Here is a 57,671-nt window from a genome sequence, read left to right on the forward strand (position 1 = left end):
CCCTTCAGAAGCATAAAGTTAACGATTTCTTGGATCATTTGCACCGAGTGCAAATGCTGAGTAATGCCCATTGCCCAAGTCGTAATGACTTTATCGGCGGCGAGATACATCTCGGCGGTTTCGATAATTTCTTCTTTGGTGAGGCCGGATTGTTCGATGATTTGGTCCCACGAGGTGGCACGCACCAAATCACAGTATTGCTCAAAATCGTGAGTGTGCTCGGCAATAAAATCGAGATCCAAAACCGACGGCTTGCCTTCGGCCTGGGCTTTGTCTTCGGCATCGAGGACCACTTTCGACATGCCGCGGAAAACCGCCATGTCGCCACCCAAACGCGGGCGATAATAATCGGTTGAGGTTGGCGCTGATCCGCCGCGAATCATCTCAAGTTTATCTTGAGGATCCGTAAAACGATGCAACCCCTTCTCTTTTAACGTGTTAAATACACAAACCCGCGCGCCGCGATCGACCGCTTCGCGCAAGGTAGCCAGCATACGCGGATGATTGGTGCCCGGATTCTGTCCAACACAGTAAATCAGATCGCACTTCTCAAAATCTTCCAGTAACACCGTGCCCTTGCCGATGCCGATGGATTCAGTCAGGGCTACGCCGCTGGCCTCATGGCACATGTTTGAGCAGTCGGGGAAATTATTGGTGCCGTACAAACGCACGAACATTTGGTAGAGAAATGCCGCTTCGTTTGACGCACGGCCCGAAGTATAAAATTCTGCTTTGTTGGGATCGTCGAGCTTGTTGAGCTCGGCTGCAATACCGTCAAACGCTTGCTGCCAACTCACTTCTTCGTAGCGGTCGGTATCGTGGTTGTAGCGCATCGGATGAGTCAAACGGCCCTGGCGTTCAAGGTCGTAGTCCGTCCAGGTTTTTAGCTCAGAAACCGGATGCTCCGCGAAAAATTCCGGGCCAACACGGCTGCTTGTCGCCTCCCAAGAAACCGCTTTTACGCCATTTTCGCAAAATTCAAACGACGAGCCGTGTTCAGGGTCGCCCCAGGCGCAACCTGGGCAATCGAACCCGTCGGCCTGATTGAGGTTGAGCAAAGTAATAGCGCCTTTAACAGGCTTGCCGCTGCCCATCAAACTTTGGCCCACACTTTTTAGCGCGCCCCAACCACCGGCAGAACTGGAGGCTTTTCCGATGCACTTTTTCTTAGACATGAATTAATTTCCTCAAAAACGCGGCGCTTGAATTGACGACAATTTGGCTGCGTTATTCTGTGTGCGGTTTTTTACCGCGATTGTTTTTACCACGCGTGAAGTGCCAAATACAGGCAGCGCCGTGTTTATTATGGCCTTACAATGGCGTGAAATCCTATTAAATAAATGAATCACGCGATAATAAGTATTTATTAAGGAGCCTCTGGTTAACCTCAACATTACTCAGCGTGATCTCAAGCGTGCAGTTGCAAGACGCCGTTTGCAATTAATGGCCCTTTCTATAACAGACTGGGGCCTTAATAAAAACGGCAACGCTGCAAATGTGCGCTTGAGAACACGACCCGGCTGCTCCATGTATTCACAGCGTTCGCAAACTCACCCTTCGGAGCCTTCCAGTTTTTTCCTGCTCTGCGTTGTGCTTTTTCGATTTAACCCGTTAGACCTTCAAAAGCACGCCTTAATCAGAAAAAAACTGATTGGCCTGAGTGATCTTGAGGTTAACCAGAGGCTCCTTTAGGCCCGACGCAGGGTCGAGCCTTCGCTGGTCTTATGCAGGATAAGCTTCTTTAGGGTGTGTTTGCTCAACATGGTGATGAGATTTCACCGGGCGCACAAACAAGTTAGCAAAGAACGCGATAATCAATAACGCTGCCATGCAATACATGGTGGTGTTATACAGTGTTCCCGTTGGATCGACAGTTCCTGCCGGAGCAATCTCCATCAACGATGCAACAGTTACGGTTTTTGCCGCCACCAATTCGCTCAATTGACTCACAGGCGCACCAAATTTCTCTGCGAAAGCCGCGGGATCAACCTTGGCGGTTAAATCTGCGATCGCGCTTTCCACCGAAATATTGCGCAAATAAGTAATCGCAAATGGACCCAGAACCCCCGCCGTAGACCATGCAGTCAATAGACGACCGTGAATACCACCAACGTGCAGTGTTCCAAACATGTCTGCCAAATACGCAGGAATGGTTGCAAAGCCGCCGCCATACATGGTGAAAATGATCATCGTTGCGATATAAAACCCGATTAACGCGGTAGTGGTACCCATACCTGCCCAGAACGGAATCGATAAATACAAGATCGTACCCAACACAAAGAAGCAGTGATAAGTATTCTGGCGACCAATGTAGTCTGAGGTAGATGCCCAGAAGAATCGACCACACATATTGAATACTGAAATCATCAATACATAAGTGCCGGCAAAGCCTGCTGTTACGATCGCAAGATTACCGAAGATTTCGTTGATCATGGTTTTAGCCACACCAATCACACCGATACCAGCGGTCACGTTAAAACACAGAACAATCCATAAAAGCCAGAATTGCGGCGTTTTTAATGATTGATCGATATGCACATGATTATCGGTCACCATACCTTTAGAGGCACTCTCAGGTTTTGGCTGCCAACCTTCAGGCTTCCAACCTTCACGTGGCACGCGGTATTGAAATGCTGCAATCATCATCACAATAAAATAGGAAATACCCAAGGTCATAAAGGTAGCCGCCGCACCCGTGTCACCGGTACCGACCACATAAACACCCGCTTCTCCGCCAAAGGCCGCTGCCTGGTTGGCAGACGCCACCACGACCTCAACGTTACCTGCAGCAGTCTCGGCAAAACGACGACCGCCTTCGGTAATCATGGCGACAGCGCCCTCAGCCCCTAAGTATTCAGGCGCTTTTTGAAAGGCTTCGAGTAATCCACCAATCAGCGGAGCACCAATCATTGCCCCGCCACCAAAGCCCATAATGGCCATGCCGGTCGCCATGCCCCGGCGATCTGGGAACCAACGAATTAATGTTGATACCGGTGACACGTACCCCAGCCCGAGTCCAAAACCGCCTAAAACTCCGTAGCCCAAATAAATCAGCCAGAGCTGTTGAGTTGAAATTCCCACTGATCCGACGAGAAAACCACCGCCCCACAAAAAAGCTGCCGCAACGCCTACAAAACGAGGGCCCACTTTTTCGAGCCATTTACCGCCAAAAGCAGCGGCAAGACCAAGACAGACAATCGCAACCGAAAAAATCCACACCACCGACGACAGTGACCAATCGTTGCCCGCGGAAGCAACAACCCCCTGTTCACGGGTTAACGGTGCATTAAAAACCGACCACGCATAAACCGAACCTATGCACAGATGGATGGCAATGGATGCCGGCGGCACGCGCCAGCGGTTGTAACCGTCAGGGGCTACAATATTTTCTTTCAGCAGGAATCCTAGTGGGCCTGCTCCTGAGTTTGACATGCGTTCTCTCCTAATTAGAGTTGTTGTTAGAGTTTTGAACTGAGTACCGGGCTAATCGGTTTTAAAATGTACGCTGCCGCTTGCTAAGGTCAGCGCATGAGACAAATATTTGCTTTTGGAGATTAAAAACGCTCGATTTTTTCAGGTAAGAAATTCACAGAATGGAAAGCTCTTACACAACCTCGTTATTGCAAATTTTATAATTATTAAATTCATTTTTTAGGGCCAATTAACATAAGGGCCTAAATGAATGGATGCATCTATTAACTAAGGTTTAATAAAAAGGTTTAATTTTTTGAGTCTCTTATGATAACTGTCTTTAGAACGTTGGTTTTTCGTCTTTTAGTTTGAATATTCAAAATCAAATTCCACCCAACGTATTACTACCCTGTATTGATCGCTGCGATTTTATGTCGTTAAATTTTTAAGGCGGATTATTAGCAAAAAACGAAATTATTGATGAGGTCTGTTTTAGCGCAATATATAAAGGCTGGAAAGAACAAAAGAATAACGAATCGAATAAAAACACTCGGTAAAATCACCGTTATTTTTCGAGTATTAAAAAGGAGTAGGAAAATTTATGTGACGATTAAATCAAATAAACCTTAAGGAGCCTCTGATGAACCTCAAAATTACTCAGCGTGATCTCAAGCGTGCAGTTGCAAGGCGCCGTTTGTAATTAATGGCCCTAGTCCTTAATAAAAACGGCAACACCGCAAATGTGCGCTTGAGACACGCCCTACGGGGCCTGCCAGTTTTTTCCTGCTCTGCGTTGTGCTTTTTCGATTTAACCCGTTAGACCTTCAAAAGCACGCCTTAATCAGAAAAAAACTCCTTGGCCTGAGTGATCTTGAGGTTCATCAGAGGCTCCTTAATTAAATTTTATTAAATTCAATTGAGTAATAATTAATCATGAGAGTGTTATTTTCTGATAAAAACAACTTCATCCCGCTATTAAAAACTTTTTAGCATTAGACAAAAATTAATCTGAATAAATTTAAAGTAATTAAACAGTAGTGCTGTTATTAATTTTTAAAAGCACGAATACGGTTTCAATGAAAGCGATCACAAAACACAAGTAAGGCCGTTAAAGTAACAGCATAAAAATAGAAGATATTATTCTTTATAAGATCAGGCTCTGGTTTGTTGTAAGAGTATCTGATTAAAAGAATTAATATTCGGCGTGACGTCCGGGTCGGGCAAAACCCACAAGTTTTATTCCCGCAGCTTCGGCAAGCTTGCGTGCCAATGCGGTTGGTGCAGAAATCGTAACCACGTTACCAATTCCTGCCGCTGCGGCTTTATGAATAATTTCGTAACTGCCGCGACTCGACATAAGAAGAAAGCCGTCTGATGGATCAATTTTTTTCTGTGCCATGTGGCCAATTAATTTATCGAGAGCGTTGTGTCGGCCAACATCTTCGTAAATTTGTAGCAACTCCCCTGCTACCGAAAACCACGCTGCTGCGTGAACAGCACCGGTTTGCTGTTGAAGAATTTGGCTGTCTTGCAGCTGGGCAAGCGCGTTGTTGATTATTTCGGGTTGAATTACCACGCTTTGCTTAACCTGAGAAACAGGCCGCATAGCGTGCTCTAATGAGTCGGTACCGCACAAACCGCAACCGGTTCGACCGGAAAGTACGCGTTTTTGTTGTTTAAGTCGCCAATCAATACTGGAGGCAATTTCGACCATTACTTCAAAGCCGGTAATGCCATCGATATCTACCGGCTTCACCTCAACGTCGTAGATCTGCTCAACGTGATCAATAATGCCTTCGGTCAAACTAAAACCAACAACAAATTGTTCAATATTCGAAGGCGTCATCATCATTACGGCGTGGGAAATTCCGTTAAAAACAAGCGCTATTGGGCTCTCTTGCGCCAAGTAATCAGCGGCTTGATGACTACCGTCACGCTCGTTCCAGCGGGTAATTGTGATGCGTTCACTTTCGTTGAAGTTCTGACTCATAAGCCTTGTTCAGCCAATTTATTGGCAGTAGGTTTTTATAGTTTGTTATTAATAATCAAACCAATACGTGATTTTGTCGAATCTTAGATGATTATAATTAAAAAATAACCGCTTAATCGCCAAATATAAAAACAAAGAAGTTCGGTTAAAAACATAAGTAAAATCAGGTTACCGTTAATACTTTCGCAGATCAAGGCAAGAGATTTGGGTGTTTTTGTTATCTATGGAGAGAATTGAGGATCGATCGACTGTATCAAAAAGAGAACGTAATTGATAAAACAAGCAAAATAAAAATAGCCGGATAAAAAAGATAATACAGCGTTAACCGCCAGTGGAATTCATAAAACGGACGATTTGCACGTCGTCTTGCTGAAAATAATGACGCTCTGGCTTAATGGTAATGGCTTTAACGATCGTTTGTTTTAAAATTTCTCTGTCGCCCGGATTTGCTCGAATCACTGCTTTTAAATCAACGCTCTGTTCATTGCCTAAACACAGCAACAATTTACCTTCGGCACTGACTCTTACGCGATTGCATTGATTGCAAAAATTATTGCTGTGCGGAGAAATAAATCCGATCCGGGTCTTGCTGCCTGTTACCTGCCAATATCGTGAAGGACCACCGGTTTGATAATCGCTCGGCTGAATAGAAAATTGATTGCCCAACTGCTGCAAAATTTCTCGGCTAGAGACAAACTCTGCCTCGCGGGCATGCTCATCAATGTGACCAAGAGGCATTTCTTCAATAAAGCTGATGTCAAAATCGTTTTGGCACGCAAAATCCACCAACTCACACACTTCATTGAAATTACGCTGTCGCAAAACTACAGCATTGAGTTTAATGGCAGAAAACCCTTGTTTTCGAGCCACTTGCAAGCCCTTAAGCACTTCGCGCAAATCACCTGTGCGCGATAACTGCTTAAATTTTTTGGGGTTTAACGTATCAAGACTGACATTAATACGATTGACCCCAGCGCCTTTTAACGCCGGAGCTAACTTTGCCAATTGAGAGCCGTTGGTGGTGAGAGTTAGGTCTTTTAGCTCGGGCAAGTTCGATAATTGCTGAAATAGATTTTGTATATTCTTGCGAATAAGCGGCTCGCCACCAGTAATGCGAATTTTATTCACGCCGAGTTCCGAAAAAGCTGTGCCAATTTCTGCCAACTCCTCCAGGGTGCACAATCGGGCTCTGGGCAGAAAAGTCATTTTTTCTGGCATGCAATAAACACAGCGAAAATCGCAACGATCAGTAACGGAAAGACGCAGATAAGTCACCCTTCGCCCGAAAGGATCAACAAGACCCGAGGGGTTAGAGTCTGAATGACTAACAGTAGGATTATTAAATTGAGTGTGACTCATACCGCGAATTATTATTATGTTGACCTCAAGATACTAATCAAATTTTTATTTATAGTCTAATAAGATTACCTAATCTGACATCGACTTTTACGTCAAAAATGTAAACCTAATTTATTCACGAAGTGTAACTGTCTTTTTTATTCGGATTCCCAAACGCTTTGCCAGTCTGTTCAGATTCGACCGATCGACATTCAGTGCTCGCGCTACCGAAGACCAGTTATTATCGTGTTGATTCAGTAAATCTAATATTAACTGACGCTGGAAATCATCGGTTGCCTGTTTCAGAGATTCGACGCTTAAACCCTCTTCTTTTATTTGAGTCTTTTCTGAGTAAGCGGATTCTTGCACGGGTACATTCAGATCGTTGTTCAAATATTGAAGATGACTTTCTTCGATATCCACGATATCGGTCTTGGCACTGCCCTTTGCCAGCAACGCAGCGCGGCTGATGGAGTGTTCTAACTCGCGAACGTTCCCCGGCCAGCGGTAGTTTTGCAGACGCCTCAGAGCATTTGAGTGAATGGACAGCTGTCTTAAACCCAGTTTGCGCCTGAGTGTTTCGCAGAAGTATCCGGACAGTAAGGTCACATCTTGATTACGATCACGCAGGGGTGGAATTTTTATTGGGTATACGCTCAGGCGGTGGTATAAATCTGATCGAAATTTACCCAATTCAACTTCATTGGCCAGCTCTCTATTGGTTGCGGCTAAAATTCGGGTGTCGATTTGTTCAACTTTATCCATGCCGACTGGCTGAATTTCTTGGTTTTGCAGCACCCGCAATAATTTACTCTGCGCCGATAACGGCAATTCGCCAATCTCGTCCAAAAAAATGGTGCCTTTATTGGCGATACTGAATTTACCGGCCCGAGTTCGATCAGCTCCCGTAAATGCGCCTTTCACATGGCCGAACAACTCGCTTTCAATTAAATTCTCTGGAATTGCCGCGCAATTTACATACACCAACGGTTGTTGCGAACGCGACGATAACTGATGCAATGTTCGCGCTACCAATTCTTTACCAACGCCCGTCTCCCCTTCAATGAGCACGGTAAAATCCGACGGCGCAACCAACTGCAAATCTTTTTTTAATTTCTGCATTGCCGTGCTTTCGCCAATTAATTCACCGCCATCTTTCGATAACGCCTCGTGTGTTAGCTCTTCAACCACCTTTTGGCTGTGTACCGATCGATCTTCTAATTTTCGCAATAGCATGGCGGTGTTTAAGGTTGCCGCCGACATAATCGATAAAATATCCAGCGTGCGCGAAGAAATTTCATCGAATGCCGTGGGCGTTAAACTGTCCAGCGTTAATACACCAATCAGCTTGTTTTCAACCAATAACGGCAATCCCATACAGGCGTGAATGTGTATGTCTTCTTCGCTGGTTAGCAATAATCCGTCGTAGGGATCGGGTAATTCACTGTCGGTAGGAAATCGTATGGGAGTATTCGATTGGCAGATTTGCTCAAACCGAGGGTGATCACCAATATTAAAACGACGCCCTAAGCTGTCTGGCATTAATCCTTGCTGTGCTAAGGGTTTTAATTGGTTGCCATTCAGTTCCAATAACACCACGCAATCGCATTCGATCGATTGACGTACGGTTTCAAGTAACCTTTCAAAACGATTTTTTGTGGTTAATCCACGCGTTAGGTCTATTGCCAGTTCAACTAAGCGCGCTGTTGGAATCTCACCCATGAGTCCTCGCCTGTGCAAGTGAATATCAGTTCATAATAACTCTATATTGTCATTTTGACCACAATTGTAAGCTTGTCAAAATGACCACAAACATTCGAAAAAACATCTAACTATTTGTTTTTTATAGTTTTATTTAGCTGGCACAAAGCTCGCTATAACAATAATACAAAGTGAGAAAGAAGAGAAAAACGAAAAGCAATTTCAATTGCAAAACACAAGGCACACAAACATGACCACGTCGACAACGACAGACACAAAAACCTTTACCGACAACCCCGTTTGGGATCTTGCCTTTAGGCCCTTCTTTTTATTGGCATCGATCAGTTCGATTATTTCGTTGGCCATTTGGATAGCGACGCTCAACGGCGTAGTTGTGCGCGTGGAATTTTCGGGCTTGCCAATTAACCTGTGGCACGCCCACGAAATGACATTCGGTTTTGGCGGTGCAGTGGCGATTGGTTTTTTACTGACGGCCGTTCAAACCTGGACAGGAAACCGCAGTGCCCATGGCAGCCATTTAATGTTGCTTACCGTGTTTTGGATTGCAGCGAGAATCGCCTTTTTAATAATGCCCGAAAATTGGGTTTGGATAAGCATCGCGTTGCAAATTGCCTGGTGGTATTTAGCCATTATTACGCTGGCAAAATTAATCCTATCGACCAATAACAAACGCAATTACGTCATATTACCGCTAATATCGGCCATTGCGACGGTTAACTTTTTTGTATTGTGGTTTGCGGCTAACCATAAGGTACTGCTTGCCACACAGTTCTCTCACGCAACCGTGCTGCTATTTTGTGTGTTAATCAGCGTGATTGGCGGCCGAGTGATTCCATTTTTCACGCAACGAAAAATCGAATCCATCACGATTCAAAAAACACCGATCTTAGACAAAGCCATTCCCCTATTAACTCTGGTTAATATCGGCGTATTTTTAAGCCCAGTATCAAAAACTCAGGTAGCAGTACCTGCCGCTCTGCTAATTACTGTCGGGTTGCTTCATCTGGTAAGACTGTTTTTTTGGCAGCCATTAAAAACCGTGAAAATACCGCTGCTATGGTCGTTGCACCTCAGCTATACATTTTTAGGCTTGGGTTTAATCACCCTTGGCGTGAGCTACATCAGCGACAGTATCCGATTCAACGACGCACTGCACCTTATTACCATTGGCACCATCGGCGCGATGATTTTGTCAATGATGTCTCGGGTGTCTTTGGGGCATACCGGTCGCCCAATGACTGTTAATTTTACCATGACCTTGGCATTCGTTTTAATTTTCGCCTCCGCCATCGTTCGATTTTTATTGCCAATTTTTAATGAACTCATCACCAGTTGGAACCTCAGTGCTGGGCTTTGGATTCTTGCTTTTACGCTTTTTTTAGTGAAGTACACAACCGTTTTAATCCACCCGAAATTATCAACGAATTAACTTGCACGACAAACCTCTAGGAGTTTTTATGTCTTTGTATTCTCAGTTAACTGAAGAGCAAAAAACGATTGTTAAATCCACCATTCCACTATTGGAATCGGCAGGACCAGAATTAACTCTGTATTTTTACAAAAGAATGTTTCGTGAAAATCCAGAACTTAAAAACGTGTTCAATATGAGCCACCAAACCTCAGGAGCACAACCATTTGCGTTATTTTCAGCGCTTGCCGCTTACGCAAGCCACATTGACGATATTTCTGTATTAACCGCGGCGGTTTCAAGAATTGCCAATAAACACACAAGCTTAAATATTCAGCCTGCGGATTACCAAATTGTGGGGCACCATTTGATTGAAAGCCTGCGCGAACTTGCCCCAGACGCACTGACCGAAGAAGTCGAATCTGCATGGAAAGCTGCCTATGGTGCTTTGGCCGAAGTTTTTATTAACGTTGAAGAAGATATTTATAAATTCAACGAAGAGAAAGACAACGGCTGGAGAGGCGCGAAAGAATTCCGCTTGGTTGAAAAGAAAATTGAATCTGAGCTTGTGAAAAGCTTGGTATTTGAACCAACCGACGGCAATGGTGTTGCTGATTATCAAGCTGGGCAATACGTCGGTATTCAACTGACGATTCCAGGGCAAGAAAACACACAAATTCGACAGTATTCGCTGTCGGATAAATCAAACGGCGATAATTACAGAATTTCTGTTAAACGTGAAATCATCGGCACACCGGGTATTGTATCGAACTATTTGCACGACGGTCTTCGCTTGGGTGATACCGTTAATCTGTTTGCACCGGCGGGTGATTTTTTACTGAAAAACCAAGACCGCCCAATTGTGCTGATTTCTGCTGGTGTTGGTATTACACCCATGCAATCGATCGTAGAAACACTGGCCGATAAATCTTACGATTACAAAGTCAGCTTTTTACACGCGTGCGAAACACCCGATCAACACTCATTCAAAAAACGCATTAGAGCGTTACAAGATAAACTCAATTTAACGTCACACACTTGGTACAAAAACGACCCTATTGACGGCGAAAACGTTCATCACGGTTTTATGGACTTGTCACAAATTCAGGACGAGCTACCAATTAGTGACGGCGACTTCTACCTCTGCGGACCGGTTGCATTTATGCAATTTGCGAAACAGCAATTAACCACGCTGGGTATTGATTCTGACAGAATCATCTATGAAGTTTTTGGCCCTCACAAAGATTTTTAAACTTGGAGTCGGGCAATGGCCAATATTGTGTAGCCCATTAGGGCCTGTTCACACTAATTTAACCGCACCTGTCGCCCCTAAAACGCGTCAGTCTAGGCGTGAGGAATGCAGTTTAGCGCGCTAAATAAGCGACGAACAACAACGAATGGCGTGTTTTAGGGGCGACCCTACGGGCTCGGCGTATTTTTCCCGTATTTCGTGTTGCAGCTCGTTCATTTGGAACAACCAAATCACACTCACTGCGCCTAAAATACGAAAAAAATACACTCCAGCAGGTGTGATTAAATTAGTGTGAACAGGCCCTAGGAATCTGTGGAAGTTTGACCACGGGTTCCTATACTCAAGAAAAAAGGAGCGAGCTATGACCGAAAAAACATTGTATGAACGCCTCGGTGGTTACGATGGAATTACCGAGTTCGTCAATACCCTATTACCGCGATTACAAAAAGACAATCAACTCGGACGTTTCTGGCAGCATCGAGGTAATGACGGTGTTAACCGAGAAAAACAATTGTTAATCGACTATTTGTGCGCGAATGCTGGCGGTGCCTTGTATTACACCGGCAGAAACATGAAGCTAACGCACGAAGGAATGAACATCAGTGAATCCGATTGGGATATATTTATTGGTCATGCGGTTGATGCAATGAATGTGTTACACATTCCAGCGAAAGAGCAGTCAGACATTGCCGCTTTTGTTTCTCAGCTTAAAAGCGACATTGTAGAATGTTAGGACTCTGATTGAATATAGGAGCCTCTGATTAACCTCAAGACCACTCAGGCCTTTATTCAGCACTTGTTGGTATGTATTTGTGAGCATTTATTGCTTGTTGCCAACAATGCTGAATAAATCGTGCCAAATTAAAAGTTATTTTGGTTTGAATAAATCGTTAAAATCCCACTGCTGAAAGTATTTTTTAAAAATTTTCAATATATTTTTAGCGTCATCAATACCGCGATGGTGAGTTCCTTCCAGTTCAATTTTCTCAGACTTAAGTGCCCGCTTCATTCCAGGGGGTCTGCGAAGCCCTTTAATTTTACCGTATTGATGCTTAAGGCTGATGTGTCGGTGAGTCCACGACCATTCTAAACCATGAAGCTCACAATCGTTTTTAAATTGCACACGATCGTAATGCCCCCAAGAGCATAAAATGTAGTCGCCATCAAAAGAGTTTATCCAATCGATAAACGATGCAATCACTTTAGGAGCCTCATCGGCGCAATCCACCTGCGATTGAGTAATTGATGTCAGTTGGGTACAAAACTCAGATAACACAGGATGGTTTTTAGGTTTCACAAATTGGCAGTATTCACCCAAAACCTCTAAATTATCGTTAACGCAAACGGCCCCAATTTCTATAATTTCGTTTCTTTTGTCGCCTCGCTCTTCCCAGCAAGTCGCTTCAAGATCTACAATAATGTAATTCAATCAACTTTCCTTATTTTGGTTTTTAGTTCAGAGAATTACAATATAACAAAGCGAGAGATATAAAAATTAAAAAAGCAAAATCAATTGACTAAAACATCAGAAATAAAACAGAAATTATTTTTACCGCCCTTTTTGACTAAATACATAGCGTCGTCGGACTTTTTAAGTAAAGCTTCTACATCAGCACCGTCGTCGGGATAACAAGCGATACCAATGCTGCACCCCACAGACAGCAAATGACCGTTATGGCTGATGGGCTGATTCACTGCTTCAATAATTTTTTTCGCTAAGATAGCGGCGCTGTCGGACTGCTCCAATTCGGTTAGAATCACGGCAAATTCATCACCCCCAATCCGGCCCACGGTATCACTTTTTCGAATGTTACTCTTCAGCCGTTTGCAGATTTCTATCAATACGGCATCACCAGCATCGTGGCCATGACTGTCATTAACATTCTTAAAACCGTCTAAATCAATAAACATGATGGCGGTTGATATTTTTTTGCGCTTGGCTAATTCAATGGCTAGTTCTGCACGCTCTTGCACTAAACTAAGACTTGGTAAATTCGTTAAAGTGTCGTGGGTGGCAAGGTGATGAATTCTTTGTTCTTGCAGTTTTCGATCGGTAATATCCCAGTTAACACCGGTCATGCGTAAAGGCGCGCTGTTTTCATCACGCTCCACCCGGCCTGCGGCTTGAATATAACGAATTTCACCCGAAGATCGGCGAATTTGATATTCAGTTTCAAAAACGGCCTCACCTTTTAGCGCTTGCTGCATTAAGCTTTCAACGCGATTGATATCCTCAGAATGAATTAAACGACGCCAAGATGTTAAGGTAGGCACAACATCATCGGGAATATCGTAAATCTGATACATCAAGTTGTTCCATTTGAGTTTGTCCTGCTCGATGTCCCACGCCCAAGTGCCAATGCGCCCTGCCATCGTTGCTAATTTTAAACTCGAATAGGTTTGCACTAATTCATCGCGAGTAACCACCAAATCGTTCAGTGTGTTTTGCAGTGAAGTCTGTGCTGTTTTTGCCCGCCACGCCTCCACCGACGTTTTAAACAGCAAGTGAATAGCAAACGCGATAACAAACGACAACAAAATACCCGTCGCACCCACAAGTTCTTTTAAATAGGTATTGGTGTGACGATAAAAAGCCGTTGTTGGTCGGCAAAGAATGGTGAATTTATGGCCCAGAAAATCAAAATTGGCCTCTGATTCTAAACCAACGTCGATAGACGACTCCCAACCCGGTTTGCGATACACTTCTACACCGTCGGTTTCGACCAAGGCACGATAATTTCGGATTTCTTCTTCGGATTCACCCAAGCTGAATACGTATTCCAACCATTGGTGGGCATCAAACTTAACCAACAAAAAACCATCAAACTGACCGCTGATGTACATTGGGAAATAAATCAGAAACCCCATATTGCCATTATTCAGCTGCGTTACTTCGGACATGTACGGGCCGCGATTATGCTTAGCCTCTTCTAACAACAACCGATCCCTATTATTAGACGCTAAGTTCCGATCTAGCTCCGCTTCATTACCCAGTAATGGCACAACCCACCTGGCGTGGTAAGTGATATCTACCCACTCTATGGCTTTAAATCCGGGCATATCCGCAACGTACGCGCGAGCATCAGAGGCAAACTCCGCCTCTGGCGTACCGCCGCGGGTCTGCCAGCGATCAACAATACGCTGTAACGCCGGTATACGACTGCGAATATCCGATTCAATGTAACCAATCATTTTAACGGATTCTGCGGCTACCTGATTTCTTCGCTCCGCTTCTTCTTTGGTATCAAGCGCAACCCAAAACACAGCCACCAAAACAAGAAGGCCAAAGCCGACCATAAAGGGAAACCAGCGAGAAAAAGACAGAGGATCGGGCAATGCCTGCTGAGCCGTAACGTTCATGAACAACCATACGCTATAAGAGAGGATTCTTAGCTATAAAAGTAGACCAAAAACTACCGTGCCGCTAAATTTTCCTACTATAGACGTGCGTTTATTAGCCGCAAATAAAACACTTTGTGAATTAATCTATAAATTATTGATAGATTTTATTTACAAGAAAATACACTTATTCGGCCAGACGCCTCTCAAAGGGTTTTATCATTCTTTGTCGATCATAAAAACCGATTAATAACGCCATAAACACAGGTCTTTGACTTTTTAGGCATGCTAAATACGCCATCAACATTCGTTAATGTGCGTGTAACTTTTTACAACCCAATCAACCTGCTGATCGGTATCTGGCACTGTAACGCCTCGCTGTTCAGAAATTCGCGCCAATGCCGTTTGGGGTTGATAGCCGTTATGCAATAGCACACCAGCGGCAACCATTCCCGTGCGACCGATACCAGCACGACAATGTATAACAACCTGTGAGCCACGGTTAATGTCGTTGTGTATTTTGCGCGTCAGTTGTAGATATTCATTCATTGAGTTTGGCAAACCGCGATCGGGTATTGGATACGATAAAAAAGCCATCGCATTTTTAGCGCATAATTCACTTTCTTGCTCCAAACCCAAATTGTATTCCTCGTGCTTTTCCAATAGGGAAATCACACGGGTTATTCCCAAACTCGCAATACCGGTAAATTCATCTTCAATCCATTCACCCGCAACAGGCTTTGCCATAACCGACAGCGAACCCTCGCCAATAGATTCAATAAAATACACGTCGGGACGTATCATATTTTTTTAGGACCTCCATTAATAGTTAGAAATTCGTCTAACGCCAAACACTCTTTAAATTACACCAATGCTTTAATAAGCATACGGTAATGTATAAACGCTGATTTACAGAAGAAAGGCGAAAAAGTAGAAAAATCAAAAGACAGAAAACTCACACAAAACAGACGTTAGAAATTTTCTGAGGGGTATTTTTTCTGAGGGCATTAAGACAACCATAAAAAGGTGATTACAGTCGTCTCAAATAAAAGCGGATTATTCAGGCTTAGGAAACGGTTTTGCAAATGTGAATGCGTTACTTGTGGGGCCTTGTTCGTGCAAAGCAAACAATTTTTCTTTACCTTCATTCACACTGGGAATGTGACCAACAGGGACCCACCACAACACTTGATGAGCACTTTTGATTTTATCAAACCAAGCGTCGCGATCTCGGATTAAATCAACATGATTCGATCGGTACACAAAATTCTTCAACGATTCCACGTCGGTCCAAACACTCATGTTAACAATTAGCATAGGATCATCAAACGCCTGGATAGACGTTGCGTCACCCTCTTCGGTTTGCAAACGCCAAACAAAGCCAGGAGCATTATCAGCCAGTGCATTGATGGTATCCAACTGCTCAACAAACCCGCGCATGGTTTCGGATTCCATGGAATCTTTCGCTTGGGCGATATTCATTTGTGCTAAATGGTATTTTTCCATACAGTTTTTCTTCTGCTTGTTTTCTTTCGATTAATAAAAGAAATTGGATTGTTATTTAGATCTAGGCGTAATCGGTACGAAAACTCAGTATAAAGAACCACTTTAAAATTACAATCACCCCTCTGCACACAACTGTTAGCGATGCCTTCGCTAGGGTTGCCAAGCGGCCTGCCGGTAAAACCGGTCAATTAAGGTTTTTACAGCAGGACTATCACAACCCCGCTCTTTTATAACCGTAATAGCAGATTCTGTAAGTTTAACACCTCCGTCTTTCATGATTTTACTGGCTTGATCATCAGTTAACGACGGATTACGTTTTTTGATTTCCGTGAGTGCTGAAACCACCACTGTTTGGTAATTCGCTAAAAACGAGGTTAATTCTGCATCAGAAGGTTTAATGCATTGACCCGCAACAGCACTGGATACCGTAAAATGCTCAAAGATTTTTAAAATATCCACCTGTTGTGCACTGGCCAATGTTGGGCTAAGGAAGCCCATCAACACAAAATACAATGTCGTTTTCACGCTCTTTCCTTTGTTTGATATTCAACGGACTTTCGATACTTTGCGGCACTATATCAGGTACGAATAAACAAAAATTCAAACTTCTTCTATTATTTTTTTAAAAACACCTGTTTTCTTCATTCAAATCCCATAACAAAAGCTCAGTTAACCTTGTTCATTTCTTTTGGATATCCAATTACAATAAGAGCCATACTTTTGCATCTACCATTGCATTTTGGTTAACAGATTATGGGCAAACGAAAAGCGGCGCTCTCAGGTCAGCTGGCAGACTTAGACTTAAAACTGCTGCGTGTGTTTAAAGCGGTTGTTGAATCTGGCGGGTTTTCTTCCGCTGAGGTAGAGCTGAATCTTGCTAATTCGACGATTTCTAACTACATCTCGGATCTGGAAAAGCGCTTGGATATGCGTTTATGCAACCGTGGTCGCGGTGGTTTTTCGTTAACTGACCACGGCCATGTGGTGTACGAAGCAACTCAAGATCTATTAAGCGCCGTCGATCAATTTCGCAACCGCGTGAATATTTCCCACGAGCGAATTCTTGGGCATTTGCACTTGGGTTTCGCTGAACACATGTTAAGCGCCTACCACTCCTGCGTCATTGAAGCGCTCAGGCTGTATACCGAAAAAGCGCCGGATGTGCGCGTGCGCATTATAAGCATGGCATCGGACGACGTTGTACCCGCGGTACAAGAAGGTCGTGTGCAGTTGGGAATTACGGTAATGCTCAGGCAGGTGCCGGAGCTGGATGTGATGCGGCTGTTTGATGAAGAGATGAGCCTGTACTGTGCGGAGAATCACCCACTGTATGCAATGAACGATAAAGACATCAGCGTGGAAAAGCTTCAAACCTACAAGTTTGTTGAATCGCCGCGTTTGATGCCAGGACGAGAAATCGACCCTATTACTGCCGGTTGGAATAAACACGCCTCGGCACATCATCAAGAGGTGCGCGCAGCTCTGATTTTAACGGGTCACTACTTGGGTTTTTTGCCAAAGCATTTGGTACACAACTGGGGCTGGCAACACAAAATGCGGCCTCTGTTAGAAGGCCGCTTTAATTACATCAACAGCTTTTCTGCGATTTCTAAGCCCTACCCCAAAAACGATTTAGTGATTAGTACGTTTATGGATTGTTTGAAAGAAGCCGTTATCAGCTCTCAGCAGTAAAAAACTCAACCCAATTCATTCTGTGTAATTGGGAATCCCATTTTTTCGACCAACCGAATCCAAGGCACTCGCCAACCGCCTTTTTCGTCCATGGTATCGAGCGCGTACATGGTAATTTTGGCGCCAATCCAGCGGAACGGCTCCGGTGGAATCCAATTGGGTTGCGCGCAGGCAAATTTTAAGCGTGTTTCTGGGATGTCTGTTTTATCGAGAATGGCCAAACCCACACGTGAGCCAAAGCGCGTAGCAGTAACACCAAACCCAGAATAACCACCGGCGTAAATCATGTCGCCGTCGTAATAATGCTGATAATGCACCGCCATGCGCGTGGTTAAACCAATGGGGCCGCTCCAGGCGTGGGAAAACTTAACCTCTTTTAAGGTGGGAAAAGTCTTATAAAAGTTTTTCACCAGATTAATGTAATTATCGGATACTTTATCGGCTTTGGGATCGGTATTGTTGTTAAAGAAATACCCCAAACGACCACCAAATAAAATTCGGTTATCTGCGGTTAAGCGCATGTAGTTGAGTTGCGTACGGGTGTCGTAAATGCCTTGGCGATTTTTCCAACCCACGGTCGCCAGCTGTTCATCAGTGAGTGGTTCCGTAACCACAATACGATCACGAATAGCGGCAACACGAGACTTTATTTTTTTGGCACCTGCGGCAAAAGCATTGGTGGCAAGCAGTACTTTTTTCGCCTTAACTTCGCCTTCGGGTGTTTCAACCAAAACGCCGGGTTGCAGATGGTACGAACTCGTTAACGGTGTGTACTCGTAAACTCTTACGCCTAAGGATTTTGCAACGCGCAATAAACCCCACGCCAATTTTGCCGGATGCACGGTGCCGCTGCGTTGTTTTGACCACAAGCCGCCGTCAAAAATGGGCGAATTTACTTCGGCACGCACTTCTTCTGCACTGAGCATATGGGCATCGTGGCCGTGCTGCTTGTACAATTTGTACTCGCGCGCAAGATCTGGAATGCCCTCTTTGCCCACCGCTACGGTAAGCTCACCACCCCATTCAATGTCGCAATCGATGGCGTATTTTTCGATAGTCTCTCGAAAACCGTCCATATTTTCTTTTCCCAGTCGTTCTAACTCTTCAATATCTTCTGGGAAAAATCGATCTGCGTTTTCTAAGCCGTGAACGACCGATGTCGATAAGATCGCTGCCGGACGGCCAGAGGCACCAATGGCAACACATTGGGATTCGATGATGACAACATCGCGATCGGGATTCTGTTCTTTCGCGTGAATGGCCGCCCAAAGCCCTGTAAACCCGGCACCAACAATCAATAAATCGCAATCGATCGTGCCTTTTAATGAAGGTTCAGCCTCTGGCGCGGCTTTATTGTCCAACCAATAAGGAAAGAACTTAGTTTTTAATAAGGCTCTCTCAGCATGCTCAGCTGTGCACATAGGATAGTTCCTGTACTGCATTATTATGGTTTATAGCCACCTACTATCCTGCGTTACCTGGGAAAGGTGTATACCCTGTTTAGGGGGGCTAATTAAACTCATTTGACTAGGATTAATATAGACCTAATCCTTATTGACGGTTTAACGAGCATAAACGGCGATAACTGCAAATAACATCAGCAAGCCCAACAACAGTAACGTACCTAACCGATAGGGTATAAAATACGTTGCCGAATCGTTTTTGCTCACTGATACAAATATGCGATTGAAAAAGAAATAATACAGCGCCGTCATCAGCAAACACACACCAATCAACGTAAAAAATAAATACGTATTAGATACACCACCGCCTTTTAGATTGACACTGCTAAACACTAGCCCACCAAACAACAACCAACCCAAGAAGCGAATACTGCGCAAAACGCCTAATTCACGGTTTTTTCTATTCATAGCCTTTCTTATTCATATAGCCTCAGTTAATGCTCTTTTTATTAATAAACGCACGACTCATGAGTCAATAAAGTAATATCCTACCACAATAGGTAATCCTATAAGTTTTTACGCTACGAGTAATAATGAACTTAGCACACAAACATAAACGATTACTTTTGCCACTGCTTTAAGATTACCCCATCAACTGTCTTTTTATTTATTCTTTTATTTATCTCCGCATCTCTCTCAGCTTTTCTTTTTATTATTTCACTTTAAAAATCATTTTAATTAAATTATCAATTACGCTAAAAACAATTAAGCACAATAACTTTAGCAATTAAAAAAGGTTATCCCACAACAATTGTAACTGGCTTGTAAAATAAAATTTATTCCAACTTTCGAACAACTTAATTTTATTTACGTTCCCGCTTTTATATTTACGTTTTCATTGCGTTAATTTGATTTACATCGGAAAAAGAAATTCTTTTAAATTTTCTGATTGATCAATCTTTCAATATTTAAAAAAGCGTTTATAGTTTTTGTGCTTTCCAAAAAAGAACACGCCCTTCACATGAATTTAAATAATAATTTTCTATAAGGATTTGTAATGAATAAAAAAGTCGATATTTGTGTTTCTGATTTAAAAAAATCAAACCAGAACGATTTACACGGCGTTATCTACCCTCACCTAGTTAACGACTTGTATGCCGTCTCACACTTCAACCCACACTCCACTGACTCCACACCCTACGGACCCACAATTAACCCCAAAGAAGTTTCGGTTAATTTAGCGGACGAAAAAATTATTTACGGCGGACCGGTAAATATTATGACCCTTGCCGCCGAAGGTGGCGATAACCCCAATCACATGTGGCAGGTAGGCACCAATGGTATCAGCTACATTAATACAGAAACTTGGCGTCCGATTTGTCAGTTGGATGTATTGGCTGAGTATTTTTCTTCGTCTTATGAGGAATTAGAAGAAGAAAACTATGAAGCGTTTGTTGCCGACTGTGACGCAAATGTCAGCAATATTCATGAAATGAAAAATACCTTAAGACGGCATTTTGGCACAAATTATATTACACGTTTTGGTAATGGCTTATACGCTGTTGTCGGTGCTGGCAATATATTATACGTGCAATACGGAACATCGATTTTTGCATTTACCTTTAATTCATCCCTAGAGGAAATTGAATTAATCGGTGAATTACCCAATGCCGCCGAAACCATTATGAGTACAAATCCTACCGAAGAAATCGACAATTACGAAGAGAGCGTCGGTTTTGTTGGTTTGTCATTAAATTCTGACGGTATTGTTGTAGTAACGTTAAACATTGGTATCGCTCTAATCCACCCTTCTGTTTTTATTGACGGCGATACCTCCCGCACAATCTATTTTGCGCCGTTTTTGTCCAGCGACAACAGACTTACCGCTGAAACCAGCTCTGCTCAACAACAGCCAATCGCGTTTGATACGTTTGAAAGTATTTCCAATTCTATTTGCATTGACGATGACAACGCCATCTACGTGGCAAGTACTGTGACTTCCCAAGACGGTTCAACTTGCCTGGGCTATTTGCGTAAATTAACCGTTACCCATTACGGCAATAACGCAACGGTCGGCAAAATCATGATGGCAGGCGTCGTAGACAATAATCTCAACGAAATTGCCGAGGCAACTGGCGCCTGGATTACCCCGTATGAAACTTCGAACGAACAAGATCCGCCGGTTATTAAGCGCGGTCGAGGCACGGGTTCTACACCAACCTTAATGGGTGATGGAGAAAATACCTTTGTTGTGATGACCAACGGCGCAAAACAAATGGAGCTGGTTGCCTATTGGCGTGACGTCAACGAATCAGAAGTTATTTTAGGCAATAAAAAACGCGAAGCCGGTAAAATTAAAGTCAGTTGCGGCTTCGACGACAATCTACCCAGCGGTTGGGTGCAGTCAGAGCAATCTGTGGTGGTAAATGGTTACGGCGCATTTGTAGTAAACAACATTCCCAGCCATTACAACCCGCAAATGACCGAAGGGCTCAACCTACAAAATAACTTACTTCAAGCGTGCATGGTTGGACCTTACAACATGGGGCCTACCGGCGTTGAAAAATTCGTTTGGGATGTAACTGAAAGCCGATGGAAATCAACTGTCGATTCAGATTTTGCCTGGAACAATCCAGAAATTCCGTCCACCAGTACCGTGCCCATTTATTGCGAAAATTCAAACATGGTCATCGTTACCGGCTGGGAAGGAAAACCCGGTCTTAGCAATGGCAATTGGGTCGTGCAAGGTTTTGATTGGGATACGGGCGCTAGACACTACAAACTGAATTTTGGACCCTCGATGCGAGGTAACGGTGCCTATTCAATCCCGCAATTTTTACAAGACGGCTCCATGATTTTTAACTCGATTATTGGTCCAGTGAAAATCACTAACCGTTAATAGTTAATTCTTAAATATCCATTTCTTAAATAGCGGTTTTTTAACACATATACAAACCCGTGGCTAACTACGCGATAGGTAACGCGCGTTAGCCACGGGTTTGTATCGCTAGTCGTAGATTGAATGGTGAGCCATAGGTTAAATATTTGCATTATCTGACAAGTGACAACCGCTGCCCTACCCAAGTAGGGTATTTATTGTCGATAATCGATCTACTAGCGTGTTGTCCAGCGATAACTACTCGCGCTTTTCATTAATAACTGACAAATAGAATGACGCCAACATGAAATTGTTCGATAAATTGTATATTGATGGTCAATGGGTAAACTCTCACGCCAATAAATTGTTGGATGTTATTAACCCAGCAACAGAAACACTGGCAGGACAAGCGGCATTAGCAGACGAAGTTGATGTCGATCGCGCTGTGTCTGCGGCGAAAAACGCATTCAATGCTTGGTCGCAGTTAACTTCGGCCGAGCGAGCCAATTACATCTCGCAATTAGCGGGAGCACTCGAAAAGCGCATTGATGATCTTACCGATACCATTACCGCTGAAATGGGCGCTCCACTTGGGTTTTGCCGAGAAGTTCAAGTCGAGGATCCCATTGATGCCCTAGCCAAGCACGCTGATCGAGCCGCATTACTAGATCAGACATTGGCTATTGGCAACGCCCAGGTAGTACGTGAGCCAGTGGGCGTGTGTGCTTTTATTAACCCTTGGAACTACCCGCTCCATCAAATGATCGGCAAAATCGCCCCCGCGCTTGCCGCCGGTTGTACAATGGTGGTTAAGCCCAGTGAAAACACTCCCCTACACGCGTTTATCCTTGCCGAAGCCGTGCATGAAGTTGGCTTGCCAGCGGGTGTTTTTAATTTACTCAATGGTACTGGTGCCGAGGTTGGCGCGCCTTTATGCCAGCACCCCGACGTTGATATGGTGTCATTTACCGGTTCTACGCGCGCAGGAATTGCCATCTCAAAAGCCGCCGCGCCAACCGTTAAACGCGTATGTTTAGAGCTTGGCGGTAAATCACCGTTATTAATCAGTGAAGACGCAGACTTACAAGCGGCGGTTACCTTTGGTGTTGACGACGTAATGATAAACAGCGGTCAAACCTGTACAGCGTTAACCAGAATGCTAGTACCACAATCGCGTTATCAAGAAGCACTGTCTATAGCGAAGGAATACGCGGAGTCTTTATCTGTGGGTGATCCCACCGACGCTGATACCTTTCTCGGGCCCTTGGCTTCGCGCGAGCAACTGGATATCGTACAACGGTATATTCGCACCGGAATTGCCGAAGGTGCAAAATTACTGACGGGTGGTTTGGAAAAAATAAACCATTTAGAGACAGGTTATTATCTTCGCCCTACGATTTTTTCTGATGTACACAATAAAATGACCATTGCCCAAGAAGAAATTTTTGGTCCAGTATTGTGCATGATTCCCTATCAAGACGAAGACCACGCACTGGAAATTGCCAACGATACACCTTACGGATTATCCGCCCGAGTGTGGTCCGGTGATTCTGCTAAAGCAGAGCAATTGGCAAAAAAAATTCGCGCCGGTCAGGTTTATATTAATAACGGCGATTGGAATAACGAAGCCCCATTTGGCGGTTACAAACAATCGGGTAACGGCCGCGAGCTGGGTAATTTCGGGGTTGAAGAGTTTTTTGAAACCAAAGCCATTATTCGATAACGCCTTCAAAATCTGACTACATCTGTATTTTCTCATACCCCTCATTAGGGTATAGCGTGAACTCACAATCAAACGCACACTGAGTTCACGCTGGTATTGTTCAATCTAACTAACAACAATAATTAGAGAAAATTATGAGTGCGCCCAACAATAAAAAAATACTCTCCACCACCGACGTCACCCTTTATACCGTCTCTGCCATTTTATTGGTCGACCAAATTGCTATGTCTGCCGCAGTTGGACCCTCAGCAATTTTTTGGTGGCTGGTAGTACTGGTTTTATTTTTTATTCCAAATACCTTAATTACCGCAGAATTAGGCACGTCCTACCCGCAACAAGGCGGCATTTACGCGTGGATTAGAGACGCCTTTGGAACCCGCTGGGGAGCGCGGGTTACGTGGTTGTATTGGATTAATATCGCCCTGTGGATGCCAGCGGTTTATATTATGTTTGCCGGTATATTCAGTGCGCTGTTTGCCCCAGACATGAGCCTTTGGATGCAAATTGCAATGGGTATTACCCTGTGCTGGTTAACCACTTGGGTTAACTGCTTACCCTTAGAAAAAAGCAAATGGATTCCCAATTTAGGCACCCCCATTAAATTTGTGATTATTTTAACGCTGGGTGTTGCCGGTTTGATTTACAGCATCAATAACGGTTTTGCCAATAATATCAGCCTAACCTACGCTCTGAATAATCTTGATGAAGGCTTAGCGTTTATTCCCGTAATTGTGTACGGTTGTTTGGGTGTGGAGCTTGTTTGCGCACAAAGCAATGCCATACAAAAACCCGAAAAAAGTATTCCACGAGCCATGTTTATTGCGGGCCTGGTCACCGCTGGTTTTTATATCTTTGGTACTACCGGTGTTCTCGCTTCTGTACCGGCGGATAATATTGATATGGTTGATATTCTGGCGGTTACCTTAAAAGAATTGTTTGGTGGTTCTTCTTTAGGTAACGGTTTTGCACTGGTTATTGGCGGTTTAACGCTGTATACCTTGTATTCCACGATGGTTACCTGGACATTAGGCGGTAATCATTCCGTTGCCGAAGCTGCCGAAGAAAAAGAAATGCCATCCATTTTTGCATGGACAGATCGCGAACATAACGCCCCTATTGGTGCGGCAATGATGACCGGTTTGATCAGTTCAATCATTATGGTGATTTACGGATTTATGGCCAACAACGCCGAAGAACTGTTCTGGACATTATTTTCCTTCAGCGCGATTGTGTTCTTAATGCCTTACATTGGAATGCATTTAGCGTTTATTAAATTAAGATTGTCTGACGCCAATCACCCACGCCCATTTAAAGTGCCCGGCAATAATGCCACCGGAATTGTATTATCGAGCTTGTGTGTGTTTGTTCTTGCTTCGGCCATTTTATTATTCTTCTGGGTACCCGGCGAACCCTTGGATATTTCTTTAGTTACTCAAGTTGGCGGCGGCGTTTTATTAACACTGATTATTGGTGAGATTTTAGTGCGCAGTGGCGAAAAGCAACGTTACCCTACTCGGCTTACCGAAAGCGTTTAATTAAATTTTTGAAAACCCTAAAAAAGCCCTGTTAATACAGGGCTTTTTTATTGCAAGAATTTTTATTACCGATCTTTTTATTTTGAACATATTAATTCTCACCAGGTTGCATATAAGCAACTAATGGATCGGCATCGGTCTGGCTTCCTGCTGTAGATAATGCTTCAATAAACAAAGAAAACAATTCAGACTGAGAAGAAATATCCAACTTGGCGTACATATTTTTGCGATGCATTTGGACGGTATCTGGCGCTATACCTAATTTTTGCGCTGCAGATTTAGAAGAATGGCCTTTAAGCAATAAATGCGCAACCTCTCGCTCACGATCTGTTAAAACAGAAGCACCAAAGTTATTAAACGCCGCCTCTACCTCGGCACGCAACGGCTCATTCGAGCTTTCAGGCAGGGTTTTCTTTTCCCAAACACGACACCAGTATTGGTTTAATATCGCTTGAACCACAGGGTTAATACTGCGAAACAACAACAGATCTTGCTCTGAGAACTTCGGTTGATCATGATGGCGACCCACCGCGAATGAGAAATTAACGTCTTCTTTCGGGCCAACAATAAAATACACATCATCAATTAATGATGTTTCTTGGTAGTAGGTTTTAAAATAATCGCTCTGATAAAAATCGTCTGGGGCAATTTCAGACAGTGGGTATACTCCGGGCGTAATTTGGTCTTCAGTAAACAAGCACAGCGGATCGAGTAAATAAGCGCCAGAAAAGTAAGCGTCAATATATAACGCGCGTTCTTCATCGGGAATGCCACGGTCGTAAATCAATACCGGCGATTTATCGCGTCTCTCTAACACCAGCATCACCGCTTCTATCGTCACCAATTCGTTGATGGCATTCACCAACAGCTTGGGAAGCGCTTCATTGCCAGTATTGTCGATCAGCTCAGCAACGGATTCATTCCACTGCGTAAATACAGCCTTATTCTTATCCACGATTCTGCAACCTCCAGTTAAGCACTTGTTACGGTATCCTAGAGTGTTTTAGTAGCAACAAAACATACCCTGTTTTAGGGTATTTTAACAGATACAAAAATAGGATAAGCCTCAGCTTATTAACGCTTATTGAGTGAGAGATAATAAACAGAAATGACAAGTACAAAAAGAGAGAAGAAGAACAAAAAACAAGAATAGAAGGTAAAAAAATACCCACTCATAAACAACGAGTGGGCAAGGAGTTGTTGAATGACAACAGAGAGTGAAACGTTACTGTACGATCAAGTTTTCGCGAACAACATAATCCAGCGTATCTTGTAAGCCTTTGCTGAACTTCTCAATCAGCTCATCCACTTGCTCTAGTGTGATGATCAACGGTGGACAGAACGCCAGTGACGAACCCGCCACAGAGCGCGTAATTAACCCGTGCTTCTGACAAGCCTGCTGCGCGTAGGCGCCAATAGCGCCGCCTTTAAAAGCTTCGCCAGTACTTTTATTGGCGACGAATTCAACCGCTGCCAACAATCCCGCACCGCGCACCTCGCCAACCAGCGGATGATCTCTAAATTCTGCCAAACGACGCTGTAAATATTCGCCAACGTCTGCGGCTTTTTCAAAAATATTGTCGCGCTCGTATATTTCTAACGTTTTCAGCGCAACCGCTGCTGCCGTTGGATGACCTGAATAGGTATAACCGTGACCAAAAACCCCCACCTGAGAACTTGGCTCAATCATGGCCTCGTACATATCGCCTCTAATAACCGCTGCACTGATTGGCATATAAGCCGACGATAATTGTTTCGCCAATGTCATTAAATCAGGCGATTGAATGTTCATGGTTGTGGAACCAAAATCGTTACCGGTGCGACCAAAGCCAGTAATAACTTCATCAGCCCAAAATAAAATATCGTATTTATTTAAAATAGCCTGTACTTTTTCGTAGTAACCTTTTGGTGGAACAATCACACCACTGGCACCGGTAATTGGCTCAGCAATAAACGCGGCGATGGTTTCAGGCCCTTCTTTTAAAATTAACTGCTCCAAATTATGGGTAATTCGTTCAACAAACTGAACTTCACTTTCACCTTTTAATGCACCGCGATAATAATGTGGTGCATCGGTTCGAAGAATGCCCAATGCTTCAAACGGTAAATCAAAATGCTCGTGATTGGGCGCCAAACCGGTGAGCGCTGCGGAAGCAACGGTAACACCGTGATAAGCACGTTCACGAGAAATAATTTTGCGTTTTTCGGGTTTACCAATGGCGTTAAAATAATAACGCAACATTTTTATATGGCTGTCGTTGGCATCACTGCCGGAATTACCGAAAAATATTTTACCGTTATTCACCGGCAATATTGCACTTAATTTATCGGATAAATCCATGCCCACTTGGTGAGTTTTACCACCAAACATATGGGAATAGCACAGCGTGCTCAGTTGTTCGTTAACGGTTTCAATCAACTCTCGATTGTTGTAACCCAACGACGTACACCACAAACCCGCGAGCCCTTCGAGGTATTTATTGCCGTTATTGTCGTAAACATAAACGCCATCACCGCGTTCTAAGGTGAGTGTTTCTGTTGCTTTTAAATTGGTTGTTGGATAAATGATTGCACTCATTATTATGACCTCCCCCGCTTAGATGCCGCCCATGCAGATGTATTTTGTTTCGAGATAATCGTCCAAACCGTATTTGGAACCTTCACGTCCTTGACCGGATTCTTTTACACCGCCAAAAGGAATAATTTCAGAACTGATGGCAGTTTCGTTAACACCAACCATGCCGTAATCCACGCCTTCAGAAACCCGCCAAATACGGCCGATATCTTGAGTGTAAATATAAGACGCCAAACCAAATTCGGTGTTATTGGCCAAGCTAATCGCTTCTTGCTCAGTGCTGAATTTAAACACTGGCGCTACTGGGCCAAAAATTTCTTCTTTGAACAAACGCATATCAGGCGTTGCGTTTGTAATCACCGTGGGCTCATAAAAATGCGCACCCAGCTCACTGACTTTGCCACCAGTAACCACCGTAGCGCCGTCTTCAATTGCGGCTTCTACCTTTTGATGAATATCGGCAACGGCTTTTTCGGTAATAATGGGGCCTAAATTGACGCCGTTTTCTAAACCATTGCCTATGTGAAACTGCTGCACAGCCGCCGAGAATTTCTCGACAAAGGCGTCATAAATACCTTCTTGCACTAATAAACGATTCGCACAAATACAGGTTTGGCCCGCGTTGCGATATTTAGAGGCCAATGCACCGGCAACCGCTTTGTCTAAATCAGCGTCATCAAAAATAATCACTGGCGCATTACCGCCCAGTTCCATCGAGGTTCTTTTCACCGTGTCGGCACATTGCTTCATCAATAATTTGCCAACCGCGGTGGAGCCGGTAAAGGTGACTTTTTTAACCGTAGGGTTCGATGTCATCTCGCCGCCCACTTCTGCCGCCGAGCGACTGGGCAACACACTGAACAAACCCGCGGGCACACCGGCACGCTCAGCCAATTCTGCCAACGCCAACGCCGACAGTGGCGTCTCTGCCGCAGGTTTTAGAACAATGGCACAACCAACCGCCAATGCCGGACCCGCCTTGCGAGTAATCATCGCATTTGGGAAATTCCACGGCGTAATCGCACCAACCACACCCACCGGCTGTTTAATAACAATGCTTCGACGATCATTCGAAGACGGCAACACATCGCCATAAACACGCTTACCTTCTTCGGCAAACCATTTAAGGAATGACGCTCCGTACAACACCTCGCCCCGCGATTCCGCCAACGGTTTGCCCTGCTCCGCCGTCATTAAAATTGCCAAGTCTTCTTGGTTATCAAGAATCAATTGATGCCATTGCTCCAACACCTGAGAACGAGCTTTGGCATCCAACGCCTTCCAACTTTCCATCGCAACCTGAGCGGCGGCAATGGCACGTTTGGTTTCCGTCACCCCAACACTGGCAACATTTGCAAGCACTTCACCCGTGGCCGGATTTAACACCTCAAACGTAGAACCTGAATCGCCATCTACCCAATGACCATCAATATATGCCTGATTTTTAAGCAGACTGTTATCGTTTAACTGAATATTCATGCATGTCGATCTCTGTGAATTATGGTTGCCTTCAACCAGCTACCGTCCGAGTCAATACGGCCCCTTTTCAACCAGTTATAAACTAGCGGAACCCTGGGTTATATAATAATTTAGTGGGAGTTAGTTTTGGATATGCAAATGTGATGGAGTGGAAGAAAAAACAAACAGTGGACGCGCAACATCGGTATCGCAACCCACTGAGACATGATAATGATTAGATAACTTCAGCGCCGAAAATACAGAATGCTAAACACAATAAGATTGTAATTATTCGTCTTCCATTTCCTCAAGATTAAGGTTCACTTTCAATTTCTTGTACCATTAAACTCAGCTGCTCATTAATACTTGAAAAGTCAAACTCTAGAGATTCAATTTCAGTATTTAAAGCTCTCAGCTCATATAGATGCCAAGTTGAAAAATCCCACTCTTGGCTTGACAACCATTGATGCAACTCATCATTTTCAAATAAGTTTATATAGGCGCGCCTTAACTGGACTGGGTGGAATCAGCTTGAGGGAATTTAAAATGATTTTTAAAGCTTTTTATAATAGCTGTACGGTGCCCGGGAAAAGTATCTGATTTCACAAACTCACGATAAATTTTGCTGGTTAAATTATCCATCTTTTCTATAGACAACAACTTCATCACACGCTCTACAGAAGTGGACTCAATGTTATGACGTAAAATAAAAAAATGAATTACGTGCCAAATTGTCTGAGGCGTTGACGCAGTGAGGCTTTCAGGATAGCGTTGAGAAGAATTCACCCGAAATATACGGTACAGTGACGGTATATTTGGGAAAAAGCGTCGTTTGGACGTGTATTAAAATGTTGTACGTCTCTCGTGGTATTTTCTTAGTTCTAATTTGGCTATATTTTTTCGTCTAAAATCGCAATTCTTGCTTGCTTAAACTTCGGTAAACTAAAGTGTTAATTCCTAATCGTGGTTACCGATTTTAAAATTCTCCAGCTTTTAAGGCTCTTTCCGTTTGTTTTTCTCTGATCACAGTAACTCGCAGTAAATATCTAGCGTGCAAGTTCGTTTATTCGTTGTCCGCGTTAATTTGCAGTAAATTTCAGGTCTCAGGCACGCTGGATTCGTGGTAAATTAAGGCTTGGCGAAGTAGTGGTTATTACTTCAAAACGTACAACAAGTGGGTCAAATGGAAAGCCGCTGCGCGTCTTCAATTTACCCTAGCGTTATGTTTCAAAGGGTATCGAATGAGTAAAGAATACACCACTAATCTTGTGGAAATAGCTACACACGGATTCGAGGCAATCGATCCTAATGAAACGGTCGAGGTTAACCTCAAAGATCTGATGTACGTTTTCTCCACGCTCCAGGAATATCAGAGATTTTTTCATCAACCACTACATTACCAAAGTCTGGAGGATGTGGAGCAATTTTTGGGTTCCGTAGACGATACTGCTGGCTTTAAATTATTGCATACTGCTATTCATGAAAAGATGCGGGATATGCTACCTAAGCACATCAACGATAAATATGGGGAGGGGGATTTTGATTCGCCAAAAATACCATTTTATTACAATACTAACCGGTAAAAACATAACAATCACAGTCAAGGCGACGCAAAAAACGCGCGCTTGCTGTCAGCGTTGTACGTCTTCCGTGGTTTTTTCTTGGTTTTAAATTGGCAATTTCGGTTGTCTAAAGTCGCAATTCTTGGTTTTTTAAACTTCAGTAAACTAAAGTGTTAGTTCCTAATCGTGGTTACCGATTTTAAAATTCTCCAGTTTTTACGGCTCTTTCCGTTTGTTCTTCTTTGATCACATTAGGTTGCAGTAAACTTCCAGCTTTTCAGCCTGTATTTTTTTTGTCCGCGTTGGCTTACAGTGAATTTTTACTCTCAGGCCCGCTAGTTTCGTGGTAAATTAGGGATTAATCGAAGTAATTTTTGTTACTTCAAAACGTACAACAAGTGGGTCAAATGGAAAGCCGCTGCGCGTCTTCAATTTACCCTAGCGTTGTACGTCTCTGGTGGTATTTTCTTGGTTATGAATTAACTATTTTCTGTCGTCTAAAATTGTAATTCTTAGTTGCTTAAACTTCAGTAAACTAAAGTGTTAATTCCTAATCGTGGTTACCGATTTTAAAGTTCTCCAGTTTCTACGGTTCTTTCCGTTTGTTTTTCTCTGATCACAGTAACTCGCAGTAAATATCTAGCATGCAAGTTCGTTTATTCGTTGTCCGCGTTAATTTGCAGTAAATTTCAGGTCTCAGGCACGCTGATTTCGTGGTAGATTAAGACCAAGTGAAGTAATTGTTATTACTTCAAAACGTACAACAAATGGGTCAAATGGAAAACCGCTGCGCGTCTTCAATTTACCCAAGCGTTACATGTCCAAGTTACCCATAGATGGGAGTAAATAATGAGAAAGGTGCAAGTGGAAAAATTTCAAACATTCTTATGGGCGATAATGCTTATTGTCGGTGTGCTTGTTGGGATGGGGTTATATATTGTCATAGCGCAGGTTGGTGACTATTCAAACCTAGTGGCAGCTTCTGTCGGAGCGGTGGTAGCTCTCTTTGTCCCGTTATGGCAAACCTATATTGTCCAGAAATCACGACTTGCAGTTGAAGTTAATGGAATCAGCAGAAAAGTTTCAGATAAAGCCAAAGTTTCATTAGATGAGCATTCAGAATTCTCTTATCTAAGGAAAATGAAAGAAGGGGATAGACCGAGCTTTATCATGGGGCCAAATGGAGAGCCAAAGCGTCGTCATATAGAAAGATCTATATCACTTGAAGAACTTGAAGAACTCCTCCAGCGTGCAAAACAGGAGTTAAAAGACACACCGGAGAAAATAGCAGATCGAAAAAACGACCTTGAAAAAATATCTGCGTTTACTAAAGATTCATTTACAAAACATGAATGCAATAAACTAAACAGGCCGTTACATCCTGAGATTGATTACAACTAAGAGGATGTTGAGTCAACATTGAATGAATTTAAAAAAATATTTGAGGAAAACCTTTCCGATGCAAAAGAAAAGTATGATGAGCTTCAAACATCTATTCCAGAAATGGAAAGGAAATACGAGCAAATAAATAGCAACCTAATTGCTAATAGATCATTTTTTGAAATATCGGCAACTCTTATCAATTCGGGAAGGCTAAATACTTCAATAAAACGTCCGGCACTATTCAGAGTTTATATAGGTAAAGAGAATTATATAGATCTAAAGCTCACATTGAGCGATTTTGAAAATAAATCTGAAATAGCCCCAAACTCTACCGTTGTTGGTACTTTTTCTTCAACTGATATATCTCAGCTGCCGGAGGAAGATCGTAAGTTAATAAATACGTATTGGGGGCAAAGCGTTCAATGTAAGCTTCTAGTAGAAGATGTACATGGTGAACCCACAGCATCAAACTCAATAGCATTTTCCGAAGGTTTGTATCAGAAGATAATTTTCGATAGGTTGGCCGCAGTTGCAACCAGCCAAAATATGTAACAAGCGCATGTTGCCGGACTGGTTTTTCGCTGCGCTCCAAACCAGCCGCAAATGCGGGCGTTATACGAGAAAACATTTATTAAATTAGGAAAAATAATGGAAGTAGTATCCTCTGAATTAAAAGATTTTGTTGCATGGATTACACTGGTAAAGGAAGTTGAGCATTTGTTTGGCCCAATGGCTGATGAAGCATCATTTCAAGATGGTTTAGAACAGGCAATCTTACAAAAGACAGCTTTTTGCATTCGTTCAGAACAAAATGAAGATAAGCAAGAGTTAATGGGGGGAGTTGTAATTTCAAAGGAAGCAAATGAAATTGCCTGGTTGGCAGTATCTAAAAAGTATCGTAGTCAAGGATATGGCAAGGTTCTGCTAAATTATGCAATTAGCCAACTCGACCAACAAAATGAAATTTATGTGCAAACATTCGATAAATCAGTTCCTGAAGGTAAAGCAGCACGTAGACTATATGTCAATTTAGGATTTAAAGACTCCAAGCCAGGAGGTTTAAACCCTGCAGGTTTGAATACAGTTATCATGAAAATCTCTAAAACATCATGATATCAATGTATAACAAATGCATTAACTCGGATGTTTTTTACGCCGCGACGCTTTGCAAAAAACCGGTTACGCAAACGTTAGGATTTTATGAGTATTAGTCAGTATTATTATGTCGGGAATAAGCAGAATCTATTCAGTGGAATATTCATTGGAATATTTTCTCTTTGTATGGCTGGCTTTATTTTATACGCCATTGATTTTTCTGCCGTAAATTTCACCTTTTGGTCGGTAGTTGGGTATTCTTTTTATACGAGCTTTATGTTTTTACTTGCCTGGTCAGCTTATTATTTTTTTAAAATATACTTCAAGTTACGTGGTCATAAACGTGTAATCACTATTAGTGATAGCTCAATAACCTTTCCAGAACTTGGCGATTCCTTGAATGTTATTGAGCTTAAATTTTCTGAGATTACTGAGGTTTACTTTGCGGAGGGAAGGTATGGCATTCCTAATAACTTGATCATTAAATATGGCTACGATGGTCACGCATATATAGCTAAGGATTATTTAAAAATTGAGGATTTTGAGGCAATTTGTAGCTTGTTTAAAAAATCCTTAAAAATAAAAAAGATAAATATAAAATAAAATCTAACAATCCGCTCAAAGAACAGCAGCTAAGGCTGTTTGGACCTTCGCTGCGTTACTTGTTTTGTGCTTTAATAGCACAAAACAATCCAATTCGCTCCGGCCCTCTAGCGGCGCGTTAGTTTTCGCGAGGAGTTTCGCCAATAAACATATGAAGGAAAGACCATAAATTAGGTAAAGGTAGCCAGCTTTTAAAAGTGGCTGTGCTGAGAAAAGTTCCTCAGTTGCAATTGAAGTCATTAATCCACCGGTTTGCCACTCGTGAAGCAAAAGAAATCCGAAATGGCGGTAGGTTTTATCTTTGGAGAATTAGAAGATTGAAAGCAGTAGATATCTACGAAAGTAGGTTTGGCGGGTTCCAGATATATTTAAATCTAGGAAATTGCCAGTGCTTAAATCTTACTACATAAACAATGGAGTTTATCTGTGGCGACGCCCTCAATACTCCGAAAACAACTTAAAAAACTAACAAACCGCTGCGCAAATCAGCAAGGCGTTAGGGAGCCACTATAGATGTTTCGAGCAATAGCCGTATTTGTGATTTACGCTCTATTTTTATGTGGACGCGTAGATGGGCCCTGGGCCGGATCAGTTATTGCCTTTTTGCTCATTTACTCTTGTAGCCTAGGAATACCTGCACTCTTGTTGATGGCAGTCTTTAAGTGGAGTTCTTGGTGGCAATCACTTTTTGTGGGCGCCATAGTAACTTTACCGCTTGGCATGATCTTACACGCTGGTAGCCGCATATATACACTACTTTTGTTCTTAGCCATAGGTATGGCTGGAGGCTTAACTGTATGGATACTCGGTATTTTTAGAAACACATCTTTTGCACCACCGACCCAGAAAATCCCCTGGTCATTGGCTATAATACCCATAGGAGCAATTCCACTCTTCTTTTATTTACAAGCATTAGAGTCTAAATGGGTATACGGCTGCATCACAGATTTTGAGCTTTCACAGGAGCCTACACCGAATAATTATGCAGTTATCACTGTTGTTATCGACGACGGAGTAAAATACCAGAGCGATATAAAAGAAGTATCATCTAACCCAGAAATATTAGGAAGTTGTGCTGCAGGGAAGTTAGAACCGAAGGCTAATCTGAAAGGGTATAATTACAAATTTATTTCCACAAGCAGATCAAAAAAATGTAGTCAGATATGTCCGAATCAAAAGAAGTGAATGCCTTTAACAAACGGCGTCAGTCAAACCAACTTTCTACTCCTTCGTCGCTACAAGTTGTCCGCTGCCGGGCATGATGTATTAAGAGAAGAATGAAACAGGAATTCGAATACATAACCGAGATTAAAGAAAGATGGCCGGAAAACTGGGAAGACCCAGAGCCTACGAAAGAAACTATCTCTTTAATTGATGAGGCCGTAAAAGCTTACCCAAATTCGGAGAAACTCTGGGTGATGCGAGGTGACCTTTATCTTCTGATAAATTATGAAGATGGAACGCCAATCGAAGAATCTCTTCATTACTACAAAAAGCGTGGCCTCCGTGGGACGCACTACGCGCTGCTTCGTGTGCCCTTTAGCAAAGCGTTATGTGCTTTAGTTGGGTTCTAACAAATGAAATTGAATGAAGAATTAAAATATCAAGCGCTTTGGCTTAGATTAAAGCTCAAGAGTTCACCAGTAAGACTTGTTTACAATACTGACGCTGAGTTTCCCATCGATCATTGCGATTTCAGCTCTTATCTTTTGACTTACCACCTTTTACGCCTTCATCCTGATTTAGAAATTGATATTGTCTACGGCTTGGCGAGTGATGATTATCTTGAAAATTCCTTATATCATGTATGGATTGAGGTAAACGGCTGGCTAATTGATATTACTGCTGATCAATTTAACATGATTGAAGATGAAAAATTAACCGATGAGATAATTCAAGAAAGGCCGTATAGTATTATTCACGCTGGGAAAATTAAAGACCAACCGCATTACCGTATATTTGAAGAGAGCCAGAGGTATCGCACTGTTTCCGGATTGCCAGAAGTTTCGGAAGATTACGTAAATATTCTACGAGAAAAATATGATGCAGTTACGGCTTGAAAATGCACATAACGGACTGTCAAACCTGAGCGGCGGCAATGGCACGTTTGGTTTCCGTAACCCCAACGCTGGCAACATTCGCAAGCACCTCAAGCGTAGAACCTGAATCGCCATCTACCCAATGACCATCAATATATGCCTGACTTTTAAACAAGCTGTTATCGTTTAACTGAATATTCATGCATGTCGATCTCTGTGAATTATGGTTGCCTTCAACCAGCTACCGCCCGAGTCAATACGGCCCCTTTTCAACCAGTTATAAACTAGCCGAACCCTGGGTTATATAATAATTTAGTGGGAGTTAGTTTTGGGTATGCAAATGTGGTGGCGGAGACAAGATTTGATATATTCCACCTGTTCAATGGATGAGGAGAGCAATATATAAAACACATTATTGACTATACGCTGAAAGATTGCAGACTATGAGGTAATAAGCTCATTTAACTTCGACACAAGCACAGAGCAATCGTAATCTAGATCATTCAAAGACACTTTTAACGTTCTTAGCTCATCTCTCATAGAGTCATCAAGTTCTACGATTCGATCATTTTCAAACAACTTGACTAAAGCAGGAATTAAAATTTCATTGTATTCGGTTTTTGGAACAGACGCAGCAATTACCTCAAGAGGCGCAAACGTTAGGTAATTTTCATCAAAATCAAGACCGACAATTTCGTCTTTAATAACATCCCATAAAGAAGGTTCTGACACACTTACACTCTCAACATCCTTATTATTTTGAGCCATCAAATCCCCTGAAATTATTCCATGAACCAATAAAGCAGAAAGCCATTTGTTTTTCATTTTATCCGGCATTTCCTCTGAAAATTCTGCAAAGTATCTTGCCAGAAACTTCGTACTTTCACTTTTACCCCAAACTTCTAAATTTGGGAAAAACTCCACGCCTCTACTGTCTCGAAACAAAAAATCTATTTTTTTAAACATCCCATCATTTAGTGCTTTATCACCGATTCTGTTTTTAGAATTAAACCAGGCAATCATATCTGCATCCATTGGAATACGTTCTTCCATATAATATGAATTCTTAAGTTTATAAAATAAACCCTTCTTGAGACTCTGATCCATTACAATAGATTCAATATCCCAAAGTTTGAGTTTATTTCTCAATGGCCATAAATATTCGTAGAAAAAATCCGCCGGAGGATCATAAATCACACTGGGTTTCTTATCCAATAAGACACTACAGTCATAGAAATGTTGGATTGCTTTGTCATCTATAGGCTTTTTTCCAAATTCATAATCATCAAACTCGTTTTGCACACGCACATAACTGAGGGTATAACCTGCTCTCTTAAGCGGATACATATTTTTAAAACTATTAAGCTTTACTTCTCGCTGAGAATTAGCAGCCCTATAATTTATTTCAGGCAAATACTTATCCAACCAATTACCTGCTGGCTCACGATCCATCCAAGCACTCACATCACAAGCTAAATCATAAAGCTCTTCAGGTAAGAAGCTTTCTATTACTCTTTTAAAATAAATATCGAATCCAATTACCAGTGACAACTCTAAAATACTTTTAGTATCTTTTGTATTAATTGCTTCCGCTATTGGCTTTTCCAACAACTCACTAAAAGAAATTTCTTTATTAGCCTGATAATTGATACAAGTAACTTCTTCTGGCCATTCTACCTGCCCCTTAAACACTCTATCCATTAAATCATTAGTTTTAGACAGATTTTCATTCCATTCTTTCAGCTCCTGCTCACCATCATCAACAACTTTACTACCACCACTTTTGTCGAGTTCTGGACGTAGAGCTAAAGCCTGATAAATGGTAACATTAGGCCGATGCGACTTATATACCAGGAGATAAAATGCGAAACATAATCCATGAATATCTTCTTCCGGGCAACCAACGTAACTAGTTGCAATATCGTTAATTAGTCGTTTAAGAAATCTAGGCGTAACTGGCGTGTTACCAGGACTCCAAATATCAATTAATTCGGATACTTCTTTATACCCCTTAATAAACCAGATTGATTCTTTCCAATAGCTTTCAAATTGCATTCTCCAATCTGCAGTAATAATTGGCGGCGCTCTAAAAACGATTGGTAACCTTTTGGAAACATATTCTCGCCCTGTAATAGAGTAATCGTCATCTTCGTCGCTCAGAGCCTTAGCTAACTTAACTTCTGAATACGGTAAAATCACTTTGAACTTAGCATTCGATATAGACGAGATAATATTAAGATCACTCCAAACCTCTTGAACAAGCCTAGATTCAACTCTATCTATATTATCTATAACCAATACAAGAGTCGTGTCACCAGGAATAATATCAATAAATTCATCGAGTGCTTTTTTTAATTCAAAACTATGAATATCATTATCAACTCGAACATTTTCAACTATATTATCTCTACCATTCTTCTTGTACAGATCGATTACGCTAACCTTACCACTGTTACGTGATCTAAATATGTCAATGACATACTTAGACAAAACTACAATTAAAACTGAAAACCCGGCAATTGTTGTCAGTGTATTTTCGAGATCGAAATTATATTCCAACTCTGGAGAGTACCGAATATGAAGAGTATTAAATACATTAACTACAGCTTCAAGCATATATTTCACTGATATGGCAAATGAAATAGCAAATGGCAATAGCCACCAATTCATTTCACTGTTAGTCTTCCTTTGGAAATCTAACTTACGCCCCAACGCAATAAACTTAGCATTATCTAGCTTTTCCAACCCCACTGAATGATACTTATCAAATTTTATTAGAGTTAAAATCAAAGTGATCTTATAGCAAATATATTTCACTATTTTCTTTGCAGTTAAACTTTCATAACTAGCCGGATTGATTTTTTTTATAAATCGAAATATTGAATCAGTTTGCTTACGCAATATACAGTTAAAGTAATACCTTCTAATGGATGATCTATCTTGCCAGAGCTTTTCAATCTTTCCATGTAAGGCAACAATCAATGCTTTGCGTATCGATGAATGGCTATGTTTATCTAAATCAAATGTTAATAATTGATATTTTCTTTCACCTGAAATTTCATCTGATTCCGCCTTTTTGTCTGATTTCATATTTCCACTATTTAAATCTGCACCTTCCGCACTTAAATCGTGATTGGCTTTCTCAAGAGAATTTTTAACCAACTGAACAACCGTACTTTTTCCAGAACCTAAATCACCCTCCAATCCAATAATGCCTATATCTTGATCAGACTTTATGAAATCGATCAAAGCTACAGCTGTCCTTTGGTGGCCTCCACCTTTGAATATATCAGTATCTGATGGTTCTTCTTTGAGAAATCTAGGAATTTGCTTGTTAGGATCGGTCATGAGTATTCAGTTACTGTGGTCACTAATTCAATATGACCAAACTACCGTAACTGAAACCACTGTCTACTGATGAAAGATTCAGGATGTAGTATTTGGCGCCATAATTTTGACCTAAAATCATAAGGCGCACAAAATTCGAACAATGAAGTGGATGCCACCCTAAAGCAAATAGAGATAGCTTCTAGTTAAGGTGATCCTTTTACAAAGGTTACATGGAGAGAATAATTTATTATGATGTCAAATTATCAAATGATATTACAAGTTAATAGAACCGTATTCTTTTTCGAATTCTTTCTTTAGATAAACCAGCAAAACTTCAAGCTTATCCATTTCTTCGCAAATTTCAGCAGCTTCGTCTTCGCTGACATCATCCAGATTCACAGAAGTATTTTTTGCCAACTTCTCTTCTAACGTTTCAATGATTAGTTTCCAATCACCCATAATCATGGGAATTGACAACCCATTTAAATTAACCATTTTTTATCTCCATTATGATTAACTTTATCTAAGCGTTTTAACGACTTCTCAGAAAAATTATATTAACTAGAATTCAGCTTGGGAGTTATTTAATTCATCGAAGGTACCGCAATAACCTCCACAACCGAATAGAGTCTGCTAACGCAGCGGCAAAATAGGTTAAGGCGGCGGCTTTTAATACGCTTCGCACTGCGGGCATGTGTTTTTCTGGCACGTAGCCGCTTTCTAATATGGGTAATGCTTTGTTAAAGCTGGCGTCGTATTCTTCTGGTAGAACTGCTAAGTACATCAGTGCAGAGGCAATTAATACTAAAACGCCAATAGCTACATTGGCTAGCAGTACGTGTGGAATTTTTAGTAATGCAAAAATAATGGGTGAAATCATGAGCAGTACAGCGCCCACTTTTTTTATGACCAGTGCAGTACCCATGTATTTTTTTCGCAGTTTGCTTATCGGTTCTTCTCGCGTAAATTGAATGGCGTGGCCTATTTCGTGTGCGGCTACGGCAACTGCGGTTAAAGATTTACCGTTGTATAAACGGGCATCGAGACAGACTACTTTTTCGTCTGGGCTGTAATAGTTTGCACCTGGCGGGCCTTCTTTTACGGTAACGCCTTCTAGGTTTAGCGTTTTTACTAAGTGGTTTGCTAATTCCCCTCCCGTACCGGGCATACCATCTAAATCTTTAGAATAGCGCCACATCACAAATCGCACCCACAGTTGTGGGCCGTAAACTAATAAAAAAAGAAAAAGTAACCCTAAGCCATAAATCATTTTTTTATACTTTTTAGTCTCACGTTATGTGATTAAAAATTAAACTCTGAGGATAACTATTAAAATATCCATTAACCATTAAGAAAATCGTCAACGCTATTTAATAGATAATCGCGCAAAGCAATGACTTGTGCAGGTATACCTTTTCTGGAGGGAAGCAGCAAGGTTAACTGTGCGGCGCCTGCATGCCAATTGGGCAATATACGCGTCAATTGGCCCTGTTTTATTTCTTCACGACAAGCATACGCAGGCAGTGCCACAATTCCTAAACCACTGACGGCGGCTTGTTTCAGTGTGCCCATGTCGTCGCTGGCAAAAATGGCTGTGTAGGGAACGGTGGTTTTTACGCCTTCGTGATTCTCAAGATTCCAATAGGCTTCCAGCGGTTGCCAGCCAACTTTAATGGCTTTTTGCTTGAAAAGGTCGTAGGGAGAATTGGGCACGCCGTATTCGTCTAAATAACTTGGACTTGCAAATAGATGCCAATTCACGTTGGCAAGGTGACGTTGTATTAACGTTGAATCTGACAAGGGTTTAACATGCCCTCTTACGGCCATATCAATTCCATTGGCAATTAAATCCACGTGTTGATTGGTTACCTGTTGAACCACTGAAACTTTAGGGTTCAATTTTAAGAAATCAACCAGCAGTTCTTTCAAGGCAAACTCAGCAACCCCCACGGAGCAACTCACGCTAACGCTGCCGGACAATACACTTTTCTGCTGCATCATCACAGATTCGGCGAGTTCCATCTCGTCAATCACACTCCGCGCGTGCTGGTAAAACAAGGTTCCCATGTCTGTCACGTTGAATTGTCGCGAGGTACGTTGTATGAGCCGGGTATCTAATCGCTCTTCCAAGTTACGAACGTGCCTACTGAGCCGCGACTTCGGCATGTTGAGCTTTTGTGCTGCGGCGGTGAAACCGTTTTTCTCGACAACCTGAACAAAGTAAAAGTAATCGTTTAAATCGATCAATTTGGCCTCCTTCTCGTGAACCTTAAGAGCAATATTTTAGCCCTATTGTCCTACAAATGGAACAATACGTTCATTTTTTGACTGTTTATTGCCCATTTACTGTTAATTTAGAATGCATTCCATCATTTAACGGAACAGACCGTATTTACCAGGCTTTCATTAAAGAGACACCAGATAACGAGCCTTTCATTAATAAGATAGGAGTAACAACCATGAAAATTTTAGCGTTTGCCGCGAGTAACAGTAAAAAATCCATCAATAAATCTTTGGTTCAAAGTGCACTGAACCAGCTTAACAACAGCACCGCAACCACCATTGATATCAACGATTTTGAAATGCCAATTTATGGAGAAGACCTTGAGCAGGCTCACGGCGTACCTGATGCTGCAAAGCGGTTTGTGGAAGCAATTGCCGAAGTAGACGCGTTGATTATTTCTCTTGCTGAACATAACGGCAGCTATACCGTAGCATTTAAAAATATATTGGATTGGTGTTCACGTTTGGACAGAAATATTTTTCAGAACAAAGAAATTTTATTATTAGCTACCTCACCCGGCCCTGGAGGCGCAAGTAATGTATTAAAATTTGCGGTTAATTCAATGCCATTTTTTGGCGGTGAAGTTATCGGTGAGTTTTCATTACCGAGCTTTTACGATAATTTTAATGCAGAAAAAATGACGATAACCGATGTTGCACTTGACGATAAATTCAAAACAGCACTTTCAATAATTGATCGTTAAATACATTTTTATTTGAAATAGACGGCTGTTTGAAATAAATTGTTGTTCCGAATAAATTGTCGTTTCAAATAAATTTTTGATAGATAACTATCAACACTAAAAACCCAAAGCAAAAAATTTTATTCAGCAGCCGAATTTCCGTCGAGGTATCGCTGATCATGATCGGGGTTCGGTAATATGCAGTAATCGTATTTACCAAAAATTTGATAACGATTTAACGCGATTCGATCGTACATCCAATCGCGTAATGCTTTGGGAATTATTTTAAATACAAGCAATGCTTTCCACGGCCATCCCAATTTTTGCATCACCAATAAGAAAGAATCACTTTTTTCAAAACATTGATTGCCACTAACAACCAACATGGTTTTGTAACAGTCGGTTGGGTAATCAAAATGTTGGAGAATATCTTTGCCTTGTTGCGATTGCACACTGGCGAGTTTGAAGCAACGCTGTTTATCGTGCTGAATAATAAAGTTGCTCCAAGCGTTGCACAATTTGCATACGCCGTCGAATAGAATAACATTGTCGTCACTGTTTATATGAGGTACGCCAGCGGTTGGTTTCTGGTTCATACTGAATAATCTATTCTGTGTGATATTCGTTTCGAGTAATGTTCATTAGTACCATCATAATCAAATACACGACTGAGTGTAACCAGCTATCACGTTACTTGGAATGATTAATCACGGTTTCCTATCTGGGAATTTACGGTTTATAATCGGTATTCATTCGATTAACACTCACGCTGATTAATATAAACTTATCATGATACGTTGTGTATTTACTTATCTACTGCTTTTGCTGATAACCGTCCAGTTATCCAGTGAATCTGTGGATTTACACGAACTTCATGAAGAAAGCAGCGCGGCAGTTAGCACCGTTTTAGACACTGGCCATCATCTGCATTCTATTGATGAGCATTCGGGTTCTTTCGACGAGTCGCAGTCTGTCGATCAACACAACGGTGACTGTTGCCACTGTTGCTGTCATTGTTTAAGTCACATTGTTCTCCTCAGCCCGGTAAATCTTATTTACCACAAGTCTCCTGTCGGGCGCTCTGTTTACACAGAATACACGCCGTCTGAGGCTATTGATCCTCACCTACGCCCTCCCATATTCTTCGGTTAATCTACCTTTTAACGCCGATTTCTCGGCAATGCGTACTATTTATTAATTAGGATAAATCTAATGGGATTAATCACGTCTTATGGGCGTGGGGTACCCTGCTGGTTGCTGTTTGTCGTGTTGATGAGCGTATTCTCATCCATCAGTAACGCCAATACTCCAAAACCACTGACATTAAACCAAGCCATTGCACTGACGCTGGATCGAAACCCACAGTTGTATCGGTATCAATTTATCGATGAATCTCTGCAAGCTCGTCGACAAACATCGCAATTACGGCCCGCCATTGAGCTGGGTGTAGAAATAGAAAACTTCGCCGGTTCAGGAGATTCCAGCGAATTTTCTGGTGCCGAAACAACGGTTTCATTGTCTTCCGTTATTGAGCTTGGCAATAAAAGCGCTTTTCGCTCCTCGGTAATCGACGCCAAAATTGCTCGCAATCAGCTGCAACAACAAGTAATTACATTGGATGTATTGGGTGAGCTGACCAAGCTCTACATTGAAGGATTGGCGACTCAAGAATATCAATCGTTGGCAAAAGAAACGCTCACGCTTTCGCAACAGCTATTAACCACGGTTAATACCCGCTCGGAACAAGGGGCGACATCACAGGCCGAAGTATTAAGAGCACAAGCGCTAGTAACGCAAAATCAATTGAAATTGTCGGCTCTTAATCGGCGTTTAGAGCGAATCAATCACCGCCTCGCCGGCTTTTGGGGAGATTCTAATCCGGTATTTTCTCGGCTCGATGGCTCGTTATTCGCCTTTGGCGACACGGTAAATTTTGAGAACTTGTATGACCGTGTACAGCAATCGCCAACCATACAACGCTTTGCCAGTGATGCTCGAATAAAAGAAGCAGAAATTAGTTTGGCAAGAGTAAATAATAAAACCGACTTGTCTTGGCGAGCAGGTATTCGGCACTTTGCTGAAAACGACGATGCGGCTTTTGTTGCCGAATTTTCAGTGCCCTTGTTTACTCGTCAACGAAATCAGGGGGATTTAAATTCTGCTATTTCGCAACGCAATGCTGTGGAATACGCCCAACGAGACGCTTTATTGAATCTTCGCAGCCAGCTCTATGATGCCTGGTCGTTAAGAAAACAAAATATTGAAGCCGTTCACAAAACACAAACAGAAATTATTCCCGCGCTGGAAAAAGCTTTGCGTTTAACTCGCAACGCTTATGAAAACGGACGTTTCCGATATTTAGACCTTGTTTCGCAGCAAGAAGAGTTATTAGCAGTAAAACAATTGCTTATCGATTCTGCATCCAGCGCACTTACGCATCAAGCCATTATTGAACAACTCACCAATGAAGCGGTAATCGACTAGCGCACCTGTATTGATGCTAACACCCAGTTATTTTTTGCTTGGCAAAACACCAAGCGTTAAGAGCGTATTTATTATGAACTCTAAATTTTTAGTTATTGTTTTTTTAATTATTTTTAGTGCGTCTGGCTATTCTAGTGATGATCACGGCCACCACGAAGATCACGATCATCACGAAGAAAAAACTAACACCCACATTGATCATGCCATTGCCCAACAGGTGGGAATTACCACTGAGCAAGCGTCTTCAGCGACGTTACATACCTCAGCCACTGTGTACGGTCAGTTAATGACAGGGCCTGATCAGTTGAGTCATGTACGGGCCCGCTTTAACGGTTTGATAAAATCCGTTTACGTTTCTATCGGCGATAAAGTCAATGTAGGTGAAGTATTAGCGGAAGTTGAATCCAATGAAAGTTTAAAAAACTATAAAATAGTTGCACCCATTTCAGGACAAATCATACAAAGACACGCTAATTCTGGTGAAGTGACCGATGATCAAATTCTGTTTTCCATTGTGAATTTGGATACGCTTTGGGCTGAATTAAAAATTTACCCTACCCTTCAATCCTTGGTGAAGACTCATCAACCGGTAATTATTTCGGTAAATGACCAACGGGTTCAATCTACTATTACACACCTTGTTCCTTCGTTAAATGATTCTTACCAAGTGGCGCGGTTAAAAATTGATAACTCAAAAAGTCAGTTGGCTCCCGGCGCATTTGTTCAAGCGGAAATTAATACCGATGAACAAACGGTTAGCTTGGCCGTAAGAAAAACTGCTATTCAAACCTTAAATGGTGAATCTGGCGTATTTACTAAGCACAAAAGCGACTACGAGTTTGCATCGTTAGTGCTTGGAAAATCAGACGACACCTTTGTTGAAGTACTGCACGGACTCAATCCTGGCGATGAATACGTTGTCGATAATAGCTTTTTAATTAAAGCAGATATCGAAAAATCTACCGCTGAACACGACCATTAAAACAGGTGCATTATGATCGATTCAATTTTGCGCCTAGTTATCGAACGGCGATTATTAGTACTCAGTTTTATTGTTGTGATTATCGGCACGGGATACTGGAGTTACCAAAAACTTCCCATTGATGCCGTACCCGATATCACTAACGTGCAGGTACAAATTAATACCTCGGCACCGGGTTATTCGCCGTTAGAAACCGAACAACGAATTACCTTTCCAGTTGAAACCGCTCTAGCAAGTTTGCCCAAACTGGCTTACACGCGTTCGTTATCGCGTTACGGTTTATCGCAAGTTACGGTGGTGTTCGAAGAAGGCACCGACATTTATTTTGCCAGAAATTTAATCAATACCCGATTGAGCTCTGTTAAGAGCGAATTGCCAACCGGTATAGAGCCCACGATGGGACCCATTACCACCGGTTTGGGTGAAATATTGATGTATACCGTTGAGGCTGACGAAGGTGCGCGTAAGCCCGATGGCACACCATACACTGCAACCGATTTACGCGAAATACAAGACTGGATTATCAAGCCGCAGTTGTCCCAAGTAAAAGGCATTATTGAAATCAACAGTATTGGTGGCTTCAATAAACAATACCACGTTCAACCTGACCCGCTTAAATTACTGCAATACGGTGTCAGTATTGATCAGGTAGTCTCAGCACTGGAACGCAACAACCATAATCGAGGCGCCGGTTATATTGAGCGCAATGGCCAACAGTTATTAGTCCGCTCGCCTGGGCAGTTAAAAAACCTAGAACATATCGCAGACGTTATTATTACTGAACACAATCATGTACCGGTAAAAATTAAAGACATCGCAGAAATTGGTATTGGCAAAGAATTACGTACCGGCGCCGCCACCCAAAACGGCAAAGAAACCGTGTTGGGTACCGCGATGATGTTAATCGGTGAAAATTCGCAAACCGTCGCTCACAATATCGCCGAAAAAATCGAGACAATTAAAATCTCTTTGCCCACAGGCGTTACTGTCGAGACGGTTTACAACCGTAAAACCCTGGTTGATAAAGCCATCGCCACCGTCACCAAAAATTTATTGGAAGGTGCGCTGCTGGTAATTGTGGTTTTATTTTTGTTACTGGGAAATTTACGAGCCGCTCTTATCACTGCGGCTGTTATTCCGTTGTCGATGTTGATGACCATAACGGGCATGGTGCAATCCAATGTTTCCGCCAATTTAATGAGCTTAGGCGCGTTGGATTTTGGTCTTATTGTGGATGGTGCAGTGATTATTGTCGAAAACTCTGTGCGCCGTTTGGCCCAGGCTCAACATTTAAACGGAATGCAAAATTTACGAGAACGTTTGCAGACGGTTTTTGAAGCCACCTCAGAAGTTATCCGCCCCAGTTTATTCGGTGTAGCAATCATCACTGTTGTCTATATCCCGATATTTGCCCTCACGGGTGTGGAGGGGTTGATGTTTCACCCAATGGCATCCACTGTTGTCTTAGCGCTTATTTCCGCCATGATTTTATCCGTAACACTGGTACCGGCGGCAGTCGCGGTTTTTATGAACGGAAAAATAAGCGAGAAAGAAAGCGTTGTCATTAGCCACACAAAACGCCTTTATAAACCGCTGTTACTGATTGCCTTTAAGGTTCGTTGGCTGGTTATGAGCGTTGCCACAGCGCTGGTGTTGTTCAGTATTTGGCTGGCATCAACATTGGGCTCTGAATTTATTCCGCAATTGAACGAAGGTGATATTGCCCTGCATGCCATGCGCATTCCGGGAACTGGGCTTGAACAAGCCGTGAACATGCAAGAAACATTGGAGTATCGTATTCAGACATTTCCAGAAGTCGACAAGGTGTTTTCTCGCATTGGTACAGCCGAGGTTGCCACGGATCCTATGCCGCCGAATATTGCCGACAATTTTGTCATTCTAAAGCCGCGCAGTGAATGGCCTAATCCCGCAAAAACCAAGTCGCAATTGGTGGAAGAAATGGAACATTCTTTAGGGGAATTACCGGGTAATAATTATGAATTCACCCAACCCATTCAAATGCGATTTAACGAACTAATCTCTGGTGTTCGAACGGATTTAGGCATCAAAATATTTGGTGACGATTTAGATCAATTGTTGGTTACCGCTAACAACGTATTAACCATTGTTAATTCCATTGATGGCGCAGCCGACGCACGCGTTGAACAAGTAACTGGATTACAAACATTATTAGTAACCCCAAAACGTACATCACTGGGCCGTTACGGTTTAAATGTGGTTGACTTACAAGACTGGGTTGCCGCCGCTATCGGCGGTAAATCTGCGGGGGTTTTGTACGAAGGCGATCGTAGATTTGATTTAGTGGTGCGCTTATCTGAAAATTTGCGCACTGATATCGAACGATTAAAATATCTACCCGTTCCACTGGGCAACGGCGATTACGTTCCCTTGGAAGAAATTGCCAATATAGACATTGCTGACTCTCCAGCTCAAATCAGTCGAGAAAATGGCAAGCGCCGAATTGTTGTAACCGCCAATGTTCGCGGCCGAGATTTAGGCAGTTTTGTCAATGAAGTGCAAGAAAAAGTCCGTCAACAAGCCAATATTCCGCCCGGTTATTGGTTAGATTACGGCGGCACATTTGAGCAACTTCAATCCGCCAGTCAACGATTGACGATTGTCGTTCCAATTACCTTGTTATTGATTCTTGCCATTTTAGTTATGGCGTTTCACTCCATTAAAGACGCACTTGTCATATTCAGCGGCGTGCCACTGGCACTAACGGGAGGTATTTTGCTGTTGTACGCCAGAGACATGCCCTTGTCTATTTCTGCCGGAGTTGGATTTATTGCTCTGTCTGGGGTTGCGGTGCTCAATGGATTGGTGATGCTGACCTTTATCAGAGACCTATGGCGAGAAAAAGGCGATTTATTTGTCGCAGTTACAGAAGGCGCAATGATTCGGTTACGACCGGTATTAATGACTGCGTTGGTAGCAAGTTTAGGCTTTGTGCCAATGGCATTAAATACCGGCATAGGTGCGGAATTACAGCGGCCGCTTGCAACCGTTGTTATCGGAGGTATTTTGTCTTCAACGGTGTTGACGCTGTTTGTTTTACCGTTGCTGTATCACTGGGTGCACCGAAACGACAAACTCAATACTCATGAATCGGTAGTTTTGAATTAATACGTTAAAGGTGAGAGGCTATTTTGTCTCTCACTCAAACGATCATCGAATTAAGATAATTTTATGACAGCTTAAAATGAGATTTATTAGCTAAAAAAGCGCCTTGATGCGGGATTACATAAAGCGCAAAGAAACAGAATTCCCTACTTAGTCGTAGGGAATGGAATTAAAATTGTTCTATGAGATGAACTTCGTGCTTTTTACGAAAATCAGATAACGCTAAAAACGTTAATAGAATCAGTGCCGAGTTGCGTATCTGGCTTGGTTAATCGCCAAATATTTTGTGATCCACGAATTAACAAGATTAATCGGTGATCGAGCAACATCGGTTACAGGCTTGATTAATTCCGCGATAGGTTTGTCGAGTAACTTTCTGGATTCTAATTTTTCAAGATAAGATAAAACATTTCCTTCGAGGATTTCGATTTCTAACGGGTACTCGCTCTTTCTCAATACAAAAATCAATTCCATTTGAGTGCGCAAATAAAAGTCTAAGTAATAAGGCTTTTTTGCGTCAGATTCCGATAATTTATTGCAGATTGTATGAGCAAGCAAATACAAGGTAGCAGCCTCTTGCCAATGTTCTTGATCAATTTTTTGCCGTCCAAAATTAACAAGACGTACCCATGTATTTATTGCTTGGCAAGTGGAAACATTGGAAATCTTTTTATTGAACGCGCAAAAATTGATAGACATATTTAGGCCGCTTCTGTTGATTCGTATTGTTTAATGAGCTGCTCAACCCACTTTTCAATTCGCTCATCAGTGAGTTCAAATTGCTGATCTTCATCGATCGCCAAACCGCAAAACATGGATTTGTCTTCGTTGGCAGCTCGTGATTCAGCAAAGTCGTATCCTTCCGTGGACCATTCTCCAATTACGTGAGCGCCCGCTTTTACCACTTTTTCTTGCAACCAACCCATGGCATCGACAAAATAATCGCCGTAACCCAATTGATCGCCAAGACCGTACAACGCCACTACTTTGCCGGATAAATTGGTGGCGAGAATATCTTCTTCGAAGTTTTCCCAATCTTCCTGAATGCCACCAAAATCCCACGTTGGAATTCCGAACAAAATAAAATCGAAGGATTCGATTTCGGTTGAGGTAGTATCGACCACATTAATAACCGATACATCAACGCCGTAATTCGCCAACTGAGTGGCAATTTTATTTCCGACTTCTTCGGTCATTCCGGTATCAGTTCCGAATACCAATCCGACACTCTGTGATAAAAGCTTGCTCATTAACGTCTTTAACCTTCCATTTTTACTATGGCTCAAATGATAATGAATATCATTTGCGGATGTCAATAAGAGAGTTTATCAAGTACGTGCGCTATGTCTAATTATAGGAGCCTCTGATTAACCTCAACATTACTCAGCGTGATCTCAAGCGTGCAGTTGCAAGGCGCCGTTTGTAATTAATGGCCCTTTCTATAACAGACAGTGGGGCCTTAATAAAAACGGCAACGCCGCAAATGTGCACTTGAGACACGCTCTTCGGGGCCTGCCAATAGGTTTTAATGAGCCATCAAAGCCCCACAGCGCGGTCTATAGAAGCTATAGCCACGAGATTGGATATGCCCTTTTAGTATTGATCGAACGCACATTATAAAATCTCATAGTTGATAATCTAAATAATAATTATTATCATTTGCTTAAAGCAAAGGTGATTATTATGAGAAAAACGCTCTTCACTCGTATTCAAATAGCTCAAATTTGTTTCATCAGCGCAGGCTTAAGTTCTGTGCCCTTAACGGCCTCCGCCGAGAATTTAGAAACCGTTACTGTTTTAGGTACCCGAACCGAACGCTCCATCAATGACATTGACGCCACCGTTTCAGTGATTACTGAAAAACAGATTAAAGCGGAAATTGCGCGAAATATTTCTGATGTTATTCGTTTTGAACCCGGCGTAAGTACCGGTGGCACAGGCAGTCGCTTTGGTATTGACGGCGTTAATATTCGCGGAATCGGCGCAAACCGCGTTTTAATGTTAGTGGATGGCGTTAGAACGCCTGAAGAATTTTCCTTTGGTCCGTTTTTAAGTTCTCGTAGAGATTTTGTCGATGTGGCAAGTCTTTCTCGGGTAGAAATCGCCAGAGGCCCTATTTCATCACTGTACGGCAGTGATGCTCTTGGTGGTGTGGTTGCCTTTACTACTAAAAAACCTTTTGATTATTTAAACGAAAAAAATATTTATTCGGATATTTCCACGGGTTTTGATTCTGCGAATGAAGGAATTTCTACCAGTGTCAGTTTAGCCGGTGGCAATGAAAAAATTGCAGGACTGATCCACTATACGTATCGCGATCACAACGAAACCGACACGTTTGGCGGTAATTCTGGATTGGGTGCTGATCGCGAAGAAGCAGATCCGCAAGAGATTGAATCCAATAACTTCAACGCAAAAATTCAATTCAAACCTTCAGAAAGCCATCAGTTTTACCTAAATGTTGAGTCTTTTGATTCGGATTCTGACTCGGTAATTCTCTCGGATTTCACGCCTGAAGACGAAATCGATACCACTGACACAGACATTAATCGTCGAACCAGTGACGACACCAAAGAAAGACAGGCGTTTTCGGTTAATTATCAAGGACAGTATTCCACGGCATTGTTAGATCGAGTGAATGCCACCGCCTATTGGCAAAATTCAGAAAGCGAACAGGATACCTTCGATTTACGCACCACCACGTCGCAGCAATCCAGAATTAGAACCGCTGAATTTGAGCAAGAAATTATTGGCTTTAATGCGCAATTTGATAAAAGTTTTGCCATCAATAATTCCAATCACTCGCTCATCTACGGTATCGATTATTACCAAACCGAATCGGAAAGCATGCGTTTTGGATCAACCACCGACGTAGCAACGGGTGCACCTGTTTTCGAGTTTTTCCCGTTTCCAACACGAGATTTTCCAATCACTGAAACAATTCAGTACGCGGTATTTATTCAAGACGAAATTAAAATCGGCAAATTAACCATCACGCCAAGTATTCGCTACGATGATTACTCCGCTGATGTACAACCCGATGCAATCTTTTTCAGCGGTAACCCAGGCTCACCAGAACCGGAAGATTACGACGACCAAGAAGTGACGAAGCGATTAGGCTTTGTCTACGACATCGACGATCAATGGACAACTTACGCACGTTACAGTGAAGGCTTTCGCGCCCCACCCTACGACGATGTCAATGTTGGCTTTTCTAACTTAATTGGCGGTTACAAAACCATTTCTAACCCGAATTTAGAATCCGAATACAGCCAAGGGTTTGAACTCGGTTTACGTTTTTCCAATTCTGTATGGAACGCGCAATTAGCGGTATTTAAAAACGACTACGACGATTTTATTGAGTCCTTTGCAATCGCTCCACAATTTGCCTCAACGTTTGGTGTGGACCCAGCAGACGGTTTATTAACATTCCAATCAATCAATTTAGATGAAGTGGAAATTGAAGGTGTTGAGCTAAAAGTAGAAGCGGACTTAGAACAATTTTCTAATGCGTTGTCTGGTTTCACATTGAAAACATCCATTGCTTACGCTGACGGAGAAGATAAACAAACCGGTGAACCGATCGACAGTGTTGATCCGTTATCTGCCGTATTTGGTTTGAAATACGCCAAAGGCGCTTACGGCGGCAGCTTGTTATTCACCGCAGTAGAAGGAAAAGATGACAACGACATCAGTGATGGCAGCGGTATTCAATCGGTTGGTGGATACGGAATTGTCGATTTAATTGCCAACATCAATCTTACCCAAAAATTGTCGTTGGATTTTGGTATCTACAACCTCACCGACAAACGTTACATCCGCTGGGCAGATGCCAGAACCATCGGCACCGATGCGCCTGGACGTTTTACTCAACCTGAAATTAATTCGCGCGTTAACCTCACCTGGGAGTTTTAAATGCGGCTTTTTGCAAAACTACTGACGCTACCGCTTCTTTTTTTAGCTGAGAATAATTACGCAGATTCGCAATTTAATCATTGCGACCCGGCTAAAAATACGGATCGAATTGTTGTCGCGGGTGGATCAATTACTGAGATTTTGTATTTTTTAGATAAACCTCACAATATTGTCGCTACCGATATCACGTCAAATTATCCGAAGGAAGCCAGGAATTTTCCGTCGGTTGGTTACGTTCGAGATTTGTCGGCAGAGGGATTATTAAGTATCAAGCCTACGTTAATTTTGGCGGAACACGATGCTGGCCCTCCAGAGGTATTATCACAATTATCTCGATTAAATCTGGATATTCGTGTTATTCCCGAGCAATACAATGCTACTGGCATTATCGACAAGGTTAATTGTGTTGCTGAAATTATGGGAATGAGCGCAGAAGACACCCGTCTTGCAACCGCAGAACTCAACCAAATTATTCAATCGTTGGATAAACACACGAACAACACAGATTTAAAAGTGGGCGTACTCCTAAGCACTTCCGGCGGATTAATGATCGCAGGCGTAGAAACATCCGGTAACGGAGTTCTCGCTATGGTGGGTCTTGAGAATGCGTTTAATGAAGTGAATGGATGGAAGCCCGTTACGAAAGAATCTATGTTGAAAGTAAACCCAGACGTATTACTGACGACTCAACGAGCGTTGGATTCCGTGGGAGGACTCAAAGGTCTTACCCAAAACGCTGCAATAGGCTTAACACAGGCAGGAAAAACCAACCAAATATACGCTTTTGATGGCATGGCCCTTTTAGGTTTTGGCCCTCGAACCCTGGAAGCGGCGTATCAATTACTGGAAATTTCCGAGCAAGTAACAGCCAATCATTAATGCCTAATTAGCGTGTGAGTTAGCCCGTAAACTAGCCTATGAATAATACGATTATCTCTGAAAATAGCGCCAATTATAAAAGATACCAGCTAAAGGTCGGCTGGCTAGGCGTCTTAGTCATCGCCCTAATTGCTGCTTTGTTGTTGGCGTTAACTTCTGGAGCAATCTCTATCAATATCACTGATTTAGTATTGAATGCGTCTGAAAATAACGAATTAGAACAGCAAATATTTACTGAAATACGTTTACCGCGTGTCATTCTTGCCGCGTTCTGCGGTGCGGCTTTGGCGTTGGTGGGTGCGGTTTTACAAGGATTATTCAGGAATCCGTTGGCAGACCCCGGACTCATTGGCGTTTCAAGCGGTGCCGCAACCGGAGCTATTGCGTGGTTAACTCTGGGGCATTTTCTGTCATTGAGTGCAGAATTAAATGTTTATTTATTGCCTTTATCGGCGTGTGCAGGTGGCGTTTTTGTCACTCTATTGCTTTATTTTATGGGTAAATATTGGGGACGTTACAGCCTTGCCACCATGCTACTTATTGGAATTGCGTTAAATGCAATTTCTGTGAGTATTATCGGCGTATTTCAATTTATTGCTGACGATACACAACTGCGATCTTTAACGTTCTGGTTAATGGGCAGTTTCGGACGCGCACAATGGCCAACATTAACACCGGTCATTATTACCGTTACGGGGTGTGCCATATTTTTATTATTTTCGTCGAAAAAATTGGATCGTCTACAACTCGGTGAATCTACCGCATTAACCTTGGGCGTGGATGTTCGACGAATAAAAATCCAGCTAGTTATCGTCAGTGCCATAGCCGTAGGCAGTGTTGTTGCGATTAGCGGCATTATTAATTTTATTGGCTTAGTGGTACCTCATATTGTTCGACTCATTGGCGGAGCGAACCATCGTTTCGTGTTACCCGCTGCTATGATTCTCGGTTCCATTCTAACCGTATTATCGGATCTGGTCGCACGTATGCTGTTACCACCGGCAGAACTACCCGTCGGATTAATTACCAGTTTGATTGGTGCCCCCTTCTTTCTTTGGTTAATTGCTAGGAGCAAGACATGAGCCTAGACGCAAAAAACATCAGCTTTAACACCAAAAACCAAAAAATTATCGATAACATCTCATTGACTTTACAGCCTGGCGAAGTACTCGTTCTGTTAGGCCCAAACGGCGCCGGAAAATCAACACTGCTCAAATTGCTTTCCGGCGAGATTAAACCGAGTAACGGTGAAGTACTCATTGATGAAACATCAATAACCAAACTTTCATTGGCTGAGCAAGCGTGTAAAAGAAGTTTTATGTCTCAGCAAGTTGCCATTAATTTTCCGTTTTTCGTTATCGATGTATTAACGATGGGATGGCTTGACGAAAACGGTGACCAACAAGAGTGCAACAAGGCACTACTCTTTTTATGCAAAGAATTTTCCTTGGAAGGTCTGCTGTATAAAAAATACAATCAATTGTCGGGTGGAGAGCAACAACGCGTTCAGTTTGTTAGATCATTAATTCAATTGTGGCGCGGTTCAAACTCTTCTCCTGAGCCCCGTTATTTGTTACTCGACGAACCCACAGCCAGCTTAGATTTTAATTTCGAAATGAAGCTACTAAGCTATTTAAATAAAGTTAAAATTTTAAATATAGGCGTATTAATTATATTACATGATCTAAATCTAGCAGCACGCTATGCCGATAGAGTACTGTTAGTGGATGACGGTTCTATTGTTCAATATGGCTCTGTCAAAGATGTATTTCAGCCTAAACTATTATCTGAAGTCTTTAGGCTACCCATACTGGTTGAATATCACGATGAGCTAGAAAGGCTTGTTGTTCACGCACAGTAAATTTAAAAACCATTTTAAAATCAGGAACTATTGCTATGCACGCAAATGCACTGGTTACAAATCTAGAAGTTGAAATTATTGACTTTGTTAACAGTCAAAAAAGTCTTCATTTAGCAAGCAAGGATGCACATGGTTTGCCCTACTCTACCTATGCACCTTTTTCTTGGGAAAATAACCGCTTCAATATCATTATTAGCGATTTAGCTAAGCACGGTATTAATCTGCGGTATAACCCAGAAATTTCAATTTTAATTATTGAAGACGAAAAAACGGCGAAACACCTATTTGCCAGAAAAAGAATTCAGTATCAAGTTGTCGCTGAATGCTTAAGAAAAGATTCCCCCAAGCAGCAGCTTGCTTTAAATAATTTAAAGAAACGGTTGGGTGATCAAGTTGGCATGCTGAACAAACTGGAAGATTTTAATGTTTTTCAGCTAACACCCATTGCAGGAAGGTTTATCAAAGGTTTTGGCGAAGCTTACGAGGTTATCGGATTGAACCGCTCGGTTACGCAATTGCGTGATGGACACAAATTTAAAAAATAATTAAGAAATTTATGTCTGCTTTAGAGTTCCAGCCAGAAATAAACCTTATTCGTTACAAAATAAGAAACGGATCTGAACCCGATAATCCAACATTGTTTTCCTTGTGGTTTAACTACGAGGAAAAACTGTTATCGGGTGATAACTGTCTTAAGTTTCAACGATCCATATACGAATCTCAATTTAATTTATTATTGGATGCAGTGATAGACGAACTGGTCCCCAAGCATTGGCGCTGCCAGTGTTTGGACCAGATCTACCGCCCTCTTACCGCTTTAAAAAGAATCTCCAATAACAAAGAATCAGAGTCGAAAATAAAACGGCTTCTGTATGAGCTGTCTGTTACATCTCATTATGTTGAACATAGTCTTATGATTTAAGGAACGCTTTCTATGACCGAATTTAGAACTGAAAAAGATAGCATGGGTGAATTACAAGTCCCTGTGGATGCCCTTTATGCCGCCCAAACCCAGAGAGCGATCAACAATTTTCCAATCAGTGGGAAATCCATGCCGGAGTCTTTTATCCGCGCACTGCTGTTGGCCAAGCAATCCGCTGCCATCGCCAACAGTAAACTCGACCAAATTCCAACCGATATGGCAGACGCTATTAGCCAAGCGGTAGACACCTTATTATCTGATAATTTTATGCAACATTTTCCTGTTGATATCTACCAAACAGGATCTGGCACCAGTTCAAACATGAACGCAAATGAGGTACTCGCAACCTTAGCGAGCGAGATACTTGGAAAACCGGTTAGTGCCAATGACCATATTAATTACGGACAAAGCAGTAACGACATTATTCCAACATCGATTCACATCAGCTCGGCTATTGAAGTTCACACTAATCTTATCCCATCCTTGAAGCACTTGATTGAGACGATCCGTAAAAAATCACTCAGTGTGGATTCTTACATTAAAACAGGCCGCACTCATTTGATGGATGCCATGCCGGTTAGAATGAGCCAAAGTTTGGACGTTTGGGCGGATCAAATTGAAGAGAATTTAGGCCACCTTGAAAACCTTCAAAACAGCCTGCAAAGCCTCGCTCAAGGCGGAACAGCCGTGGGCACTGGAATTAACGCACATCCCGATTTTTCTGATGCTTTCTGCCAAACCTTGAGTGAGAAACTAGGCATCCAATTTAAACCGGCGAAAAACCTGTTTACTCGAATTGGTTCTCAAGACACAGCGGTCTCACTTTCTGGTCAACTGAAAAGTATTGCGGTTTCGATCATGAAAATCGCTAACGATCTTCGGTGGATGAACTCTGGCCCGCTCGCTGGTCTCGGTGAAATCGAACTGCAAGCCCTGCAACCGGGCTCGTCTATTATGCCGGGCAAGGTTAACCCAGTAATACCAGAGGCCGCCGCAATGGTCTGCGCACAAGTTATCGGAAACGACGCAACCATTACTGTTGCCGGTCAGTCGGGTAATTTTGAGCTGAATGTGATGCTACCTGTAGTTGCGAGTAACCTAATCGAAAGCATCCAACTGTTAAGTAATGTCAGCCGATTACTCGCCGATAAAGCGATTGCAACTTTTGTTGTGCGTGAAGATAAACTCCAAGAAGCGCTTTCTAAGAATCCTATTCTTGTTACCGCATTGAATCCCATCATCGGTTATTTAAAAGCTGCGGAAATTGCAAAAACCG

General features: G+C 42.3%; 50 protein-coding genes (2 of these 50 only partly in view). 27 read left to right on the top strand and 23 right to left on the bottom strand.

Features of this window, described 5'->3' with window-relative positions; translation table 11 throughout:
- From LU361_RS15915 to norR, 5 genes are all read right to left on the bottom strand, one after another.
- Positions 1–1,175 carry the 5' portion of an FdhF/YdeP family oxidoreductase gene (locus LU361_RS15915; protein ID WP_233089877.1) on the bottom strand. The gene continues 1,120 nt to the left of window position 1, outside the view, so the window shows 1,175 of its 2,295 coding nt (coding positions 1–1,175); the start codon lies at positions 1,173–1,175; its stop codon lies off the left edge, out of view.
- A 547-nt stretch (positions 1,176–1,722) separates the two neighbouring features.
- On the bottom strand, positions 1,723–3,432 hold the full coding sequence (locus tag LU361_RS15920; protein ID WP_233089878.1) for an OFA family MFS transporter: 1,710 nt from the start codon (positions 3,430–3,432) through the stop codon (positions 1,723–1,725).
- A 1,171-nt stretch (positions 3,433–4,603) separates the two neighbouring features.
- Positions 4,604–5,401, bottom strand: coding sequence for a formate dehydrogenase accessory sulfurtransferase FdhD (gene fdhD / locus LU361_RS15925; protein ID WP_233089879.1), 798 nt, complete (start codon positions 5,399–5,401; stop codon positions 4,604–4,606).
- Between the two features lie 321 nt (positions 5,402–5,722).
- Positions 5,723–6,760 carry a GTP 3',8-cyclase MoaA gene (moaA, locus tag LU361_RS15930; protein ID WP_233089880.1) on the bottom strand — a complete coding sequence of 346 codons (1,038 nt, stop codon included), beginning with the start codon at positions 6,758–6,760 and terminating at the stop codon, positions 5,723–5,725.
- Between the two features lie 111 nt (positions 6,761–6,871).
- Positions 6,872–8,461, bottom strand: a complete 1,590-nt coding sequence (norR, locus tag LU361_RS15935) for a nitric oxide reductase transcriptional regulator NorR (RefSeq protein ID WP_233089881.1) — start codon at positions 8,459–8,461, stop codon at positions 6,872–6,874.
- A gap of 229 nt (positions 8,462–8,690) precedes the next feature.
- Between norR and LU361_RS15940 the strand changes: the two genes are divergently transcribed.
- From LU361_RS15940 to LU361_RS15950, 3 genes are all read left to right on the top strand, one after another.
- The gene (locus LU361_RS15940) at positions 8,691–9,890 is read left to right on the top strand and encodes an NnrS family protein (protein ID WP_233089882.1); all 1,200 of its coding nucleotides are present in this window, start codon (positions 8,691–8,693) and stop codon (positions 9,888–9,890) included.
- A 28-nt stretch (positions 9,891–9,918) separates the two neighbouring features.
- Entirely contained in the window at positions 9,919–11,121 is a 1,203-nt protein-coding gene (gene hmpA / locus LU361_RS15945; protein WP_233089883.1) for an NO-inducible flavohemoprotein, read from the top strand.
- A 361-nt stretch (positions 11,122–11,482) separates the two neighbouring features.
- Positions 11,483–11,854, top strand: coding sequence for a group I truncated hemoglobin (locus LU361_RS15950; protein WP_233089884.1), 372 nt, complete (start codon positions 11,483–11,485; stop codon positions 11,852–11,854).
- Between the two features lie 135 nt (positions 11,855–11,989).
- Here the strand turns inward: LU361_RS15950 and LU361_RS15955 are convergent, their stop codons facing one another.
- From LU361_RS15955 to LU361_RS15975, 5 genes are all read right to left on the bottom strand, one after another.
- Entirely contained in the window at positions 11,990–12,550 is a 561-nt protein-coding gene (locus tag LU361_RS15955; protein WP_233089885.1) for a 3'-5' exonuclease, read from the bottom strand.
- Positions 12,551–12,630: 80 nt separating this feature from the next.
- On the bottom strand, positions 12,631–14,481 hold the full coding sequence (locus LU361_RS15960) for a sensor domain-containing diguanylate cyclase (protein WP_233089886.1): 1,851 nt from the start codon (positions 14,479–14,481) through the stop codon (positions 12,631–12,633).
- A 279-nt stretch (positions 14,482–14,760) separates the two neighbouring features.
- A complete protein-coding gene (locus LU361_RS15965) occupies positions 14,761–15,264 on the bottom strand; it encodes a protein-tyrosine phosphatase family protein (RefSeq protein WP_233089887.1) in 504 nt (167 codons plus the stop codon).
- A gap of 252 nt (positions 15,265–15,516) precedes the next feature.
- A complete protein-coding gene (locus LU361_RS15970) occupies positions 15,517–15,966 on the bottom strand; it encodes a DUF3291 domain-containing protein (RefSeq protein ID WP_233089888.1) in 450 nt (149 codons plus the stop codon).
- Positions 15,967–16,116: 150 nt separating this feature from the next.
- Complete coding sequence (locus LU361_RS15975) at positions 16,117–16,491, bottom strand: hypothetical protein (RefSeq protein ID WP_233089889.1); 375 nt, start codon at positions 16,489–16,491, stop codon at positions 16,117–16,119.
- A 228-nt stretch (positions 16,492–16,719) separates the two neighbouring features.
- On the opposite strand from LU361_RS15975, the gene LU361_RS15980 reads away from it, so the two are divergent.
- Entirely contained in the window at positions 16,720–17,658 is a 939-nt protein-coding gene (locus tag LU361_RS15980; protein ID WP_233089890.1) for a LysR family transcriptional regulator, read from the top strand.
- A gap of 5 nt (positions 17,659–17,663) precedes the next feature.
- On the opposite strand, the gene LU361_RS15985 is transcribed toward LU361_RS15980, so the two are convergent.
- Positions 17,664–19,079, bottom strand: coding sequence for an NAD(P)/FAD-dependent oxidoreductase (locus tag LU361_RS15985; RefSeq protein WP_233089891.1), 1,416 nt, complete (start codon positions 19,077–19,079; stop codon positions 17,664–17,666).
- 141 nt (positions 19,080–19,220) lie between these two features.
- The gene (locus LU361_RS15990; RefSeq protein ID WP_233089892.1) at positions 19,221–19,529 is read right to left on the bottom strand and encodes a hypothetical protein; all 309 of its coding nucleotides are present in this window, start codon (positions 19,527–19,529) and stop codon (positions 19,221–19,223) included.
- A 589-nt stretch (positions 19,530–20,118) separates the two neighbouring features.
- Here LU361_RS15990 and LU361_RS15995 point away from each other — a divergent pair.
- The 3 genes from LU361_RS15995 to LU361_RS16005 all read left to right on the top strand — a co-directional run bounded on the left by LU361_RS15995 (position 20,119) and on the right by LU361_RS16005 (position 25,197).
- On the top strand, positions 20,119–21,960 hold the full coding sequence (locus tag LU361_RS15995) for a hypothetical protein (protein ID WP_233089893.1): 1,842 nt from the start codon (positions 20,119–20,121) through the stop codon (positions 21,958–21,960).
- 283 nt (positions 21,961–22,243) lie between these two features.
- Complete coding sequence (locus LU361_RS16000) at positions 22,244–23,662, top strand: aldehyde dehydrogenase family protein (protein ID WP_233089894.1); 1,419 nt, start codon at positions 22,244–22,246, stop codon at positions 23,660–23,662.
- A 134-nt stretch (positions 23,663–23,796) separates the two neighbouring features.
- Complete coding sequence (locus LU361_RS16005) at positions 23,797–25,197, top strand: APC family permease (protein WP_233089895.1); 1,401 nt, start codon at positions 23,797–23,799, stop codon at positions 25,195–25,197.
- Between the two features lie 91 nt (positions 25,198–25,288).
- Here the strand turns inward: LU361_RS16005 and LU361_RS16010 are convergent, their stop codons facing one another.
- The 3 genes from LU361_RS16010 to LU361_RS16020 all read right to left on the bottom strand — a co-directional run bounded on the left by LU361_RS16010 (position 25,289) and on the right by LU361_RS16020 (position 29,251).
- Positions 25,289–26,152, bottom strand: a complete 864-nt coding sequence (locus LU361_RS16010; protein ID WP_233089896.1) for a helix-turn-helix transcriptional regulator — start codon at positions 26,150–26,152, stop codon at positions 25,289–25,291.
- Positions 26,153–26,422: 270 nt separating this feature from the next.
- Positions 26,423–27,775 carry an aminotransferase gene (locus tag LU361_RS16015; RefSeq protein ID WP_233089897.1) on the bottom strand — a complete coding sequence of 451 codons (1,353 nt, stop codon included), beginning with the start codon at positions 27,773–27,775 and terminating at the stop codon, positions 26,423–26,425.
- 18 nt (positions 27,776–27,793) lie between these two features.
- Complete coding sequence (locus LU361_RS16020; protein ID WP_233089898.1) at positions 27,794–29,251, bottom strand: NAD-dependent succinate-semialdehyde dehydrogenase; 1,458 nt, start codon at positions 29,249–29,251, stop codon at positions 27,794–27,796.
- A 1,220-nt stretch (positions 29,252–30,471) separates the two neighbouring features.
- Between LU361_RS16020 and LU361_RS16025 the strand changes: the two genes are divergently transcribed.
- The 8 genes from LU361_RS16025 to LU361_RS16060 all read left to right on the top strand — a co-directional run bounded on the left by LU361_RS16025 (position 30,472) and on the right by LU361_RS16060 (position 35,933).
- Complete coding sequence (locus LU361_RS16025) at positions 30,472–30,813, top strand: hypothetical protein (protein WP_233089899.1); 342 nt, start codon at positions 30,472–30,474, stop codon at positions 30,811–30,813.
- A gap of 828 nt (positions 30,814–31,641) precedes the next feature.
- The gene (locus tag LU361_RS16030; protein ID WP_233089900.1) at positions 31,642–32,193 is read left to right on the top strand and encodes a hypothetical protein; all 552 of its coding nucleotides are present in this window, start codon (positions 31,642–31,644) and stop codon (positions 32,191–32,193) included.
- A gap of 18 nt (positions 32,194–32,211) precedes the next feature.
- On the top strand, positions 32,212–32,727 hold the full coding sequence (locus LU361_RS16035; protein ID WP_233089901.1) for a hypothetical protein: 516 nt from the start codon (positions 32,212–32,214) through the stop codon (positions 32,725–32,727).
- A gap of 96 nt (positions 32,728–32,823) precedes the next feature.
- The gene (locus tag LU361_RS16040; protein WP_233089902.1) at positions 32,824–33,288 is read left to right on the top strand and encodes a GNAT family N-acetyltransferase; all 465 of its coding nucleotides are present in this window, start codon (positions 32,824–32,826) and stop codon (positions 33,286–33,288) included.
- Between the two features lie 168 nt (positions 33,289–33,456).
- On the top strand, positions 33,457–33,873 hold the full coding sequence (locus tag LU361_RS16045) for a hypothetical protein (protein ID WP_233089903.1): 417 nt from the start codon (positions 33,457–33,459) through the stop codon (positions 33,871–33,873).
- A 513-nt stretch (positions 33,874–34,386) separates the two neighbouring features.
- Positions 34,387–35,058 carry a hypothetical protein gene (locus LU361_RS16050; RefSeq protein WP_233089904.1) on the top strand — a complete coding sequence of 224 codons (672 nt, stop codon included), beginning with the start codon at positions 34,387–34,389 and terminating at the stop codon, positions 35,056–35,058.
- Between the two features lie 92 nt (positions 35,059–35,150).
- Positions 35,151–35,447 carry a hypothetical protein gene (locus LU361_RS16055; RefSeq protein WP_233089905.1) on the top strand — a complete coding sequence of 99 codons (297 nt, stop codon included), beginning with the start codon at positions 35,151–35,153 and terminating at the stop codon, positions 35,445–35,447.
- Between the two features lie 3 nt (positions 35,448–35,450).
- Entirely contained in the window at positions 35,451–35,933 is a 483-nt protein-coding gene (locus LU361_RS16060; RefSeq protein ID WP_233089906.1) for a DUF2026 domain-containing protein, read from the top strand.
- A gap of 19 nt (positions 35,934–35,952) precedes the next feature.
- On the opposite strand, the gene LU361_RS16065 is transcribed toward LU361_RS16060, so the two are convergent.
- The 5 genes from LU361_RS16065 to LU361_RS16085 form a co-directional block, all read right to left on the bottom strand.
- Positions 35,953–36,114, bottom strand: a complete 162-nt coding sequence (locus tag LU361_RS16065) for a hypothetical protein (RefSeq protein WP_233089907.1) — start codon at positions 36,112–36,114, stop codon at positions 35,953–35,955.
- A 239-nt stretch (positions 36,115–36,353) separates the two neighbouring features.
- The gene (locus tag LU361_RS16070; RefSeq protein ID WP_233089908.1) at positions 36,354–39,260 is read right to left on the bottom strand and encodes a P-loop NTPase fold protein; all 2,907 of its coding nucleotides are present in this window, start codon (positions 39,258–39,260) and stop codon (positions 36,354–36,356) included.
- Positions 39,261–39,515: 255 nt separating this feature from the next.
- Positions 39,516–39,737: a hypothetical protein gene (locus LU361_RS16075; protein ID WP_233089909.1), complete on the bottom strand. Its 222-nt coding sequence runs from the start codon at positions 39,735–39,737 to the stop codon at positions 39,516–39,518.
- Positions 39,738–39,831: 94 nt separating this feature from the next.
- Positions 39,832–40,512: a zinc metallopeptidase gene (locus LU361_RS16080; protein WP_286206507.1), complete on the bottom strand. Its 681-nt coding sequence runs from the start codon at positions 40,510–40,512 to the stop codon at positions 39,832–39,834.
- Positions 40,513–40,583: 71 nt separating this feature from the next.
- Positions 40,584–41,489, bottom strand: coding sequence for a LysR substrate-binding domain-containing protein (locus LU361_RS16085; RefSeq protein ID WP_233089911.1), 906 nt, complete (start codon positions 41,487–41,489; stop codon positions 40,584–40,586).
- Between the two features lie 212 nt (positions 41,490–41,701).
- On the opposite strand from LU361_RS16085, the gene LU361_RS16090 reads away from it, so the two are divergent.
- Positions 41,702–42,229, top strand: a complete 528-nt coding sequence (locus tag LU361_RS16090) for an NADPH-dependent FMN reductase (RefSeq protein WP_233089912.1) — start codon at positions 41,702–41,704, stop codon at positions 42,227–42,229.
- Between the two features lie 119 nt (positions 42,230–42,348).
- On the opposite strand, the gene LU361_RS16095 is transcribed toward LU361_RS16090, so the two are convergent.
- Positions 42,349–42,804, bottom strand: a complete 456-nt coding sequence (locus LU361_RS16095; RefSeq protein ID WP_233089913.1) for a thiol-disulfide oxidoreductase DCC family protein — start codon at positions 42,802–42,804, stop codon at positions 42,349–42,351.
- Between the two features lie 193 nt (positions 42,805–42,997).
- On the opposite strand from LU361_RS16095, the gene LU361_RS16100 reads away from it, so the two are divergent.
- From LU361_RS16100 to LU361_RS16115, 4 genes are all read left to right on the top strand, one after another.
- Complete coding sequence (locus LU361_RS16100) at positions 42,998–43,360, top strand: hypothetical protein (RefSeq protein ID WP_233089914.1); 363 nt, start codon at positions 42,998–43,000, stop codon at positions 43,358–43,360.
- Positions 43,361–43,420: 60 nt separating this feature from the next.
- Positions 43,421–44,692 (top strand): TolC family protein, encoded by a 1,272-nt coding sequence (locus tag LU361_RS16105; RefSeq protein ID WP_233089915.1) that lies wholly within the window; start codon positions 43,421–43,423, stop codon positions 44,690–44,692.
- Between the two features lie 73 nt (positions 44,693–44,765).
- Complete coding sequence (locus LU361_RS16110) at positions 44,766–45,674, top strand: efflux RND transporter periplasmic adaptor subunit (protein WP_233089916.1); 909 nt, start codon at positions 44,766–44,768, stop codon at positions 45,672–45,674.
- 12 nt (positions 45,675–45,686) lie between these two features.
- On the top strand, positions 45,687–48,821 hold the full coding sequence (locus tag LU361_RS16115) for an efflux RND transporter permease subunit (protein WP_233089917.1): 3,135 nt from the start codon (positions 45,687–45,689) through the stop codon (positions 48,819–48,821).
- Positions 48,822–49,058: 237 nt separating this feature from the next.
- Here the strand turns inward: LU361_RS16115 and LU361_RS16120 are convergent, their stop codons facing one another.
- Positions 49,059–49,517, bottom strand: a complete 459-nt coding sequence (locus tag LU361_RS16120; RefSeq protein WP_233089918.1) for a hypothetical protein — start codon at positions 49,515–49,517, stop codon at positions 49,059–49,061.
- A gap of 2 nt (positions 49,518–49,519) precedes the next feature.
- Positions 49,520–50,068, bottom strand: coding sequence for a flavodoxin (locus LU361_RS16125; protein WP_233089919.1), 549 nt, complete (start codon positions 50,066–50,068; stop codon positions 49,520–49,522).
- 433 nt (positions 50,069–50,501) lie between these two features.
- Between LU361_RS16125 and LU361_RS16130 the strand changes: the two genes are divergently transcribed.
- The 7 genes in view from LU361_RS16130 to LU361_RS16160 are tightly spaced (at most 38 nt apart) and all read left to right on the top strand, a layout consistent with a single transcriptional unit that may run on beyond the window.
- The gene (locus LU361_RS16130; protein ID WP_233089920.1) at positions 50,502–52,733 is read left to right on the top strand and encodes a TonB-dependent hemoglobin/transferrin/lactoferrin family receptor; all 2,232 of its coding nucleotides are present in this window, start codon (positions 50,502–50,504) and stop codon (positions 52,731–52,733) included.
- Positions 52,734–53,612 carry a heme/hemin ABC transporter substrate-binding protein gene (locus LU361_RS16135; RefSeq protein ID WP_233089921.1) on the top strand — a complete coding sequence of 293 codons (879 nt, stop codon included), beginning with the start codon at positions 52,734–52,736 and terminating at the stop codon, positions 53,610–53,612.
- Positions 53,613–53,650: 38 nt separating this feature from the next.
- Entirely contained in the window at positions 53,651–54,694 is a 1,044-nt protein-coding gene (locus LU361_RS16140) for a FecCD family ABC transporter permease (protein ID WP_233089922.1), read from the top strand.
- On the top strand, positions 54,691–55,473 hold the full coding sequence (locus LU361_RS16145; RefSeq protein ID WP_233089923.1) for an ATP-binding cassette domain-containing protein: 783 nt from the start codon (positions 54,691–54,693) through the stop codon (positions 55,471–55,473). The genes LU361_RS16140 and LU361_RS16145 overlap by 4 nt, the downstream gene beginning before the upstream one ends.
- A gap of 35 nt (positions 55,474–55,508) precedes the next feature.
- On the top strand, positions 55,509–56,018 hold the full coding sequence (locus tag LU361_RS16150; protein ID WP_233089924.1) for a pyridoxamine 5'-phosphate oxidase family protein: 510 nt from the start codon (positions 55,509–55,511) through the stop codon (positions 56,016–56,018).
- Between the two features lie 11 nt (positions 56,019–56,029).
- Complete coding sequence (locus LU361_RS16155) at positions 56,030–56,395, top strand: hypothetical protein (protein WP_233089925.1); 366 nt, start codon at positions 56,030–56,032, stop codon at positions 56,393–56,395.
- A 12-nt stretch (positions 56,396–56,407) separates the two neighbouring features.
- Positions 56,408–57,671: the 5' portion of a class II fumarate hydratase gene (locus LU361_RS16160; RefSeq protein WP_233089926.1), read on the top strand. It continues 113 nt past the right edge of the window; only the first 1,264 of its 1,377 coding nucleotides appear in the window; its start codon is at positions 56,408–56,410; its stop codon lies beyond the right edge, outside the window.

The organism is Sessilibacter corallicola (assembly GCF_021290925.1).
Taxonomy (GTDB): Bacteria; Pseudomonadota; Gammaproteobacteria; order Pseudomonadales; family Cellvibrionaceae; genus Sessilibacter; species Sessilibacter corallicola.

Excerpts from the sequence above, each read along its gene's own strand:
- LU361_RS15920 (WP_233089878.1), bottom strand. The coding sequence starts at position 3,432 with ATGTCAAACTCAGGAGCAGGCCCACTAGGATTCCTGCTGAAAGAAAAT.
- fdhD (WP_233089879.1), bottom strand. The coding sequence starts at position 5,401 with ATGAGTCAGAACTTCAACGAAAGTGAACGCATCACAATTACCCGCTGG.
- moaA (WP_233089880.1), bottom strand. The coding sequence starts at position 6,760 with ATGAGTCACACTCAATTTAATAATCCTACTGTTAGTCATTCAGACTCT.
- norR (WP_233089881.1), bottom strand. The coding sequence starts at position 8,461 with ATGGGTGAGATTCCAACAGCGCGCTTAGTTGAACTGGCAATAGACCTA.
- LU361_RS15940 (WP_233089882.1), top strand. The coding sequence starts at position 8,691 with ATGACCACGTCGACAACGACAGACACAAAAACCTTTACCGACAACCCC.
- hmpA (WP_233089883.1), top strand. The coding sequence starts at position 9,919 with ATGTCTTTGTATTCTCAGTTAACTGAAGAGCAAAAAACGATTGTTAAA.
- LU361_RS15950 (WP_233089884.1), top strand. The coding sequence starts at position 11,483 with ATGACCGAAAAAACATTGTATGAACGCCTCGGTGGTTACGATGGAATT.
- LU361_RS15960 (WP_233089886.1), bottom strand. The coding sequence starts at position 14,481 with ATGAACGTTACGGCTCAGCAGGCATTGCCCGATCCTCTGTCTTTTTCT.
- LU361_RS15965 (WP_233089887.1), bottom strand. The coding sequence starts at position 15,264 with ATGATACGTCCCGACGTGTATTTTATTGAATCTATTGGCGAGGGTTCG.
- LU361_RS15970 (WP_233089888.1), bottom strand. The coding sequence starts at position 15,966 with ATGGAAAAATACCATTTAGCACAAATGAATATCGCCCAAGCGAAAGAT.
- LU361_RS15980 (WP_233089890.1), top strand. The coding sequence starts at position 16,720 with ATGGGCAAACGAAAAGCGGCGCTCTCAGGTCAGCTGGCAGACTTAGAC.
- LU361_RS15985 (WP_233089891.1), bottom strand. The coding sequence starts at position 19,079 with ATGTGCACAGCTGAGCATGCTGAGAGAGCCTTATTAAAAACTAAGTTC.
- LU361_RS15990 (WP_233089892.1), bottom strand. The coding sequence starts at position 19,529 with ATGAATAGAAAAAACCGTGAATTAGGCGTTTTGCGCAGTATTCGCTTC.
- LU361_RS15995 (WP_233089893.1), top strand. The coding sequence starts at position 20,119 with ATGAATAAAAAAGTCGATATTTGTGTTTCTGATTTAAAAAAATCAAAC.
- LU361_RS16000 (WP_233089894.1), top strand. The coding sequence starts at position 22,244 with ATGAAATTGTTCGATAAATTGTATATTGATGGTCAATGGGTAAACTCT.
- LU361_RS16005 (WP_233089895.1), top strand. The coding sequence starts at position 23,797 with ATGAGTGCGCCCAACAATAAAAAAATACTCTCCACCACCGACGTCACC.
- LU361_RS16015 (WP_233089897.1), bottom strand. The coding sequence starts at position 27,775 with ATGAGTGCAATCATTTATCCAACAACCAATTTAAAAGCAACAGAAACA.
- LU361_RS16020 (WP_233089898.1), bottom strand. The coding sequence starts at position 29,251 with ATGAATATTCAGTTAAACGATAACAGTCTGCTTAAAAATCAGGCATAT.
- LU361_RS16025 (WP_233089899.1), top strand. The coding sequence starts at position 30,472 with ATGAGTAAAGAATACACCACTAATCTTGTGGAAATAGCTACACACGGA.
- LU361_RS16030 (WP_233089900.1), top strand. The coding sequence starts at position 31,642 with ATGAGAAAGGTGCAAGTGGAAAAATTTCAAACATTCTTATGGGCGATA.
- LU361_RS16040 (WP_233089902.1), top strand. The coding sequence starts at position 32,824 with ATGGAAGTAGTATCCTCTGAATTAAAAGATTTTGTTGCATGGATTACA.
- LU361_RS16045 (WP_233089903.1), top strand. The coding sequence starts at position 33,457 with ATGGCTGGCTTTATTTTATACGCCATTGATTTTTCTGCCGTAAATTTC.
- LU361_RS16050 (WP_233089904.1), top strand. The coding sequence starts at position 34,387 with ATGTTTCGAGCAATAGCCGTATTTGTGATTTACGCTCTATTTTTATGT.
- LU361_RS16055 (WP_233089905.1), top strand. The coding sequence starts at position 35,151 with ATGAAACAGGAATTCGAATACATAACCGAGATTAAAGAAAGATGGCCG.
- LU361_RS16060 (WP_233089906.1), top strand. The coding sequence starts at position 35,451 with ATGAAATTGAATGAAGAATTAAAATATCAAGCGCTTTGGCTTAGATTA.
- LU361_RS16065 (WP_233089907.1), bottom strand. The coding sequence starts at position 36,114 with ATGAATATTCAGTTAAACGATAACAGCTTGTTTAAAAGTCAGGCATAT.
- LU361_RS16070 (WP_233089908.1), bottom strand. The coding sequence starts at position 39,260 with ATGACCGATCCTAACAAGCAAATTCCTAGATTTCTCAAAGAAGAACCA.
- LU361_RS16075 (WP_233089909.1), bottom strand. The coding sequence starts at position 39,737 with ATGGTTAATTTAAATGGGTTGTCAATTCCCATGATTATGGGTGATTGG.
- LU361_RS16080 (WP_286206507.1), bottom strand. The coding sequence starts at position 40,512 with ATGATTTATGGCTTAGGGTTACTTTTTCTTTTTTTATTAGTTTACGGC.
- LU361_RS16090 (WP_233089912.1), top strand. The coding sequence starts at position 41,702 with ATGAAAATTTTAGCGTTTGCCGCGAGTAACAGTAAAAAATCCATCAAT.
- LU361_RS16095 (WP_233089913.1), bottom strand. The coding sequence starts at position 42,804 with ATGAACCAGAAACCAACCGCTGGCGTACCTCATATAAACAGTGACGAC.
- LU361_RS16100 (WP_233089914.1), top strand. The coding sequence starts at position 42,998 with ATGATACGTTGTGTATTTACTTATCTACTGCTTTTGCTGATAACCGTC.
- LU361_RS16105 (WP_233089915.1), top strand. The coding sequence starts at position 43,421 with ATGGGATTAATCACGTCTTATGGGCGTGGGGTACCCTGCTGGTTGCTG.
- LU361_RS16110 (WP_233089916.1), top strand. The coding sequence starts at position 44,766 with ATGAACTCTAAATTTTTAGTTATTGTTTTTTTAATTATTTTTAGTGCG.
- LU361_RS16115 (WP_233089917.1), top strand. The coding sequence starts at position 45,687 with ATGATCGATTCAATTTTGCGCCTAGTTATCGAACGGCGATTATTAGTA.
- LU361_RS16120 (WP_233089918.1), bottom strand. The coding sequence starts at position 49,517 with ATGTCTATCAATTTTTGCGCGTTCAATAAAAAGATTTCCAATGTTTCC.
- LU361_RS16125 (WP_233089919.1), bottom strand. The coding sequence starts at position 50,068 with ATGAGCAAGCTTTTATCACAGAGTGTCGGATTGGTATTCGGAACTGAT.
- LU361_RS16130 (WP_233089920.1), top strand. The coding sequence starts at position 50,502 with ATGAGAAAAACGCTCTTCACTCGTATTCAAATAGCTCAAATTTGTTTC.
- LU361_RS16135 (WP_233089921.1), top strand. The coding sequence starts at position 52,734 with ATGCGGCTTTTTGCAAAACTACTGACGCTACCGCTTCTTTTTTTAGCT.
- LU361_RS16140 (WP_233089922.1), top strand. The coding sequence starts at position 53,651 with ATGAATAATACGATTATCTCTGAAAATAGCGCCAATTATAAAAGATAC.
- LU361_RS16145 (WP_233089923.1), top strand. The coding sequence starts at position 54,691 with ATGAGCCTAGACGCAAAAAACATCAGCTTTAACACCAAAAACCAAAAA.
- LU361_RS16150 (WP_233089924.1), top strand. The coding sequence starts at position 55,509 with ATGCACGCAAATGCACTGGTTACAAATCTAGAAGTTGAAATTATTGAC.
- LU361_RS16155 (WP_233089925.1), top strand. The coding sequence starts at position 56,030 with ATGTCTGCTTTAGAGTTCCAGCCAGAAATAAACCTTATTCGTTACAAA.